Genomic DNA, 57671 nt, shown 5'->3' with positions numbered 1-57671 from the left:
AGTGAATAGCCGCATCTGCAAAGCTCATTCCTTGCTGCATCATACCGACAATTAAACCGAAAATAATGTTTACGAATAAAATGACAATCCCGAAAATAACGTCCCCTTTAATGAACTTTCCGGCACCATCCATCGCTCCGTAAAACTCTGTTTCCATATTTAATTTTTTTCGTTTCGCCTGTGCATCTTTTTCTGTAATAAGACGCTGATTCAAGTCAGCATCGATAGACATTTGTTTCCCTGGTAAAGAATCAAGTGTAAAACGAGCTGCTACTTCAGCTGTACGAGACGCACCGTTTGCAACGATAAACTGGAATATGATTAATACTATAAAAATAACGATACCAATTAATAAGTTCCCGCCAATTACGAACTGGCCGAACTCTTCAATAACATGACCCGCATTTCCGTCTGTTAAAATCGCTCGCGTCGTCGAAACGTTAATCGATACGCGGAAAATCCCGATTAATAACAACATCGTCGGAAATGACTTTAATTCATCCCACTCGTTAATACTTGTAGCTCGCATATAAATAAGCACTGACATACTTAGTAGAAAAACGATAACGATATCAAGTATAAATGGTGGAAGTGGAATTAAGAGCGCCACAACGAATGACGCTGCTAAAAAAATAGAAAAATAGGTTCTTGCAGAATCCATCTTAAACAAAGAGATCCCCTCCAAACGCGCTATTATACTTCAAGTTCTTTCGTTTGAATTAAATAGCGCATAACTTCAATTACAGCTACATATAAATCTTCTGGAATCGTCTCGTCTTCCTCGACTTGATAATATAAAGAACGAGCAAGCGGGCGGTTTTCCACCATTGGTATTTCTTGTTCACGGGCAAGCGTTCGTATATATAATGCGAGCTCATCTTCCCCTTTTGCAACGACAATAGGCGCTGCATCAACTTGTTTATTGTAACGAAGCACCACTGAAATATGCGTCGGGTTGTTCACAATAAACGTTGCACCATCCATCTTCTTCGCAATTGTCCCTTGCAAGATGGCATGCATAAAGTTTTTTCGTTTCCCCTTTACTTGCGGGTCCCCTTCATTATCTTTATGCTCCCTTTTCACTTCTTCTTTTTTCATCTTAATATCTTGTTCGTACTCCCATTTTTGATAAATGAAATCAATAATAGAAAGAATGATTAAAATAATTAAAATGGCTAAAAAGATAAATTTAATTTGGCTAATAATTTCAGTAAGTGACGCCGTCCAGTTAAATCCAATCATACTAACAATCTTCTCTAAATTCTTTTTAAAGAGAACGTACGAAACGTAACCGATTAATCCCATATAAAACAGTGATTTCAAAATATCTACTAAACTTTTACGACTAAACAATCTCGTAAAATAGTTTTTCGGATTAATACGTGATGCTTTCGGCTTAAGTACTTTAGAAGAAAATAAGAAACCAACTTGAATCATATAATTGAACAAATGAAAAGCATATACAAGTATTAATATAGGAGCCGATACTTTCAGAAGTAATATGCCCATTAAATAAAAATACTCGGTCGAATCTGTATTTTTTCCAATTTGATCAAACAGTACCGCTACGGAATGTGCAATCTCATAGCCGAGCCAATCTCCGAAAAAGTAAACGACAACTGCTAATACAAGAATGGAAAATAAATTATTTAAATCTTTACTCCGGGCGATATTCCCTTCTTCACGCGATTTTTTACGCTTCTGCGGGGTGGCCTTTTCTGTTTTATTATCCTTTGCCATGCGCGTCCCCCTACTTCGTTAAGAAAAAGTTAAATAGTTTCGTATACTCTTCCAGTAATACGTCTGTCATATTTTTAAACACATAACCGAGCATCGGTACACTCATCGCAATAAACAAAATACCACACGTTATTTTAATTACGTACGCATTCATAAAAACGTTTAATTGCGGTGCATTTTTTGCGATTAAAATAAGGACGAAATTAATAATGAATAGACTGCCCATAAGTGGCAAAGCAATTTCAACCGCTGATGTAATTGCAAATAATAACGTTGCGAGTAGACTATCTAAAAAACTAGTCGTCAACAATTTTGAAATCGCCTCTGTATATTGAAACGACTTTAAAATCGTGGCAACGAAATAGTTAATGCCGCCAAGTGAAATAAAAATAATAAGAAAAAATATATCAAAAATTGTTGATAGCAAAGTGGACTGTGACCCTGCATTTACATCAAATAAACTCGCCTGTGATAAACCGATATCAAAGTCTAAAATATGCCCTGCCATTTTCGGAATGTTCCACAGCATCTCTACAATTTTTGAAAGTGATAATCCAATTACAATTTGCGTTCCTGCATAAGCTGCTACATCCCAAACTGTCTTTATGTGAGAGACATCCACTTGATCTGCCACTGTAATCGAAAGAGCGAGTCCAAATGTAACCTTTGCCATCGCCGGAATTGATCGACCTGAGAAAAACGGTAGAAAATATAAAAATGAAGTAATGCGACAAAACGCAAAAAACGTCGCCGCCCATAATTCCATATTCATTTCAGTTCACCTATCTTAGTACGAACGCAATAGCGATGGGATTTTATCAAATAAATCTAAAATAAGCATCGTTAACTCTTGAAACATCCACGGACCTAAAATGATAATAACGAGCACAATACTCGCCATTTTCGGTAAAAACGTCAGCGTTTGCTCTTGAATTTGCATCATCGCCATAATAACGGCGATAATAATAACGACAATCATACTCACAACGGCAATCGGCATTAAAATCATAACCCCTTTATAAAAAAAGGTTTGGAAAATATCTATAATTGGTGACGTATTCATTTATATGACTCCTATCACATAGCATCAAACGCTTCAGGCGACTGTTTTAAACATAATATCGACGATTTTTGTATATCCACCTAAATATACGAAAACGAGTATTTTAAATGGTAAACTTAAAATCATCGGCGGTACCATCATCATCCCAAGGTACATTAAAAGTGTACTAATAATTAAATCAATAAAGACAAACGCTAAATAAATGAACATCCCTGTAAGTAAACCTTTTTGAATTTGCGTTAACGTAAAGGATGGCACAAGCGTAAACAATGAAAGATCCTTTAAATCTTTCGGCAACTCTTCTCCGCGCACTTTCAGCATCATTTTCAAATCGTGCTTATACGTATGCTTCGACATATAATCTTTCATAATCGGAGCTGTCGTCTCCGCAGCTTGACTTACTGTTATTTTTTCTTTCGTCATCGGGTCCCACACGTCACTCTTTAACTGACCAAGTACTGGCTGCATCGTAAATAGCGATAAAAATAAAGCGAGCCCAACTAGCACTTGGTTCGGTGGTAAATTCATTACCCCAAGCCCTTGACGAGTAATCCCAAGAACAATCATAAAATACGTAAAATGCGTAAATAATAGAACGATAGAAGAAGATAATGATAGAAGGGTAACGAGCGCGAATAGTTGTACACTTGAATTACTCGTAAACTCTTTTCCATTTTCGAAATTAATAAAACCGTTCGGGGCTGCATACGCTGGATTTACAAAAACAAATGAAAAAATTATAGAAAATGCGAAAATAACGGCAAATAACGATAACTGTTTCTTTATTCTCATGATGGATCCTCTACTTTTTTCGTTTCACTCTTCACCGCGTCTTCTAGCGCTTGTTGAAACTGATTTCCTGTTCCTGTTAATTGCACAGACTGCACACCATTATTACTAATAACAGTAAACACTTGCTTCCCGTCCACTTCAAATAAAAAGGCGCTCGTTTGATGATTTAAATAAACACCATCTTTCACTTGAATATGGCCGTTTTCACCTTGCTTAAAAAACTGCTGTTTGCGCGTCTTTTTCGTCATATAATATGCACCATAACCGAGCGCACCAAACAGTAAAACGACTTGAAATAAGGTCGTCATATACGACATATGACTCCTCCTCTACTCTTTATCCTGCATTTGATTTTGCGCCTTCATAAGCGCCGCGTGTTTCTTGTCAGCTTCAATTTCAGAAATAATAATGCCAAACTTCTCGTCCATTACTATTGCCTCACCAATACCGACTTTCATATCACTTAAATATACATCTACTTTATGTCCTAAATTTTTCTCTACTTCAAGAACATCGCCAACTTTTAATTGCTTCACATCACCAAGCGTAATAGATGACTTCCCAAGCTTTACTCCAAGTTCAATCGAAATGTCTGAAACGGTATCAATATGTGCCTTCCCCGCTTCATTTCGCTTCCCTGCAAATTCTTCTAATCCCATTAATGACACAGGAGATACTTCATGCTTCATATGGATCCTCCTACTCTATAAAACTTTTAAATAGGAGCGCCTTACGCGTTCCATCTTTCCCGATAAAACAATTAAATTTATGCTTTCCATCTACATAACCACGTAGTTGGTCTGAAACCTTTGTATGAAGCGGAATAATATCGCCTTCTTCAATTTGCTCGATCTCGCCCATTGTCATCTTCTGCTCACCAATTGCAACATGGACAGGTTTATACACTTGATTTACTTTCACTTCTACTTCAGACGTATACTTTTTACGCTTATCCGAAGAATGTTCGACAATATTTTCAGACGTTAACTTATCCATAATTTCTTCAACAGATAAGAACGGAATACCGATACGAACTGTCGTATTCCAAAACTCTGTTTTCATATTTACATTCAGTAATGAAATAATATCGCTTGCCGTCGTAATCTTCAGCGCATTCGGATCTGTCTCCGTCGTTACAAACTTCGGTTCAATCGCAACAACGCTTTCAAATGATTGCTCTAAATTTTTACAAAGAAGCAAGAATATATTATCAAGCGTTAAAAATTCAAACGCCGTTAACGGTCTACGCATCGTAAAATTACGCTTACTATCTCCACCAAGCCAGCATTCATGAATATATATAACGAACGCTAAATCAATCTCAATAACAATTTCTCCAAGTTCTGGTAAACCGATATCAATAACGCAATATAAATAATAATCTTTCGGCATTTTCTCTACATACTCACTCGTAAATGGAACTTGCTCAACCGTTGAAGGCTCTAGTTCAATTGGAATACGCATACGAGCTGACAACGTCTGTGACGTCTGCTTTCCAAATGTAGACGCAATCGCCTGCAAACTACGTAAATGTTCAACACCAAACTTCTCTGGTCTATTAAAATCATACTCTTGAAATTTATCTTGCTTCCCTGCTTCTTGTGCGAAAGCTGGCATTTCCTCGCCTTCATTCACCGCCTTCAGCAGGGCATCAATTTGCTCTTGGCTTAATTTATCGCCACTCATGACAATCCCCTTCCCTACCTTTTCAATTCAACGATTTCAACGTACATTTTCCCATTCTTCGTCAAAATCTTTCCGGTTCCAATCTCTTCATTCTCAAGCATAAGACGCACCGTATTTTTCGTTGAATTTTCAAGACGATACAATGTACCTTTCGTAATATGAAGCAGATCTTCAATTTTCTTTTTCGTATTTCCGATTTCAAAATAAATTGTTAACGGAATATCATCTTGTAATTTCAAATCTAGCCAACTCCCATATCATGTTCAAAAAAATTTCATGTTCTCTATTTATATAATGAAATTTTCTATTTCGAAACGTCGATATTTAATATTTTTTTAATATATCCTTGCGTTTCTTTAAATGGTGGTACGCCTCCGTACTTTCTCACATTACCAGGACCAGCATTATAAGAAGCAAGCGCCAATACGAGATCACCGTTATTTTTCTTTAAATAACCACTTAACTCTTTCACGCCGCCTTCAATACTTTCAGCTGGTGAGAATGGATTTTTTATACCCATCTCTTTCACATTCGCTGGCATAAGCTGCATCAGCCCCATCGCCCCTGCATGTGACACCGTTTTCGGATTAAAATTAGACTCTACTTCAATCATTTTTTGAATTAACGTTTTCGGAATTCCATATGTATTGCTTACGCGATCAATAATATCCTCATACTTACCTTCATTTGAAAAACGTATTTTCTGAATATTATATTTATTCGTTAATCCCCACGTATCAGCAGGCTCATTTTTCGTTTCGGGGAAACGTCGTTCAAACTCTTTTTGTGCAACTTGCACTTCATCTACTTGCTTCGTTTCAGCTTTTTCCTCAGGCTTACTCGCTTCCTCTACTTTATTAATAGATTCTTCCGGTTTATTAACAACCGTTTCTATTTTCGTAGATTGTACCGGCTGACTCATATCTTCTACTTTTGCCGTTTGCGGAGTAACCTTCGTCTCCTTCGCAGGTTCACTCTGCAATTGATCTTGGAAACGACTACTAACGAACGCCTGTGGACTACTTAACTTTTGCTGCATCTGTCCTTTTTTATATGCAAGAACTTCTTTTACTATATTTCCAACTACCATAATATCACCTTTTCGGTAAACAAAGATAATCTAATATTAGAGTTTTTTTAAAAAGTTTGCAATAATCCTTTTAATAATATTTTAATAAAAAAATGAATATATTGTTAAACTGTTATTTTTTTATATTTATTAATTCGAATTTTTAGTTGACACCCGTTATAGCAAGGCTTACAATAAATCTCGAAATCGATTTTTTCGCATATTACCGTTTTTCGATTTGCAGAAAAGTCAATATAAAAAAATGGGGGTTCTTAACATGAGAATCAATACAAATATTAACAGCATGCGTACTCAAGAGTACATGCGCCAAAACCAAGCAAAAATGAGCAACGCTATGGACCGTTTATCAAGCGGTAAACGTATCAACAACGCTTCTGACGATGCAGCAGGTCTTGCAATCGCAACTCGTATGCGTGCTCGTGAAAGCGGTCTAAACGTAGCTGCTAACAACACACAAGATGGTATGTCATTAATCCGTACAGCTGATTCAGCTTTAAACTCTGTATCTAATATTTTACTTCGTATGCGTGACCTAGGAAACCAATCTGCAAGTGAAACAAATACTGACAAAAACCAAGCAGCAATGCAAAAAGAATTTGAAGCATTAAAAGAACAAATTGATTATATTGCTAAAAATACACAATTCAATGATACTAACCTGTTAGATGCAGCTCCTGGTGCAGCAAAAGAAATCAAAATCCAAACTTTAGACTCTGATAATTCAGGAACTAAAATTGGGATTAAATTACAAGGTGCTACATTAAACGCATTAGGAATTGATACTTTAAAAATTGGTACTGATAAACTTTCTCAAGCTAAATTGGATACTGCTACAACTACAATTAAACGTCTTGCGACACCGAATGCTGACGCACCAATCCTTGATTTAGATGTTCAAGCAGCTAAGGAATCTTTTGAACAAATCAAAGACGCTTATAGTGATACTGATAAAGCGGCAATGAAAAAGGCGTTTGATGATTATGCTAATGAAGCCGATCCAGCTAAAAAATCTAACCTAGCAAAAGCTATTAGTACTGCTTTCGGAACTGTTGCAGTACCTGGAACTGATACAATTGACCCTTCTAATGCTATCGGAAAAATTGATGCAGCTCTTAAATTAATTGCAGACAACCGTGCAACTTTAGGTGCTACATTAAACCGTCTAGACTTTAACGTAAACAACCTTAAGAGCCAAGCATCTAGCATGGCATCAGCTGCTTCTCAAGTAGAAGACGCCGATATGGCGAAAGAAATGTCTGAGATGACTAAGTTCAAAATCTTGAACGAAGCTGGTATCAGCATGCTTTCTCAAGCAAACCAAACTCCACAAATGGTTTCTAAATTATTACAATAAGCCATTTGAGTTAGTTTCATGAACAAACCTCTCTGCTTGCGGAGAGGTTTGTTTTTTCTATATAAATAGATTAAAAGCCTTTTTTTAGCCTGGAGAGAAGCTCTAGCCATATCTAGAAGCGGTCAGGGCTTACTTTAGCCTCGTCCTGTGTATGAAAACCAAAAGATAAAGTGAGCATAAGCCCTGTTTTCTCTTCATAGCTGTTTATTAGCTCTAGAACACGGGATATATAGATCTATAAGAAGTGTCTAATATGCGTATTAGTAGGAATGTTTTAAGTATGGATGCTAGGCAGTCGCTGTATGAGAATGAGAGACGTATGAATGTTGCACTTAGTATCGTTTCACAGGCCAATCAAATTCCGCAATGGTTTCGAAGTTATTGCAGTTTTAAATAAAACCTTTAAAACTGCAATAACTTCATAAAAAAATAAAAGGGAGATACATATATGCTATGTGTCCCACTTTTATATCAGCCTATCCTTTATAAATAATATCCTCCGCTAAAGAAGTAAACATTTCCCCAACAAGCGAGTCTTCGTCATATACACATGAGTCTTTATTTTCTTCACGTTTTGCAAAAGGTATTTGGGCGATTACTTCTGTTTGCAGTTGTTCTGCTAACATTTCGCCGCCACCTTTTCCGAAGAGATAGTTTCTTGAACCATCTTGTTCTTCGTAATATGCCATATTTTCAACGATACCTAAAATATCGTGTTTCGTATGTTTTGCCATTACTCCTACTCTAGAAGCTACAAATGAAGCTACGTTATGGGGTGTCGTAACGATAATTTCCTTCGCTTGTGGAATCATCGCAGCAACATCAATCGCAACATCTCCTGTTCCAGGTGGTAAATCTAGAAGAAGGTAGTCTAATTCTCCCCAGTGCGTGTTCGCAAGGAAGTTTTGTATCCATTTGTTTAACATCGGCCCGCGCCACATTACTGGGTTATTACCTTCTGTGAAGAATCCCATCGACATAATTTTAACACCGTGACTTACGACTGGAATTGCTGTTTGATCGATCATTGTTGGTTTTTCATTCGTTTCCATCATTGCCGGGATACTGAACCCGTATATATCTGCATCTAAAATCCCAACCTTTTTGCCCATACGCGCTAACGCAGTAGCAAGATTAATCGTCACAGTTGATTTTCCGACTCCCCCTTTTCCGCTTGTTATAGTAATAAAACGTACCCTTGAATCAGGTCGGAGCATACTAGGCATACCTGTTTCTGTTCTAGCCTCTTTCTTTAAAGACGCTGTTAATGTTGCTCGTTCTTCTGGCGTCATTGAACCGAATGTTAAGGAAACTTTCGATGCTCCAATATTTCGAAGTGATTCTTCAATATCTTGTTGAATTTTCGCCTTTAACGGACAACCTTGTATCGTTAAAACGACTTCTAGCCCAACTTCTGTACCATCTATTTTTATATTTCTAACCATGTTTAATTCCACAATACTTTTGTGTAACTCTGGATCTTCTACATGGCTTAAAGCGTTCATAATTTGTCCGTGAGTAATCATCCTACACATTCCTTCCATTGTAATTATTTTACCTTGTGAAAAAAGTCTCCGCTTTTCCCACCCGTTTTTTGAACTAAATATATTTCTTTCATAACCATCGTTTTATCAACAGCTTTACACATATCGTAAAAAGTAAGAGCGGCAATCGATACAGCAGTTAATGCTTCCATTTCTACACCTGTTTTACCACTGCATTTTACGGTTGCTCGTATCGTTAACTCATACCCATCACTTGACTTTTCATAATGGAACGTAAAGTCTGTTCCTTGGATTAATATCGGGTGACACATCGGAATAATATCCGCTGTTTTTTTAGCACCGATTATTCCAGCTAATTGTGCTACTTGGAGCGGGTCTCCTTTTTTCAATCCACCACTTTGAATTGCTTCAAATAGTTCATTTGATAAAGAAATTGTACTTTGCGCAACAGCTGTACGTGTTGAAATATCCTTTTGAGAAATATCAACCATTTTAGCTCTTCCCTCTTCGTTCCAATGCGAAAACTCACTCATAATGATCCTCCTTAACGTATGAAAGATGAAATGTTCGAATGGAAAGAATTAACCTCCACTTACAGGCGGGATAAACGCTACGATATCTCCGACTTTTACGATTTCTTCTTCTGTTACAAATTCTTCATTAATTGCTACCATAACTGTATCCAGCGTTTGTAAGTGATAGTTATCTTCCAGCCATTTTTTCAATTGCTGAACATTCATCTCTCGTTTTTCTATTATCTCTAATCTCTCTGAACCAACTTCTTCTCGTAAATTTGCGAACAGTAAAATTGTAATCATTCTCTCATTCTTCTTTCTTTGGTTTTCCTTCTGGATAGGGAGTATTTTCGAGTTGATCTCCAATCCACTCCGTTCCATCTTCCCAAAATTCTTTTTTCCAAATTGGGACGATTCTCTTTATACGTTCAATTGCGTATTCATTCGCTTCGTACGCTACTTTACGATGTGGTGACGATACTGCAATGACAACGGCAATATTCATTATTTCTAGTCGTCCTACCCGGTGCGTGATTGCTATTTTTGCATCCGGCCACTGTTTCTTAATTTCTTCTCCAATTTCAGTAAGCTTTTTTACTGCCATCGGTTTATAAGCTTCATACTCAAGATGTAACGTTCGTTTTCCTTTCGTTACTTCTCTTACCGTTCCAATAAAAGTTGTAATGGCCCCTGCTTCTCGTCTTGCTACTTTATCCGTTACTTCTTCCACTACAATGGGAGTATCTACAATTTCAAATCGTGCTTGTCCCATCAAAACCTCTCCCCGCTTTACGTAATGTCCAAGGCCATTCACTGCCTTCGTTATCTTCTAATAAGAGAATGTCTACAAACATCCCTTTCTTATATCCTCTCGTTCCGCCTAGTAGTACGATAAAAACATTTGATTCCGCTAATGAAGAAACAGAACTAGATTTATCAAATCCTGATGGATAAGCGATTAGTTGTCCTTCGTTATACTGAAGCTTAGCTCGTACAAATCTTGTAAATGGATTCGGTTTTAGAAAATCTTCTCCGAGTATTGCCTTTTCTCGTTTTACATGTGGTGTTTCGCTAAACATATACGTCCGTATGCTAGGTTTTACAAATAACTCAAAGCCTACGTAACAAGCAGACGGATTACCTGATAATCCGAATAATAATTTTCCATTTAATTGTGCTACAGTCGTGACGCTACCCGGCCGCATGGCTACTTTATTAAAAAGAACTGATGCGCCTAATCTTTCGTATATAGCTGGCAAATAGTCATAGTCGCCTACCGAAACACCACCAGTTGTAATTAACATATCCACTTCGCTTAACGCTCTTTTCACTGCTTCGTAGCACGTATGCAAATCGTCGCTAAACTTCCCAAAGTATTTTACTCTTCCACCAGCTCTTCGAATTTGAGACGATATCATATACGTATTACTATTTCGGATTTTCCCAGGTTGTAGTTCTTCATTTACATCGAGAAGTTCACTCCCAGTCGCTAATAGTCCTATGATTGGCTTTTTCGCTACTGGTACTTCGCTATAACCGAATGTGGCAAGAAGAGCAGAAATGCCTGGAGTAATGTAACAACCTCTTTTTGCGAGAACAGTTCCTTTACGTGCATCTTCACCTTGAAAGGATATATTGTCCCCTTCTTTAAATGAGCGCCTCACTTCCATATAGCTTTTTCCGATATTCTCATATTGACGATGACGAGTCAGTTCTAGCATGACGACCGCGTTACATCCTTTCGGAATTTGTGCCCCTGTCATAATTCGAACTGCTTGAAACGCTTCTACTTCTTTATGGAATACAGAGCCTGCTCCAATTTCACCGATTACTTCAAATACAATTGGATTCTCACGACTTGCCCGCGAAGTATCTTCTGCCCTAATAGCAAATCCATCATATGGTGAGCGGTCGAAAGAAGGCACATCGTGATCCGCTACTATATCGTCTGCTAACGTACGTCCGTATGCTAATTCCAGTGGTACTAGTTCTTTTACACCACAATTAGCAAATGCCATCACTTTATGAACAGCCTCTTCAACTGTAATTGGCACTCTTCTTTCCATCATTACCAATCCCTCTCTATTATCCTAATAACCGATAGTATAGTTGTTTCGCTTTTTGAATTTCATTCGTGCCATGAATAAATACACGACCATCATGAAAAATGACGATGCGATACTCTTCTAATTGGCAAGAGAGCAAATACGGATTCCGATCAACTTTCCCGTGGTTCTTTAATACTTTTTCTAACTCATCAAAGTTGTAATGTCTATTATGCGCCGGTCTAATTTGAACTGTATTTCTTCCGCATAAAACAGCTGTCTTCGTTTGATTTTCGTATGATAAATAAGGATAAGTTCTATTTGTTCCGCACGAAGGACAGTCTTCTGTTTTGATTTTTCCTAGTTTGATAGAATGATATTGATTACTCCATATATCAAACATTAAAAAAGTTTTTCTAATTGCTGTGTAATCTTCTACTAAAACTTTGAATGCTTCTGCTACTTGATACGCTGCGACGATTTGAACAGCTGGACTAATAATTCCAACTGTGTCACATGTCGCCCCTGTAACAGGAACACTTTTCAACACGCAATGTAAGCACGGTGTTTTCTTCGGAATAATTGTATAGCTCATGCCATAACTTCCGACACAAGAACCGTAAATCCAAGGGATATTGTATTTTTGTGATGTATCATTAATCACGAACCGAATATCGAAATTATCTGTTGCATCAATAATGACATCGACACCACCTAGTAAAGCTTCCATATTATCTACTCTTGCATCCATTACAAGAGCTTGAATTTGCACGTCTGAATTAATTTGTTTGAGACGATTCTGCGCTGCAATTGCTTTTGGCAACTTTTCTATCGCATCTTGTTCAGCGTAAAGTTGTTGCCGCTGTAAATTACTCCATTCTACGTAATCGCGATCAATAATCGTTAATTTCCCGATACCTGCACGTACAAAGCTTTCTGCACTTGCACTTCCTAACGCACCTGCCCCTATTATTAATACATGCTTATTTCTAATCTTCTCTTGCCCTTCTTTTCCAATAGGAGTGAACAACTGTTGTCGTGAATACCGCTCTATCATGAGGTAACCTTCCTTTCATGTAAAAATCAGCTTCATATACTGTTATTTTTTCAATACATCTTCTTCGGTAGCACTTTGTTTCTGATAACAAGAAAAATAAGCGAATCCAACAAATCCAGCTCCGCCAATTACATTTCCGATAAAGACTGGCACAAAGTTTTTCGCAAGATCCATCCACGTAAGGTGACCCGCAAAAATAACTGCTGAAATGACAAACATATTTGCTACTACTTGCTGAAACCCAATTACGACAAATGCCATAATCGGAATCCAAATCCCAACAATCTTTCCGATTAAATCGTTCGTTCCATACGCTAACCAAATTGCAAGGCAAACGAGCCAGTTACAACCAATTGCCAAAATTAAAGTTCTTCCGAAAGATTCATGTAATTTATCTTGAGCTATCGCTATCGTTTTATTTAAATAGGCACCTTCAGTTAACCCGCCAAGGTGACCGAAACAATACGCTACGAAAAGTGCACCTGCGAAGTTCGTTAAAGTGATCCACGCCCAATTGTTTAACACATGTTTCAATGAAATTTTCCGTGCATACAGTGCCATGGCCATCGACATCATATTTCCCGTAATTAATTCTCCTCCTGCTAAAACAACGAGCATAAGTCCAATAGGAAAAACCGCTCCTCCTATAAAATTGACTAAACTTCCCCACTGCTCCGGTACATTACCTAGAACACGAATATTAAGTAAAAATCCTAATGAAATGAATGCTCCTCCTAAAAAACCAAGAATAAGCATCGCTGATAGCGGTTGCCTCACCTTTTGAACACCGGATTCAATCACAAGCGCAGCAATTTGTTCCGGTTTATGAAATGCCATAACCAATTCCTCCATTTTTCTCATCTAAAAAAAGCAGCACCAAAAACCCTTATCATCGTAAGGATTTTTGAATGCTGCTTAATCTCTCTGCATATCTCTTACAGAAATATCAATCATCATTTTTACTATACTCATAGAAAGTGTACAAAACTTGCACATTTCCCACTATTTACGTTAACAAAGAGAATCTACATTCTTAGTAGCTTCTCAGCCACCGATATGCGACATTTCAATTTTCGGCATTGCTTTTTTATTCGTATTGCTTAACCGTTCGTCTGAATAACGGTCTGAACGATTATTCCAAATGTCACGAATAACATTAGTAATCTCCTCATCCGTATATCCAAAGCGAAGTAATTCTTTAAGATCGTTTCCTTTAGAAGCAAACAAACATGTATACAATTTTCCTTCTGCAGAAATACGCGCTCTTGTACATGATGAGCAGAACGAATCCGTTACAGAAGAAATAATTCCTATTTCTTCTTCGCTACCAACATAACGATAACGTGTTGCAACTTCACCAGGATAGTTCGCTTCAATATGTTCAAGCGGTATCACTTTATGAATCATCTCTACTATTTCCTGCTTAGAAACTACTTCACCTAATTCCCAGCCGTTAAAATTTCCGACATCCATATATTCAATGAACCGAAGGATATGCTTATTCTCTTTAAAGTACTCTGCCATCTGAACGATGTCTTCTTCATTTTTCCCTTTTTGGACAACCATGTTCATTTTAATTTTCATTCCGGCTTCCGCTGCAGCCTGTATTCCCGCAAGAACCGTTTTTACTTTACTTCTATTCCCATTTAAATAAGAGAATCGTTCTTCATTTAACGAGTCTAAACTAACTGTTACACGAGATAAACCCGCCTTATATAAATCTGGAGCAAACTTTTTAAGTAATGATCCATTTGTCGTTAAACCAATATCCTCTACTCCATCAATTTCGTTTAACCGCTGTATGAGTTCAGGTAAGTCTTTTCGAAGTAAAGGCTCTCCTCCGGTAATACGTAACTTTCTTACACCTAAAGAAACGAAAATACGTGTAATCCTTTCAATTTCATCAAAAGATAAAATTTTATCATTAGACAAAAAAGAATAATCACGACCAAATATTTCTTCTGGCATACAATATCGACAGCGAAAATTACAGCGATCAGTAACAGAAATACGTAAATCCTTTAAAGGACGATCTAATTTGTCTAATGTAACAGATTTCATGATTATTGCCTCGTTTCTACTTATTTTATATTTATAATCCGCTCTGGATGCGTATATACATTTAAAGATTTATTACGAATGAAGCCTATTGTAGTAATCCCTAACTGCTCCGCTAGTTCTAATGCTAACTCAGTTGGAGCTGATTTTGACAATATTACTTCACAGCCAATTTTCGCAACTTTTAATAGAATTTCAGAAGAGATACGTCCACTAAAAACAATAATTTTATCACCAATCGAAATGTTATTTTTTAAACAATAGCCGTAAATTTTGTCTAAAGCGTTATGTCTTCCTATATCCATACGGCTTAAAACAATTCCACTCACATTACATAAAGCTGCATTATGAACGCCGCCTGTATGTTGAAACGTAGACGCAGATTGCTGCATATCATTCATTAACCGAAAACAATCCTCGGCAGAGATCTTTACGCGAATATCATTCATTTCTTTCGCAGTCAGCGCATCGTTCGCAAAAACAAACCCTTGCCTACTCATTCCACAGCACGAAGTAATATAACGTTTGTTTTGTATGTCACGATAATAAGGATTGATTTTCGTCGTTTTTACATGTACATAGCCTTCTTTTTCTTGCATCCATATTTCATCAATATCTTCATACTTTCGGATAATGCCTTCAGAGGCTAAAAAGCCAATTACCATATCTTCAATATACTCTGGAGTACTAACCATTGTAACAAATTCCTGGCCGTTAATTTTAACCGTAACAGGAAACTCTGTTACAATGCTGTCCTCTATATGTTTAAATTCCCCTTGCTCATATTTAAAAATTTTCCGTTCCACCTGAATCGATTTCACGATGAGCATCCTTCTCTCACGTTATATTTTTATCAAAAACGAACACGGAAACTGCAATATCTTCATCTACTTTCATATCAGAAAACAGATGAACTAACTTCGCACCAACAAGTTCTTCTAAATGTTCATGAGGATTAGCCACATACACTTCTTGAATCATTTTCGTTCGAGCCATATGAACCATTTCCGCCCCATCCGTAGTTCCCGAAATAAATTTCTCAGTAGGCGTTAAATTCCCATAAAGTGTTGCAATCGCCATGTTCTCGGTAAATACAGTATGAATTCTTTCCGGCCCTTTCCCGAACAACTCTTTTCGAAGCTTTCGGATCATATCATTAAATTCATGTACCATTTTTGACATACTCTCATTCCTTCCTAGTTATTCCATCACAACTATTTTAACAAAATGACCATTTCGCCTAAACTATTTAATAATGAGACGAAATGGATCACCTTTTACAATTATCTCAAGTACGCAAACAACATATGAAATACTATTATTGTTGCTTATCTATTCCTCTTTTAACCCTTTACCCATACCTTTTAAGAAATGAAGACCAAATCCGATAGCACGATTAATATCTGGATCCTTCAGTACTTTCATAAGGTCTAATATTCCTACTTTTTTATTGCTTTGCAAATGCTGATTTCCTTCATCCATACCTGTTAATACACTACCTATAAGCTTTTTCGTAAGTGCCGGATCAAGTTCTGTTAAAGCTCCTGCAGCGCCCATCATATTATTAATTAAATTTGTAACTGGTTCACGGGTGACTTGACCTAGAACAATTTTTGCGATTGGTTCTTTCGCTTTCAACATAGAATTTGCTGCTTCCAGCATCCCGATGTCATTTAGTTCACCTACTATATTAAACATTTGATTTAAAGCATCTTCATTATTAGCTAGCAGTTCTTTTAAAGCTTCGAGTTTTTGTTGTTTAAGTTCTTCCTCAGTTAGCTCCTGCTTCTGGATCGCTTGAATAGGTGCTGCCATATTCTTTTCTCCTCCCTAGTTATCCCGCTATTTGCAGGCAATAAGACCCCTACCTCAAAATTCAGCGAAAGCAAAGAAGTTAGGTGGGGGTCGGGCTGCCCGTAAACGCCCGATTGGTTCAACTAATAATCAGTGGGTAATAAAGAAAACCCCCACTGATTAAAGTTTCACTTTATCCGTTAAATGTACGTATCCTGGACGAGCCCACTTACGATTTACCGCAATACCGTTTTGAGGGTGACGCTTTTTATTACGCGGGTTCGTTTTTGGCATCGGATTTTCACCTTCTACTTGTAACACTTCCATACGCACTTTCGTTTGTTTATATGCAGGCGTATTCGTACGTTGATCGACCGCAGGACCTGTTAAGAAATTAATCGCCGTTTCATTATCTGTCGAGTTCATCGGTAAATACAGCTCATTCGCTTTTACACGATCCGTTACGAGTGCACGTAATTTAAGTGCTCCGAATGGAGAAACAAGGCGTACTAACGAACCAGTTTTCACTCCGCGTTCCCTTGCAAGTTCTGGAGAAACTTCGACGAAAACACCTGGTACTTTCGATTGAATACCAGTTGATTTATTTGTCATGTTCCCTTCATGGAAATGTTCAAGCATACGGCCGTTATTAATGTGAAGATCGTATTCTGCTGGGAATTCAGCAGGACGTACCCAATCAGCTATCGCAAAACGAGCCTTTTTGTCCGGGAAGTTAAATCCATCTTTGAATAGAAGCGGCGTATTCGTACCATCAAAACTTCCCCAGTGGAAACTGTTCCACCCTTCAAGCACTTCATAGTTTGCGTGTGCAAATAGTGGTGATAAGCTTGCCATTTCCGCAAAGATTTCACTTGGGTGATTATAGCTCCAGTTTGCGCCTAACTTATTAGCAATTGCCTGCACGATCCACCAGTCTGGTTTCGCATCTCCTAGCGTTGGAAGCACTTGATATAATCTTTGTACACGACGCTCTGTATTTGTAAAAGTACCTTCTTTTTCAAGAGATGGTGCTGCCGGTAATACGACATCAGCGTATTGAGCCGTTTTAGAAAGGAACACATCTTGAACGACAAAGAATTCAAGGCTTGATAACACTTCATGTACGTGATTTGCGTTCGAGTCTACAAGAGCCATATCTTCTCCAACAAGATACATAGCTTTCATTTTCCCTTCATCAATTGCGTGAAGCATTTCAATATTATTTAGACCTGGTTTATTATCAATTTTTACTCCGTAAGCTATTTCGAATTTCGCACGTTCTACGTCGTCAGTAACGTGCTGATATCCTGGAAGCCAGCCTGGAAGAGTTCCCATATCACAAGCACCTTGTACGTTATTATGACCTCGAAGCGGGTATGCACCAGCACCTGGACGACGATAATTTCCTGTTGCAAGAAGTAAGTTTGAAATCGCAGCGGAAGTATCTGAACCACCAGTATTTTGCGTTACACCCATACCCCAAAGAATACATGTACCATCTGCATCACGAATCATTTCTGCCATTTGAACGAGAGTTTCTTTTGAAATACCTGTAATCTCTTCTGCATATTCAAGCGTATATTCTTTAAGACTATCTTTGAAATCATCAAAGAAGTTTACATTCTCATCGATGAACTGCTGATCGCGCCAACCTTGATCAATCATATATTTCGTAACAGCCATTAACCATACTTGGTCTGTTCCTTGCTTTGGACTAATAAAGATATCCGAACGCTCTGCCATTTCAGTTTTACGAAGATCTGCAACAATTAGTTTTTGACCGTGAAGTTTATGCGCACGTTTCACACGAGTTGCTAATACTGGGTGGCCTTCTGTTGGATTACAACCGACGATAATAACAAGACCCGATTGTGCGATATCTTTAATCGTCCCTGCATCTCCGCCCATACCAATTGTACGGAACAATCCATCTGTCGCTGGTGATTGACAATAACGTGAGCAGTTATCAACGTTATTCGTTTCGAACACTTGACGCGCTAATTTTTGAATAACATAATTATCTTCATTCGTAATTTTAGAAGAAGAAATAAAGCCGATAGAGCCTTTACCGTACTCTTCTTTAATAGAGCCTAATTTATTCGCTACTACATGAAGCGCTTCTTCCCAACTTGATTCAACGAATACTCCATTTTTACGAATTAAAGGTTTCGTAAGTCGTTTTTCAGAATTAACGAAATCCCAACCGAATTTTCCTTTTACACAAGTCGAAATCGCATTAACAGGTGCCTCAGAAGTTGGTTGTACTTTAAGAATTTCACGGCCCTTCGTCCACACTTCAAATGAACAACCTACACCACAAAACGTACATACTGTTTTCGTCTTTTTCGTACGAGTGTCGCGCATCGCAGCTTCTACTTCTGATACGGCGAAAATACCGCTATACCCAGGTTCAACCTCTTTAATAAGGTCAACCATAGGCCCCATAACATCCGGTTTTAACCCTGTCATAAATCCAGCTTCACCAAGCATCGATTTCTCCATTAAAGCATTACAAGGACAAATCGTTACACATTGACCGCAGCTTACACATGAAGAATCGTTAATATCTACTCCTTCATCCCAAATAACACGAGGACGCTCTGCCTCCCAATCAATAGATAACGTTTCATTTACTTGTAAGTTTTGACACACCTCTACACATTGACCGCACGCGATACATTGATTCGGATCATAGCGATAAAATGGATGAGACATATCAACTTCGCTTGCATCAACTTTTGGCTCATAAGGATATTTTTGATGCTCAATTTCCATTAATTCTGCCGTATTATGCAGTTTACAATTCCCGTTATTGTTGTCACAAACCGTACAGTACAGTAAATGATTTTCTAGTAAACGGTCCATCGCCTCATGTTGTGCTGCCTTCGCACTATTAGAGGACAACTCAATATTCATACCGCTCGTCACTACAGTAGAACAGGATCGCACAAGCTTTCCGTTAACTTCTACAATACAAGTATCACACGTTTGAATAGGATCCACTTCCGGCACATAACAAATTTGTGGATGTTCAATTCCGTTCTCATTAATGATGCCCAGTATAGTTGAACCAGGCTCAGCATTATACTCTTTGCCGTTAATTGTAATATGAACCATGCTGTCGTTCATGGTTACTCCCCCTTTTTGAGAATAAAAAAACTCCACCACGAAAATATACGCACCACATTTTTGGCACGTTATCATCATGGTGGAGTAGTTTATTAGCACATCTTGCTAAAATACCAATCCATTTATTCATAAATAAAATGATAGATTCATAACAGGTCATATCACGATTCCATCTTTAACACTGTAATTATAGCGTTAAATCGAAAAATACACAATATAATTATCATTACAAAGGACAAAGCACATAATGCTCTGACCTTTGTATTACATTTTAGGATTATTCTGAGATGACTTACTTCCCGGTGCAAACCAACCAATTAGTGCGATGGCAACTAATACTCCGTAGAAGATTAAAGTCCAAGTTGTACTGTGTGGAAAATCATGATCTAAAATACCTATATCCTCATGGGCAAGTGTAATTACAGCAAGTTTGACGCCGACCCAGGCAACAATTGCATATGCTGTTGTTTCTAGTGCTGGACGTTTCTCCAGTAATTGTACAAACCAAGTTGCCGCAAATTTAATTAAAATAAGTCCAGCTATCCCTCCAAGGAGTACAACAATGAACTGTCCTCCATCCATACCTCCGAAATCATCAAGCGGAGAATCCGGAAGACCGAGGGCAAGAGCAACTGCGGCTAATATTGAATCAATCGCAAAGGCAAGGTCAGCTAATGCAATCTTTCCTACTGTGAACCAGTAGCTTTTTCCTGCTGCTTCCTTTTCATCTTCCTTGTTAATATTTTGATTATTTTTTCCGAATTGCGCCTGAATGACATGCTTTAATCCTAAGTAAAGAAGATAAGCTGCTCCTATCGCTTGTATTTGCCAAACATTTGCAATAAATGATATAGCAAAAAGGGCTGCGAATCGAAAAACAAAGGCCATAATAATTCCGTAATTTATAGCTCTTTTTTTCTCTTCTTCGGGTAAATGCTTGGCTATAACTGCTAGTACAAGGGCATTGTCAGCCGATAACAATCCTTCTAATCCGATTAAAATTAACAATGCCCAAGCATACTCTAGCCATATTGAATCCATCCGCTTCTCTCCTTTCTAAAACTAAAATCAGATAAGGTCTTTGCTCATTAGAATTTCCTATTAAGCCAAATTAAATGCTAAAACATTTTGACAGTTACTTTGCTGTCCTCTATTTGTTATAATTTCAACAAAAAACAAATCTAGATTGTGGTTTTCTTAGAAAAGGTGACGCGACATTGTGCTTAAAAACTTGATGAATTCATCTTCACTTACAGGTTTACTGTAGTAATAGCCCTGAATTAGATAACATGCATTACGTTGTAACACTATTAATTGTTCCTTCGTTTCCACCCCTTCTGCGATCACTTTCATGTTTAAAGTATGCGCTAGTGAAATAATGGTATGAATAATTTCATTTCCATCAGTAGAATTTCCGATCCTATTAACAAATTCTCTTGGAATTTTCAAGGTATCAATTGGATACAAAGGGAGATATGCTAATGAAGAATACCCTGTACCAAAATCGTCAATTGATAAATGTACACCATATGATTTTAATGCTTTTAACTTCGCTAACGTTTCTTTTTCATCTACCATTGCTATTCTCTCTGTTAATTCTAAATCAATCGAACTAGCAGGTACCCCTACTTCTTCTATGGTAGATATGATTGCTTGAACAAAATCTTTCTGTTCAAACTCTATAGCTGATAAATTTATCCCCATTTTTAGATTTGCATAGCCTGCAGAATGCCACTTTTTCAGTTGTCGACACGCTTCCTGTAACGTCCATTTCCCAATTGGAATAATTTCCGACGTTTCTTCCGCGATAGGTATAAATTCAAAAGGAGAAATAAGTCCCAGTTCTGGATGTTGCCAACGAATTAAAGCCTCTGCACCAATAACCATACCAGTCTTACTGTCAACTTGTGGTTGATATAATAAAAACAACTCATTATTTTCTAATGCCTTCGGTAAATCCTGTTCTAATCGTAATCGTCTTGTTATTTTTTTTGATAATGTCTCGTCATACATGCAAACAGCATTATTACCTTTTTCCTTTGCACTATACATAGCAATATCAGCATGTTGTAAAAGTGTAGTAGTATTTATCCCTCCAAACGGATACACCGCTATTCCTATACTAAGAGATAAATAAAAACTATGTTGATTAACTACAAATGGTTCTTCAGTTATACGAAATAGAGTTTCACACAAATCCAATAGCTGTTGCTCTGTGTGGTTATGGACTATGATTGCAAACTCATCTCCCCCTATTCTCGCTAGAGGAATAGCCGGTAACAGACATGTCCTAAAACGTTTAGCAACTTCTTTTAAAACACTGTCACCAATTGAATGTCCCAGTGTATCATTAATAGTCTTAAAACGATTTAAATCTATATACAAGAGTCCAAATTCACCCTGCGTTTTTCGTGCACGTTCAATGGATTTTTCTAATTCTTTTTGGAAGAATATTCGATTTCCAATCTCCGTCACTGTATCATGGAATGCTAGATAGTTTATCTCATCTTGTTGTTTCTTCATTCTCGTAATGTCTTTTACCATTACATAACTCCCAAAAGTTTGTCCTTCTATCATAATAGGAACAATGGTGACGTACCAAAAATGAATGTCCTTCTCATTATTATTTTTCACACGTAATTGTAACGAAGCCGAACTGCATCGTTTCCCTTCCTGTAGAGCTGCTTCCAATTCAGATCTATCTTCGTCTAAAAAAATCGAGAAGCACTCTTTACCTATTAATTCATCACTGTTTTTTCCTAATAACATACTTCCAGCCTGGTTTATATTTAACACAGTACCATTTGAATTAATCGTTAAAATAGGATCTGGATGATACTCATATAATGACTTAAATCTCTCTTGATTTTTGACCAAGTCATTGGATTTTTTTATTAAATCTTCTGTTCTTTGAGATACTTTTTGTTCTAATTGATTATTAAACACTTTTAACATTTCGGTTAAATCGCTGTTTTGCATTCGTACGATAGTATGACGAATCAGCACAAATACAAATGCAATACAATTCCCAGTAATAAGTGTAGCCGAGGAAGTTTGCTCTTTTAAAGTAAAGCCAATTAATACCGCAACTGCAAGATAAGGAAATATAACAAGAAGTTTCTTCCCAAATGTGGGATCGATAATGAAATAATTCCTTCTAGAAGATGCATTCTTTGAGATCGAAGCAGCAATAGCAATTAATAATAGGAAAACTCTATACAAACACCTTAATAATATAAGTGAACGATCTGACAAATCATCTTGTAAGTAAAAATACAAGTAGTCCGTAATAGCCAATCCAGTTAATACGAGAATAAAAATAAATAATTTACTTTTCGCATTAAAAATAGCTGGTCGAAAGATCAGGCTAATTCCTAGTAAAAGAAGCAATAAATCTATAATCGGAAAAATAAATGAAAGAAAAACATCTCCAATTGATAAGAATAAGATATTTGCAGAAGGTTTATTAAATAGGTACCACTCTAATGTAAAAATAGCAGTAACAACAATACATAAATCACAAAGTAAATACGCCTTTTCCCACTTGTTACATTCCATAATGATTTTATAAAAGAATGCAAAGAGAAAGAAGAATAAGAAAAACAACAAAAACACATCAGAGATATTAAAATTTTGTATTGGTAATTCTACATTAAGCACTTGAAAAGCGGATATAAAATTCCCTATCAAGAAACACCCTATTGCAATAGTAATGCAAACCCAGAATACTCCTAACTTAATTTTTCTGGATAATATAGAATACAGTAATGAGATAAATACAGTAGTTTCAACAACTAAGGATGATAGTCGGATATTAAAATCTGATACGAAATATTGATTCGGAAAAACAAATAAAAATATATAGCAAAAGCTTATATAGAATATTAGAGCTATTGTTAATAAGATAAATTGCAAATGTGAATGTTTAAGCAATATATTCACCTTCTTAAGTCTTTCATCATTTTTTAAAATTTGTATCTAATTATTATTCATATTATGACCATTTCAAAAGATTTCTTTCAAAATAAAGCACCCTTATATTACACCTGCATATATTTAAAAATTCCATAATAGGAATTACAACAAATATCTGCAGCTATGTCCTTAACAATATCAATTATTGTTATACGATCTATTTATGTAACAAGTAGATTTAATAGCTAATTAGTTCAAAGAATGTTTTCTTTGAACTAATTGTATACTGCCCATCTGAATCATATGACTTAACTATTTTCAAATTAAAATTTCACGTAAAAATAATGAATGTAGGTGTATGCCCCTATCTATTTATCTTTTTTTCTTCATAACTTCTATAGTATTCATTAAGTACGCTAACTTAAACACCGACTTATTTATAGTCCTTAATAAATCGGTGCTAGTATACACTATAAAACTAAAACACATTTCAAATAACAAAACTATACTTTAGCAATTTATAAATTTCATATTCCTAGAATTACTAAACTTTCTTTTACCTATTACAATCTATATTCAGATACATTATTTCCTTTCCATTCATAATAATCTAAAACCCCTTCATAAATGGCTTCTGCTGCAATCTGTCTGCCGTTTGCCGTAGATAGTTTACTGTAATCGATACCATTATCTATAAAAGCCAGTTCCGTTAACACAGCTGGCATGTCGTTTTCTCTTATAACAGCCACCTTTTTGGCTATGCTTTGGAATCCTACTTTACTCTTCAATTCTCCGTATTAAAAGTTTGTTGATGAAATGTAATAACAACTGTACGATTATACAACTTATTCACCTCAATGAAATCAGTTAAATATTGAGGAAGAGTCGGTTTATCTTTAAAATCATTATGTATTAAGCCCTTTCACAGTGACAATACGCATATTCCCAGTATTTTTCGGATCACAATACTACAAAGTAAGACCTAGCTCCTTCCTTTTGTACAAATTTTTGATTTACTAAAATTAATTGTAACTTTTCCTCTGCCCGAAATGATTCCATACAAAACAAAAGGGAAATACATATACACTATGTATCTCCCTTTTATTTTGTACCCAATTTTTTTATTGTGTTACGGTCATAACTTGTCCACTACGGTCAACCATAATTTTCATTTTTCCGTCTTGAGCGTTATATAACCCTAGCTTATGTAGATCTTGTTTGCATTCTTTTACGAAGTAAGGCAATGTACGAATTTGATCGATATCCGAGCTCGTAATGAAATGAATTAAATGATGCGTCATTTCTTTAATATCATGAACGAGCTCTGCCTTCTCTCGTGTTAATCTTTCATTTTCAGCTCGTAATGAATGTAATTCGCCTTCAAGACCACGTGCGTTCTTCTCATCCTTCGAACGCTCTGCCGCCATGCTAGAAAGCTTATAGATTCCCTCCATGAACTGATGCAATTCGTGTTCTCTCTTTTCACTACATTGACTAATTGTTTCAAAGTTATCCACGATGCCAGACATAACTGTTACGAGGCTTTTTTCATCTTCTTCATTTCGAACGTCTTCATTTACTTCCTGCTTGCTTTCTTGTTTTGTCTCAACAATTGTCTCTTTTACAGGTGTATACTTACGTTTTCGCCCCGGCTTTTGTTTTTCAATATTTTCAAACGGCATCTCTTGTTTTTTTAATTTATAATACGTGTTTTGCAATTGACTTTCCGTTTTTCGGAAAAGATTCATTTCATTTTTACTAACATATTTTGAAATATTTGCGATGTTTAAGCCATGACGTTGACAAAATTGATACACTTCATACAATAGTTCTAGTTCAGACTTCAACCAAGTAATCGCTGATTTTTCATATACTCGCATACCGCCATTTTTTTCTATATCTATTTGAAATAATACCATTCTATTATATAAATCGATTAGCTCTTCATACCTGACTTGGAATTGTTTCTCTATTTTTTTAAATTCCGCCTCTAATTTCATATCGTTCGTTTTATTATTTGACATGTTTTGTAAAAGACTTAATACATTGATTGCTGTGTGGTGATACATAATCTGTGTCACTCCCCCTCATCCTTTCACAATTCTCATATGACTCCCATGCCCTTTAAGAAAATAGAAATTTTTACATATCCATATTATAACATTTCGAAATTATCTGTCAAATAATTAACATATAAAAAGGTATAAAAAGTATCGAAATAAAAAATGATTTTTAACAAATATTAAAAAATAAAAAATAGCTAAGCAAAATATTATATCAGAAAAATTCTACTTAATTATATTATATGGTATTCCTAATATATTTTCACCGAAAAAGTTTGCGCCACCACGAAATCTTATAGATGAAATAATTGAACATCATGTAAAAAAACCCTCACCTTTATAGTAAAGGTGAGGGTTTTACACAACGCTAACTAATTAACCGAAAGAATGACCATTATTACCACCGTGGCTACAGAAAAACAAAAATATCTCAGAAACACTTTACCTTTCTGTCTTTACACACATGGCTGGCTCCTCTCTTCCAACTAAAAGAAGCTTTATAGTACTAACTTATCAACTAGCCCGATTAATTCTTGGATATCTGGCTTACTTACTTGAGCATTCGCTCCTACTGCTTCACCTTTATGGAATAATTCATTTGTAATTAATGAAGAGAAAATAATGACTGGTAATTGATTCATTACTTCACTATCTTTAATTACTTTCGTTAAGTGGTGTCCATCCATTTTCGGCATTTCAATATCTGTAATAAGCAGGTGAATATGTTCATACATTTTTTCACCTTGCTCTTTTGCTAATTTTTCAATTTGAGCTAATGCTTCTGCACCATTGCTGAAGAAGTTCATTTTCGTATATCCAGCTGATGATAATGTTTCTTCTAGTATTTGACGAAGCATCGCTGAATCTTCTGCAATATAAATAACTTTTTCAGCTCGATCTGTTTTTTGCTCTAATCCTGCAAGTGATTTATTGTCATAACCAGTACCGCTAATTTCACATACAATTTTTTCATAATCTAATAGTAAAATGATTTTCCCATCTAGTTTTACAATACCAGATGTCGTTTCTTCTAGTCCCATAGATAATGAAGCTGGTTCATCAATTTGTTCCCATGAAATACGTTGAATACGATGCACTTCATCAACACGGAAAATAACTTTCATTTGGTTTAATTCTGAAATGATAAATTTCGTTTGATCAAGTGGTTTTATAGATTTTAAATTAAGAGCCGTTGCTAAGTTAATAACAGGTAAAATTTCACCACGTACTTGAACAACACCTTCAACTGCATGATGAGATTCTGGCACAGTTGTAACAGGGAATGGATTAATAATTTCACGCACTTTCATTACATTAATACTAAATAAATTTTCACCAACAGTGTACGTTACGATTTCTAATTCGTTTGTTCCGCTTTCTAATAAAATACTTTGTGCTTGTGACATAAAGGTGTCGCTCCCCTTCCATTAATTCCGTATATCTAATTATTAAGCTTTATTAAAACCGAAAAGTCAACTACCTATATGAAAAATATAGATAGTTGAGTGATTCTCACAGTTTTAAAGTAGAAATACTACCGGTAAAACTTAATCTTGTATAAACGAAGCAAGTGCCTCTAGTAACACTTCTTGTGCTCCTACAATTTCTGTCGGCATCGCTTCCCATTTTTTTGAAAGCTCTGTTTCCACTCTCATTCTTAGCTCTGGACCCATTTCTCCTAGCACATATTCTTTCGTCGCTATATCAACATCGATAAGCGAAAGAGCGTATAGTTCAGGATCATTTATTTTCTCAAATAATTTCTTCAGTACACTAGGCGCCATATGCTTTAATTTTTCAATGTGAATTTCCTTATCAGAAAATAGTAACTCATATTGAATATACGTAACATTTTCTTTAATAACTTTAAAATAGCAATTATTTTTTTTATCATTTACAAAATAACCGTTCGGATCTGCAATAATACTCTCTACTTGACGTATTAAATTAGGTAAACTACTCGCCGCCATTACAGTACGTTGCTCAACCTCACTTGGCGAAATGAATGTAACGCGATACTTATTCTGCGCCATCCTCCTCACCTCTCCTTCTATATAAACTTAGTCTAATTGTACAATATCTTAATTAATCTAAATCTATTTCAAATCAATGCTTCTAGACTCGGATAAATCCTCTCTCCCAAAAGTGAAGAGGCACCACCTACACTTGGCTTTTGACCTCTTCAACTACCTTAGAACCACTCCACACCTCTCGTCTTACAATGTACGAGCCACTCATAGGCAACTGACCGCTACTACACTCAGCTAGGTCCTCGCCCCTCTTCAACTAACCTAGAACCACTCCATATCTCTGTTCTCACAATGCGCGAGCCACTCATAAGCACTAACCGCTACTACTCATCGCTAGGCCCTCTCTCAAAACCTTAAAAGAAAGCTTTTAAGCCCCTTTCAACAGCTCAATGTTATTGAACCAAAAAGCAAGCTGCTGATCCGTAATATCCGGCAACATAACGAAAAACTCACGGCACTTCATCTCATCTTTAAACAGTTGATACTTCCAAACACTATCGCTACCAATACTTACGAAATAAAACTCGTGTATACGGCCAATGATTGCTTGCTTTTCACCAAACGAATATGGAGGCACTTGTTTGATTTCAAATTGATCTGGTAAATATACATGCTCTTCTCGTTCTATTTTTAACACTTGCTCAGCAAGCTCACGTTTATTTTCGAAAAAAGGCAATTGTAAAATTCGCTCTTGTCTTGTCATACGAATATAAAACCCTTTCTACTACGTTACAATTTTTCTTTACGATTTATTATCGAATTAAGTTCACAACTTCATTTAATACTTCATCTGAAATTTTGATTACTTTCGCATTTCCTTGGAATCCGCGTTGGTATAACATTAAATCAACGAATTCTACAGATAAATCTACGTTTGCACCTTCTTGTGCACCACCACGTATTTTTCCTGCACCGTTTTGACCAGATGCACCTAACGCTAAAATACCAGTTGTATTCGTCGCTGTATAGTTACCATTTCCAGTTTTCATCAAACCGCCTTCATTCGGGAACATCGCAACAGCTAATTGACCAGCAGATTTCATACTTCCATCAGAATATTTTACCATCACATATCCACCGTCAGCAATAAAGCAATCTTTAACAGTCGCCGCCGCTCTACCATCTACGTTTGTTACTGATAATGTTTTATCTGTCGGATGATTCGTTAAATGACTTAAGTCTAACTTTATAGAGCCACCATCAAATGGAATATTGGCCCCTTGCTCTTTCGGATTTGGATTTCCAACAGCATCAAATGTCATATTACCACCTGCACCTGGAACATCCTCAAACTTTGTATCCTTTTTCGAGTCATTACGCATCTGTACTTTATATGTATAATTGTGTTCGCTTGTTTGTGTAAATTCTACACGCATTGTCCATGTATTACCGGCATTATCGTATACAGGTAAGTCTTGCGTAATTTGTTTTTCACCAGTTGGAATATTCCCTTTAATTGTCCCTTGCGATGTTCGAATACCACCAATTGCCGTCCCCATTGGAATTTGCAATGGGCCTGGAATACCAGATAAATCAACTTCACCAGTCGCCTCATTAGCAGGGTATGCGAATACGTATTGACCTTCTGTGTTCGTAATATAATAATCTGAAGATATTCCAAACGTACCTTTACGCGTAAATTCCATGTTTCCGCCTTTTGAATCACCTACAACGAAGAAACCATTACCTTCCATTGCAGCTTGTGTTTTGCCACCTGTTAACGTAATTGTACCATCACTATAATCCGTAACCGTACCACTCATTTTCACACCGTTACCGATACTTTTCGGATTCGTTCCTGCGTATTTACCGTCACCTTTTGCACCAATTGAATTGTTATATAGTAAATCATCAAACATTGCTTTTTGTTTTTTATAACCAACCGTTTGTGCATTGGCAATATTATTTGAAGTTACACTTAATGCATTTTGTGTTGCATTCATCCCTGTAATACTTGTATATAACGCTTTAATCATAACGTATGTACACTCCTTATGAATTTGTAGTTTTTACTTCTTCAGTTACTTTTTGATCGTCTTTCTTTGCATCTTCTGGATTCGTTTCTCCAATCGGTTTATCAGACACTCTTTCAACGAAACGAAGAGATACTACTTTATTATTAATAACGAGCTGTACATCGTTATTTTCTGCAAGGCGAACTGTCTCTACTTGACCAGTTACTTTGTTCCCTTCACCGTCAATACCTCTTACGTATTTCCCTAAAAATTTCATTCCACCATCAAGCGCTGTCGAATACATCGTCGTTCTTAAAGAGTCAACTGCTTTTGTCATATTCTGCACTTGTTCCATAAGAGATAACTGCGCTGTCTGATTCATCATTTGATTCATATCCATCGCATTGAACGGATCTTGGTGCTGGAAACTCGATAAAAATAATTTTAGAAAATCGTCTTTCCCCATTACACCAGGAGTTTTTTGAGCACTTTCTGATACTCCGTTTGTTTGTTGAACTGGCGATTGTACACCATTAACAGGTGCATTACTTTTTTGCGCTCCTGCCTGCAATGGAATATGATTTGTACTCGTTGTGTTTAATCCAACTGTTGGCACGCTTTATTCCTCCAATAATCCTGCAAATTCTTTCGATTCTTGTTTCTCTTGCTTCGTACTTGCTAATTTTTGTTTTTGCCTTTGCTCTTGTTCTCGCTGTTCTTTACGTTGTTCATCTTTTTCTGAATAACTTATTTGAATATTAATTTCTTTTTCTTTTAATTTCAGCTTCAATTCGTCAAAAATTATTTCAACACGCTTTTTCGCATCGTGTTTTTCCATTTCTACATGGACTTCAATTTGACCTCCATGCTTTTTCATAAATACAGTTAATGAACCAAGTTTCTCTGGATTTAGCTGGAATAAAACACGTTCTTGTTTCACTACAAACTTTTGCAGAGCCTCTACTTGTGCTTCCATTTTCTTGCCTAAGTCAGGTAATGTAACCTTCTCAGCTCCACTATTTTGTTTTCCTATTTGGTCAGTACCCGTTGCTTTATTTAATAACTCAGCTCCGGCCGAACTTGAGTCATTTAACTGATCGACTTTTGGTAACTCTACCTTCACATCATCGCTCTCTGCTTTCGGGAGTTCTACTTCCTTAGACTCTTCTTGTTTCTTTGCAATATTACAAGTTTCTGTTTCTACAACTTTTAATGCTTGCAACGTTTGCTCTGGCATCGTCACCTTGTCTAGCACCATTTGCATTGTATCTTCTAAACATATGGCATTTTTAATATTCATGTTAGAAAAAAGCTCTTGTAATTGCTGTAATTCAGCTGCGGGCAATTCATTCAGTTTAATATTTCCGTATTCTTTATATAACGCCTGTATTTTTTGTATGTATTGATATAACAATTCTGGCTGCATATGCAATTGCTCAATTGCAACCATCTGCTCAGATACAGCTAACAATAACTGTTCTGTCTCTTTCTTTTCTTCTTTCTTTACAATCGGCTCTTCTTTCGTTACCGTTTTTTTTGCGAGAATATATTCTTTCTTCTCTTCTTCTGGTGCTTCTTCTCGTTTCGGTTTCTCCGTTTTCGGCTGTTTTTTATTTTCAATTCTCATTGTATTATCGAATGAAGAATTTTCATTTTTCGATTGTACTTCTAGCCCTTTTTCTTTTTGCGGAGGTAAACTTTGCTGCACCGGTAATACAAACTGTATCACTACATCCACCTCATCCGTTCATACACATTTTTAAATCAAGAAGCATTTTTTCTTCCAGCTTTTCTTTTACTTTCGCAAGCTTCTTACAATCTTCTTGATACATTTCATCAATGACACGTTCTTTTTCTTTTATTTGCTCTAAAAGGCTTTCATTTTTTTGAATAAAACCTTCTGTTTTTTTTATTTTTCGATTCCATTCTTCTATTCTTTCAGGTGAAAATGTATGTGAAGACAGCATACCAGCCATAATACGTTGTCCCGTTTGTACAACCTTATTGCGTGATTTCACAACATATAGATCATATTCTTTTTTTCGTTCTATTTTTCTTTTTTCAGCTGTTAGTTCGTACACTTCTTTCAAGATATGTTCTTTCTCTTGATTAATCTGCAATTTAATCGTGTCGTACTGCTGCTTATCCACCCGTTTTCATAGCCCCTTCCTATTATAACGTTACCTTTTTCTATTATATAGTTTTTTTACAAAAAAATCTGTGAAATATTAAAATCAAAAAAATAAGACCTCAAAGGGCGAGATCTTATACAATATGGTGCATCGCTTGGACAACATCTTCAAACTGAAAACTACCCGTTCGACCTTGTTTTAAAAACGTATTTATAGCTTCTACTTTATTTTTACATTCAAAAATATAAGCATTTTCTTCATTCTCTTGAATTGTTCCAAGTTTAAAATACAATTCATTCTCTTTATAAATAGATAGAATTTTTCTCATTTCATTTGCAAGTTGCCAATGATTCGGCGATACGATTTCTTCCATAATCCTACTTACCGAATCTAATACCGAAATGGCAGGGTAATGACTAAGAGTTGCGAGCTCACGTTTTAATACAATATGTCCATCTAAAATACCACGAGCTAAATCTGGTACAGGACCATTTAAATCATCACCATCAACTAACACTGTATAAATACCTGTTATTGACCCTTTTTGCGTTTTTCCTGATCGTTCTAATAACTTTTTCATATAACTTTCCATTAACAGTGTTTTACCACCGATCGGTAATTCCTTTACCGCAATATCAACACTTCGGCGTGCATCAGCAAAACGAGTAACAGAATCCATCATAAGTAATACGTTATTACCTTGGTCACGGAAATATTCAGCAATAGATGTTGCAAGCTTAGCCGCACGAAGTTGCATAAGGTGACTTTCATCTGACGTTGCTACAACAACGACACTTTTTTTCATACCTTCTTCGCCTAATTCTTTTCGAATAAAGTCTTTTACTTCTCGGCCACGTTCTCCTACTAAACTAATAACGTTAATATCAGCTTTTGCGTTTTTCGCAATCATTCCAAGCAAGGTAGATTTACCAACACCCGATCCTGCGAAAATACCAATCTTTTGACCAATCCCAATCGTTAACATGGAATCAATCGATTTAATTCCCGTTTCAAATACATCTGTAATTTCTTCACGCTCAAATGCATGAATCGGCGGTGCATCTAATTTTATTTTTTGTAGTGGAATGTTTTCAGTGTTCTCATTTAACACTTCGCCATTCGCACTTAACACTTTCCCAAGTAAATGATTACCACGAGGTACAACAACATCTTCTTCAATTAATGTAACTGCATCTCCGTAACATACTTTTTCTGTCTGTCCAAATGGAAGTAGCATATTATTTTCTTTTTCAATCGCAATTACTTCACATAAGACACTATGTTCTCCAACGAGACAAACATCTCCAATCTTTGCTTTCGGACCTTTCGCTACAAAAAACTGCTCTTGTACACTATGAACTTTGCCAACTTTCGTATAAAACGGTGTTTCAATAAATGTATTCCATTTATTATGTTCATTCATTAGCTCGTTGTTCATACATTTTGCTCCTCAAACAACTTCTCTTCTTCCCACTTATGACGAAGCTTCGCAAATATAGGCGCAAATTTAAACTCAAAAAACTCTTTCTCTTCTTCCAGAACAAATTCGCCAAACTGTAAAGAAAAATCATACTTCCATTCTACTAATTGTAGTAGCCAATACTCTTTCGTATTTTCTTTCTCTTCTTGTATACGTTCAAATGTTTCTGGATGAACCGTTATAATTAATTTTTCAAATGAAGTAGGCAATGTTTGCACGATGCCTGTTAAAATCGGCAAAACGTCTAATAAGCGCGAATCTACCGCTTGATTCACTACTTTTTCTGCTAACTGAAAAGATTGATTCCATAATAACTCTGTCCATTCGTATGCTGTTTCTTGTTGTTCTTTTTGAAACTGTATACGCGCTGCTTCCATCTGTTCCATTTGTTCATGAATATGCATTTGAAACTGTTCTTTATCTTGCAACAACTGCTGACGCTCTCGTTCTAGCATTTGCTGCTGCTGCCTTAGCTGATTCATTTCAATATGTAATGCATCTTGCTGTGCAAGAAGTTCTGCATGATCCACTTGTATCTCTTCTTCAATGTGAACTGATACTGGTTTCGGAAATTGTAATTCATACGTTTCTTCAGAAAAAGAAACAGAATTCTTCGGAATTCTGTTTTTAAATAAGGACATCATCTTCACCTCTTTGAACGATAATTCTTCCTTCTTTTTCTAACTTTTTCACCGTACCTGTAATCGTTTGTTGTGCTTTTTCAGCATCCGTCATCTTAAGCGGTCCTAAGCCATCTAACTCTTCAAGAATCATCTCTCTACGGTTTGAAGACATACATGTAAATAGTTTCTCTTTAATTTCTTCTTTTGCAATTTTAAGTGCTTTCGCGATAACACCGTTATCTGTAATTTCCTCTAATACACGGCGAAGCGCAAGATCCTCAAGACCAAGTAAGTCTTCAAAGACAAACATATTTTCTTTAATTTTCTCAGATAACGCATAATCGACTTCATCCAGCTTTTGAAAGACTGTTTTTTCAACACCTCGTGAAACATTATTTAAAATGTTCACTATTGTTTTCAATCCATCTGTTTTATTAATAGCACTAAATGCCATATTATTTAATTTTGCTTTTAATAACTCACCAATTTGATTAATTAATTCACCATCTACTTGTTCAAGCTTTGCAATACCCATTACCGTCTCTACACGTTTATGATCTGGTAATCTCTCAATTAATTGAGAAGCAAGTTGCGGCTTAATATAAGAAGCAATAATCGCTATCGTTTGTGGCGATTCATCATTAAGCACTGTAAGAAGTGGCTCTAAATCTGTAAGTGAATTTAAGAATTCAAATGGATTATCTTTGTTATACCAAAGGTCTTCCAATAATTTTTCCAACTCGTCTTCTGGCATATTTTTAAATATACGACGAATGTATTCTTTATCTGGAGTTACTAAATTCAACTCTTTTACATTTAGTTCGTACAAAAACTCCCCTAGTACATTTTCTAACGTTTCTGGTTTATATACACGAAACTTCGCGATTTCGCGAAGTAACACTTCTTTTTCCTCAGCCGTCATATATTCAATGACTTTTGCTGCCACCTCTTCGTTTAATGTACGAATGAGGATGGCAGCTTTCTCTTTGGAGGAGATTTCATCTAACATTGTTTTTCCTCCCTTACTGTCCGTTTAACCATTTTTTAATTACTTTTGCAGTACCTTCTACATGCTCTTTCGTAGCTTCCTGCACTTGATCATCTAATGTAGGTTCTGATGGTTCTACCGGTTCTGGCTTTGGCTCTGGTACTATTTTTTCTTCAGGAATTTCTAGGATACTTTCACTACTAGCAGCAATTTCTTCTTCTGCTAAGTATTCTTCATATTCCTCTTCTTCTCTCTTTTTCTTACGTCTTGCTAAGAAGAACCATACTAGGCCAATTATTGCTAGCAAGCCAGCTGTAATTCCACCGAATAACCACCAGTTCATACCACTTTTTTCTGGCTCTTTCTCTTTTTCAACTTTCGGCTGGTCGAACTGAACAGTTACAACGTTAACTTGACCGTTTGTAAAGTTTCCATTCGGATCAGCTTGAAGCCCAGCTGCTGTGCCAATCGCTTCTTTAAATGTTGTCATATCAATTTTTCGTTTTACTAACGTATCGTTATCTACCCATACAACAACATTTGTTTTTGTTAATTCCGGATGTTTCTTAATTGTTTCAACTGTTTTATCTATTTCATAGTTTTCAATTTTGTTACCATTTTTATTATCGTAGACAACTTTACCGTTTTGATTATTGTTCGTACCGTAGTTCGGCACTTCACCGTTCGCTGTAATACCCGCACCTTGCTTCGTATCTGCTCCTTCTTGCGCAGTAGAACTTTCCTCTTGCTCTTGTTTACTGCGAAGTACACCTTTATCGCCATATTTTTCTGACTGACGTGTAACTTCATCGTAGTTTACAGACACTTTCGTATTCACTTTATATTCATTTGATTTAAACATCGTCATTAACGTTGCGTCAATATCTTGCTTTAATTTACCTTCAATTTGATGCTGCATCTCTACTTCTTTTTCATAAGAAGAGGAACTGTTAGAATGCGCTTCATCTGTTCCTTTTGAGATGATACCTTTTTTACTATCAATAACACTTACTTCTTCTGCTTTCACGCCAGGAACTGCCGCACTAATCATTTGCTGTATACCCGCAACTTGATCAGCTGTTAATAGTTGTCCACGTTTCACACCAACAGTAATTGCCGCTGTCCCTTTCGCTTTTTCCTCATCAAAAATTGTTTCTTTTTCCGGTAATGTAATTTGCACATTTGCCGTTTCAACTGTCGCGAAGTTTCGTACAATATCTTGCTCCAATTGCTTTTTCGTGCCGACAATCTGCTTCATTTTCTTATCTTGTTCACTTGAACCGAGTGAGCTTTCTAATAAAATTTCCTCACCGCTTTTTGAATTAAACGGCAAGCCCATTCCATTCATTTCTTTTCGAACCCATGGAGCATCGTTCTTTTGCACTCGAATCGAACCATCGGCTGCTAATTGGTAATCAACACCTAGCTTCGATAATTCTGCTGTAATCTCTTGCTTATCTGTATCATTTAAATTTTGATATACAACAACATATTTATCTGGCAAGGTGAAGTATAAAAGTGCTCCTGTTGCAATCGCTAAAAGCGCAGCACCAATCACTAACTTATGCCACGTTTTCAACGATTGGAAAACATTTTTTATCTTTTCCATTTAAATACACCCGTCCATTTTCCTAAATTTGCATATTAATTAGTGACTTATAATTTTCAATAAGATTATCGCGTACGAGAGCAGCTGTTTTCATTTGTGATTCAGCTTTCTTCTGCTGAATTAAAACGTCATGCGTTTCTCCTACCCCTTTTGTCAGTAAATCATATACTGCTGTTTGGGCATTATTTTGCGTTTGATTCATATCTTCCAATAAATCAATAAACTTTTTGCCTTCAACTACAGATTTTTCTGAAGTTTTCTGTGTGCCAATCGGCTGAATCGCTCCAAATGGCTGTGTATTTAACATTGGTTGAATTTTCATATTTCCCCTCTTCCCTCTTATCCTCGGCCGATTTCTAAATCTTTATCGAGCATTTTTTTGTTCGCATTTAATACACTTGTATTTGCTTCATACATTTTTTGAGCAACCATTACATTCGTCATCTCAGCTGTCACATCAATGTTCGGATAACGTACATATCCTTCTTCATTTGCATGCGGATGCGTCGGATCATACACAAGATTTTCATTTCGATCCGTTTCAATACTTTTTATTTTCACTCCGTTAGTAGGAGCTCCATCTAGCATACTTGCAAAACTATTATTTGATTCTAATACTACACTTCGACGGTGATACGGCTCTGCACCCGGTGCTCCCGTCGTATTTGCATTTACGATATTGTTAGAAGTAACTTCCATCCATTTTCTCGCTGTAGTTAGCCCTGAACCACTTGCATTAATTGCCTGAAACATCTTTGTCTCTCCTTTTAACTATTAACGTCCACGTGCTGCTTGGTTAATAGCGTATTGCGTATTAATTGCATTAATTGAAACACCGTATAATTGGTTTGTTTTCATTAAATCTAGCATTTCTGTCGTTACATCAACACTGTTTCCATCTTTATTCGTTTGCATTGATTTCGTTTGAATCTTTGCGTATGTATTTTTCGTATTTGCTGTCGGTAAGTGCATTACATTCGTTTGATATAAATCTGGATTACTCTTTAAATCCGCAGCATTTTTTTTGTATAATGCACTGCTCATATTCATTTTCTCAGCAAATGTTACATCTTGTGCTTTATAGCCAGGTGTATTCGCATTTGCAATATTACTAGAAACGGTATTTCGCTTCGTTACTAAATAGTTCATATAATGACTTACATCACTAACTAAATCTGGCATATTCCACACCCTTCCTTTTCCATCATGCTCGTTTAGCGCATGATCATCCACTGATGGAAGTTTCACTTTATTATTCATTTTCCTATATGTATTTATTTATTAAAATATTATCTATTATGTACCCTTACATATTTTATTCCATTTTTCCATTGTTGTCTTTAGAAAAATACAAAAATATAAAAAAGAATATAAAAAACTGTATACGCGTAGTAATCCATGTAACATTTTGATATATAAACAATAAAAAAAGAGCTTCCATACACTTCTCTCTATAAAATAAAGACATCTTATTTTTCATTGTTTGGATTATTACCATTCTTTTTATTACAGTCATAAAGTGAAACCTCAATCAGCGGAACGCCTTATTCAAACAATGGAATGGATCCCCTTTTAAAAGGGGTATCAATTTCCGTAATTTACCATTAAAATTTACCGTAAAACGAATTCGCTTTCATTCGTCCATCATTTGTCATAATCATTTCTTCCAAAAATTTTTGCTTATCTCGAATATGCTGTGCTGCCTTAATTATTAATGGACTCACTTCCGCTGCAACATCTGCGCGCGTCTCTTCATCCAATGTCATCATCCAGCGATTTAACATTGCACTCTTCTCAGCAAATTCCCCATCTGATACTTGCAATTCACCGATTTCATTAAAACAGCCGACAAACGCTCGATAAATATCATTGTTCATTTTCGAGTGCTCCGCGGTAACCGTCTATTAAATCTTGTAACACTTGTACAATCGCATCCATGTCTTTTGCTTCACGCGTTACTTTCATCGTCTGAATTTGAATGCTAATCCAATCGTATAAACCGAATAGACTATCATATAAATCTTTAGTAATCTCAGGATTTAATTGAAGCTTTAACTCTTCAAAAATACGTTCTAATTTTTCAAGAAGCGCATCTCCTTCTTGTAGTTTAAAAGTATTTAAAAGTTCTTCTAAATTACGAAACTCAACGATACATCTTTCATAAATAAAAATTGTATTTTTAATTGGATTACTCGTCATAATATCATTTTGCATATAACGTTGCCATGCTTGCATACAATCACTTCCTTAACTTTCATTAATCATCACTTTTTTGTTTTGTCATTGCTTTAATTGTTTTTAGTTGGCTATCTAGCGCCGCTAATGTACTTTCTAGCTTTTGATACTTCTTCACAATCTCATCTTGTTTTTGCAGATTTTGTGTTTCAATATCTTTAATCTTTTTATCTAAATCACTTACACGTGAATCGATGTTTTTTACACGCTCTCCGACTACACCTTTATCACCAAATAGTTTATCAAGTGGTTCTTCCATCATCTTCCCTAAACCGTTAGAACCAAAGAAAAATTGCTTCGCTGCATCCGGCTTGTCTTTTAACGCTTTTGTTAATTGTTCATCATTAACTTCCATCGTCCCGTCTTGCTTTAATTGGATACCAAATGAGAATAAATAATTACCGTCTTGAGAAAATGTCACGACATTATTCATCGCTTGACGTACACTTTGCATAATGGCTTGACCTTGGAAAGCTCCACCTTTCCCAGCAAAGATATCTACTGTAGAAACAGCTTTATTATAATCCGCCACCATCTTTTTAATAACATTCGATGCATCTGTTACGTTTGAGTCACTTACTGTAAACTTCAGATCTATACCTTTTGCTTTTGGATCTGTTGTTGTACCTGCATCTGTTTTTTCATCTACTTTTGACTCCGTCACTTTTAGTAATTCAATTTTCACACCAGGAAGAGCTTCAATTGTATTCGTAGGACTTTTGTCCTCGATACCGTTAATACTATATATAGCATTTTTCGCTTCATTAATAGTATTTAATTTCATTTCCGTCTTAGTTTCACTGTCTTGATCTGTGCCTGTCCCGTTAATTTCCACCTCTGAATAAAATAGTTCAGTAAGTACGTTAGGTGGTGTACTTGCTAATTTAATAGCGTTTGCCTCTCCTTCTTTCGTAGAGGACATAAAAATTTTACTACCAAGTGTATATGCTGATACCCCATAATCTCCATCATTAATTTTATTAATTAAATCTTTATATGTCATATCAGTTGTTACTTTTAGTTCTTTATCGCCTAGTTTTATTGTTTCATTTCTTGGAAGCTTCTCATTTACATCAATAGAATTAGAAGCTATTTGATGACGCTGTGCGAGCTGTGTAATCGTCATATTAAAAGTTCCTGCAATTGCTCCACCATCAGCTTTTACATTAATATAACCGTCTTGTGTTGTTGTAACTTTTTTCTCATTACCTTTAAAAGCCGCTAAGTTTTTAAAAGTTTGTGTGAAAGAACTAAATTCTGATTTTAAACTTGTGTATAATAGTTTATCTTGTGAAAGTTGGTTCTTTTCATTAGCATACGGTGTTTTTCTCATATCTAACGCTTGCATTTCTAATTCTACAAAGTTAGAAGTATCGATCATATTATTTCCGAGGTTCCAAATCTGTTGTCTACCACCAATACCTGTTAACGTCCCTGCCATATTTCTCACTCCTTATTGTTTACATATAATCTAAAATGCTCGTTTTACTCATCGTACTAACTGCTTTAAGCGTTGCTTCATACGTTGCATTAATATACGCTAGGTCAGAAATTGCTACCGCTAAATCAACATCTTCAATTTCTTTACGATTTTCTTGAAGCGCTAAATTTTGCTCGCTTAAAATTGTTTTAAACGTCTCCATCGTGTTCATAGTTGAACCCACTTCAGTTGTACGGTTAATGACGCTATCTAAGTTTTTCTTATTTTCTCCTAATAACGGTTGCAAAGCTTTTTGATCACCGTTATTCAGTGCTTCACTCATCTGTTTTAACGTTTTTATAACTGGGGATAATAATTCTTCTCCGTTACGAAATGCTTTTAATTGATAACCGTCATTTAGTTGCCAGTTCACATCATTTTTTCCACCTTGATACGTACCATCTTCTGTAAATGGAGCTTGTTCAGCACTATCCCCACCGAAAATATAACGGCCTTGCTCTTTCGTATTCGCTAAATATACAACTTGTTTTAAAATTTGATCAATCTCTGCACCGATTGCCTTCAATTCTTTTTCACTATTCGTCCCATTTAGCGCTTGTACTGTTAATTGATCCGCTCTTGTTAAAGATTTAAAAACACCTTGTAATGTATTTTCAGTTTGTGTTAATACATTTTTCGAATCCGCTAAATCTTTTTGCATTTGTTCAATATTTGCTAACGAATGCTGAATCGCAAATGATTTACTTGCCGCAAGTGGGTCTTCGCTCATAAAAAGATTTTTCTTACCTGAAGTTACTTGATTTCGATGATATTGCTGTTGCACATTCAAATCCATCATCTGATTCTTTGCCCAGTTTGCATTTTGAAATGTAGATACTCTCATCTTTACCTTCTCCTTTATCTATATTTGAATTGGTGCGAAGAAGAAACCTCACCTATATACAGCTATCCTCTTCCCTCATAAAAAAGACTTTTTCGTTTTCATTTAATTTACATGGGGGAGGACGCTTGCTAAACATGGCTATTCTCCCCCTTAACTTCCCATTCAACCATCTCATATCTCTGGTCTAACATGGCTTGGTCCACTAAAAGGCTCTGTCCGCTTCTACCCTGCGCCGGACCCTCTCTTCCATCACAAAAAAAGCTTTTTCGATCCTTCTACATGTTATCTAATAATCGAAAACAAACTATCAAACACTTCATTCATCGTCGTAATAGCTTTAGAGTTTGCGACAAAATATTTTTGGAAAGCCATTAAATTAACCATTTCTTCTTCCATATTTACGCCTTCAATACTCATTTTTTCTTGTTGAATACCTTCTAATAGATCTTTATGAATATTTTGATAAGCATTCACTGCACTTTTATCAGAAGCTACACCAACTATAAATTGGTCTAATGCTTGTTTATAAGAAAGACCTTCTTTATAATCTCCCTCTGTAATTCCTGCTAGTTTATTTGCTGTTTCAGCAGAGATTTTCATTTTCGAAACATCTTTTGTGAATTCAGGGTTTAACTGAATATCTTTCGCATGATCTCCAACGAAGAAATCTTTTCCCATCACTGTATTCACTTGACCTTTTACAGAACTCACTAATTCTTCAAGGTTTTTCTTATAACTAGCAATCTTCGCTTTCGTATCTATCGCTGATTGAATTGCTCCACCATTTAAAGGAATATCCGATCCATAAATCGCAACAGACATTGGTTCTTTTTCTTTATTTAATTGAAGTGGATATGTATCTTGTCCATTTACTGTTAAAACACCATTCATTCTAACACTCGCGATATTAGGATTCATAGATTCATAAGATACTTCGATATTGGCATACTTAGACATCTCTGTAACGATGCGATCACGTTCGTCTAATAGTTGATTAGGTACTTGTGTCCCCGCTTGTCCAATTTTTTTATTCGCCTCTGCTAAACTAGCACCAAGACGATTAAATTCATTCACATGTGCTTCAATATCTTCTGTCGTCTGTGCTTCTGCTGTATCTAAGTTTTTTGCAAGACGATTTATCTGACTTGTGAACTTCCCAGTTTCAGAAACTAATGTATCGTAGTAGTTTGGTTGTTCTGGATTTTTTGCAACTTCACGAAAAGCATTGAAGAATCCATCCATTAAACTAGATAATGAATTTTTCCCTGTCGTTCCTACCATAGACTCTACTCGTGATAAAGTAGAATTCATATATGCGTAGTAAGAGAACTGTGACAACTGATCATTAAATTGCTTCGTTTTCACTTCATCTGTAATACGGTCAACTCCTAATGTTTGTACACCATAACCAATTCTCTGTTCAGGCGTATGACCGTTACTTGCTCCAACAGATCCGTAATTTACCATTTGACGAACATAACCCGGCGTATGAATGTTAGATAAGTTTTGTTTTGTCGTTTGTAATCCCATTTGGGCCGCTAGCATACCAGATAACGGCGTATTATAATCAGATAATCTCATAATGCTTCACTTCTCCTTTACAATAGTTCATTCATAAAGATTTGCGAATTATTGTTTTTCTCCAAATTGTATTCAGAAACGGAATCCACAATACTTTCTGTAGTTTTTAATAGTACGTTTAAGTAATATTGATTTTTCAAAAGAATCATTTTTACATTTTCTTCTAATTCATTTAAACTTTTTTGTAATTCTTCCATTTTTTCATTTTCTTCCTGTGAAAAATACGAAAATAGCGAACGCATACGCAGCGGTTCAACTTGTTTTTCTTTACAAAGCTGAACAACCATTTCCTCAAAAGATCGCGATAATCCTTTAACACCTTCTATGTACTGCAATTGCTCTACTTGCAACTTTTGAACTGCATTTACATTTTTATTTTTTAAATTCTCATATATTTGTTCCCCAAGCGTTTGAATATTTTCATATGCCTTTTGAATAATAACGAGCTTTTCATATAATTGTATGTACATATAGCTTCCTTTCCTTTACAAGACTAAATTTACAATCAAACCATGAATTTCTCCAATTTGATTTAACATTTCTAAATGCCCTGTTTTCGTATTAATTAAATTCATAACATCTTCTAACTCAGTTAATCCCATTTCAGCTTGTTTTACGATCGTCATTTTCTGCGAATATCCGTAACGCGGATGACGAGACATAACATCTTTATACTGCAATACGTTATCAACGTAAAAATTCAAAAATGATTTTACAGTATTTTTGTATTCCATTACATTATCGAGCGTTAACTCTAATTCGATTTTCTCTTTAATTTCTCCAATGTTATCAACAAGTGCTTCCATTTGTTCTAACAATTTATCTTTTTTCGGATCTGCATGCAAATTATCCGAAAAAGCAAGTCCTGTCCTGACATTTGCTTCTTTCGGCATTTGAGTAGCAGGCGGTATATGCGATAAAATTGGATTATGCGAGATAGAACGCAGCATATATATCACCTATTTATTTTTTTATTTCCTTCCAAACTTAATCGTAAAATCCAGTTATTTATAATTATACTCTGTACAATGATATTTTGCAGTTATTTTTTATAGAAGATATGTTACAATTTAGCATGAGGTGGCACAAATCTATGAATATTTTTCTTTGTGGTTCAAATCAATTAACAGCATTAGATCAGGAAGAAATAAAAAAATTTTTAATTGACTATGCTCACAAACATAAAATTTACATATTATGTTATAAATCTATTGAAAATGAGGTTCTTCGTTTCTTCATTGAAAACGAAAGACTTGCTCAAAATTTATGTCTTTACACACTACAACCGTTACAAGTATTAACAGACGAATTTCAAGAAGTCGTTGATTACTTAAAAAAACACGGAGCCGAGTATATTGCTTTTGATCATCCTTCCGACTCCATTTATCGATCAGATTATATGTTTTTTGTAAAGCAAATTGTCGAAGATACCGATTTAGTTCTCTGTTTTTATAACGGAGATAAACATACGTCTGTCATTCCCGTTGACGTTGCAAAAGAAGCAGGAATTGATGCTGTTATTTATGATTTACCAGGCTTACATGAAAAGCAGATGAAAAAAAGCTTTGAACAAAAAATTCGTATGATGTAAAGGGGGAGGCACAATATCGTTATTGTGCCTATTGTAAATATGATAACTGAACAAGATTATAATCAATTTGTCGTAAGTTTTAAACAGCACTTTAATATGGATATCGCTTCCTATAAGCAAGATAGAATGCGCCGAAGAATCGACGCTTTCATTTCGAGAAAAGGTTTTGAAAATTACACAAATTTTTTAAATAATTTACGCACCGATCAAACGTTATTTTTAAGTTTTATTGACTATATTACAATTAACGTATCAGAGTTTTTCAGAAATAAAGAGCGCTGGCAAACGTTAGAGACGAAAGCTCTACCAAAGCTACTTGAACAAAATAACGGTAAATTAAAAATTTGGAGTGCTGCTTGCGCTGCCGGTGAAGAACCATATACACTTTCTTTAATATTATCGAAGCATCTAGCTCCGTTTCGTTATGAAAATCAAGCAACGGATCTTGATTTTCATGTTTTAGAAACTGCAAAACGTGGTCAATATACAGAACGCTCTTTGAAAGAATTACCTAATGATTTAAAACAACGTCATTTCACAAAAGAAGATGATACATATATATTGCATCAAAATATTAAACAGCAAGTTACATTTAAACAACATGATTTATTAATGCAGACATTTGATACGAACTACGATTTAATCATTTGTCGAAATGTAATGATTTACTTTACAGAAGAAGCAAGAATAAAGCTTTATGAAAAGTTTAGTCGTTCTTTACGAAAAGGCGGCGTACTATTCGTTGGTAGCACAGAACAAATTTTAACACCCGAACGCTACAACCTTCAGCGTTTTGATACATTTTTCTACGAAAAAATATAGAAAAAGGTCGTCATAATTGAAATGACGACCTTTTTTTATTATATAATACGAATCAATATGATACCTATAACCCATATAAAGAGAAATAGAGCTGTAACAGACCATTTATGCTCTTGAATCGTATGTTTCAACGCATGAGATAATTGCGTCATATTCATTTCTGCAAGTGCTCTCCACACGCTCACATCACGTTCTTTAGAAATACGATCTGTACCGCTAATTAAGATTGTTTCATTAGACAATTTCGTCATGTAAGCTGTAATAACCGTTATCATTAAATTTATATTTCCTTCTGAAGAATCACTTTCCACTCTAGAAATGAGCGCACTTACGTCAAGTAAAGGAATATGTACTTTTCGCCCGAATGAAAGCTGTACTTCAGCGAAATCATACGTCCCATCGAGTAACGGAATATCTTTTATATACGCTTGCTTAATAATCCCTTGTAAACTTCTAACAATTTGTTCATATATTTTTTCCGATTGCTTTCCTTCCTCGGACAACATATGTAACTTTGAAAACAACTGCAACACCGTATCCATTTCCTTAGAAAGCATTTCTTTTACAATCTTTCCATCACCTAAACTTGCAAGCAAAATCCCTATTTCATTGTTTTTCGAAATGATTTTGGGCTGCCCAGTAAACACAAGGTTACTCCGCTTTCGTTCTTTCTGAATTTCATGTTCTGAAATAGCTGCAGGCTGTTTTAATGGTTGTAGCGTCTTATTTTCAATTGTAGTACGTTTAATTTCCATCTAAGCGCCTCCACTACTATCAAATTATTAGCCCCACTCTTTATTACTCTTTAAAACTAAAAATAGTACAAATAATCCTGACATAACAGCAAACACATTAGAAGCCTGTACTCCCTGCTCACTTTTTTCCTCTTTCTTTTCTTGTTGTTCTTCTATTTTCTCTTTCTTTTTAGAAACGACTTGATTGTCATTTCCGCTTTTTTTCTCTTTATGAACCTTCACATTATTTACTTCCTTGTTGTCTGTTAACGACTCTTTTATAACGTAGTTGATTTCCTCTTTTTCTTTCAACGGCTCTTTTATATAAGAGTTCACTTTCTCTTCTTGCTTTGGAATTTGAACAACTGGAAGTTTTTCTTCTGGAAGTGGCATCTCTATTTTCGGATCTTCCTGCTTCTCAATTTCTTTCTTATCTTCTACTTCATTTTGATTCTCTTGCTCTTCTATCTTTTCATCATCTTTCACTTTTTGTTCGATGATAGAAACGATATATTCACTCTCTGTCACAAGTTTGTTACCTGCCCCATCTGTTACTTCCACAATAAGTTGATGTGGCCCAACAGGTAAAGCTTCTGTTATTTCAAATATTTTCTGCCAATCCATGTCGCGTTTATTATAGTCTAATAAAAAAGTAATATCGTTACCGTCTTCTTTTCCTTTTAATATAACGCGCACTTCTTTAACAACCGATTCTATATCTACCGTTTGTACTCGTATATGAACGGATTCTCCCTTTTTCCGTTCAATTAAGTTCCCTTTTGCCTCATCAATACTAACTTTCTCTAACTTTGGCAATTCTTTATCTATAGTTGGTGCTTCATTGTTTATACGAATGAGCGGGACATTTAATTCGTTCTCTATTACTTCTTCCTTCTCATCTTCTTTATAGCTTTCAACGAGCCTAAGGTTCCAATCACCTTGTAAATCATATATTCCGGCCTTATAATTAGCGATCCATCGCTTCGTTTCTTCTTCATACTCAAAAGATATTATTCTCTCTTGTCTGTACTGCTCACCATTTTTTTGTAATTGTAATATACCTTTTACACTTTGAATGTTTTTTTCATTTGGTTCTACAGCAATCCGCACTTCTTCGCCAACCTTTAGCTCCTGCTTATTAACTGTAATAACCCCTCGGTCTGTTTCTATCGTTCTTTCTTCTTTTTTTTCTTTCCCTTGCTCATTTTCTACTGCTTTTTTTTCATCTTCAACCGAGGGCATTTCCACTTGTTCTGGCTGTTCCTGAACTTCTTTATTTTTTCCCTCTTGGTCATTCATTTCGCTTATATTTTGATCTTGTACACTTTTTTCTTCTGCCTGCCCTCGAGATGGTAAAATTATACATATATGTAAGAATAGCCAACTAACTAGAAAAAACTTTACGTTTTTCATCTATTTGTTCAAACTCCTATTTTGACGCCTTATAGCGATTTCGTCATTTTTACTCCGAAAAACCCATCTACATTTACAAGTTCTCCATACGCCACTAATACATCGTTCACATAAATTTGAATCGGTTCATCAATATCTTCATCAAGTACGACCGCTTCATTTTCTTGTAGACTTAAAATATCTTGAATTGTTCTCACTGTACTTCCAAATACAAATTTAACATTCATTTCTACATTTTGTAGAATAGATGTATCCATATATACTGGCTCAACTTGCTTGACTTCTTTATATTCAATTGGCTGTACGACTGGTGCAGGAATTTCTTCCTCTTCAACAACTTCCTCAACTATTTCTTCTCGCTCTTCCACCATCGGATATAGAAGTCTTCTAACCATTTCTTTCGCTTCTGATATCGGTAGTATTTGATACATCTTTGATTGAAGGAGATCACCAATTTCAAGATTAAAAGTAATTTGAACGAGTTCGTCAACTGCCATCGACTCTCCCAAATACTCCATTTCTTCTTTTAAAGAAACAAATTTAACGTCTGGTGGTGTCATATCCATTTTTTCTTTAAACATTTCTGACATCGCTGTTGCAGCATGCCCCATCATTTGGTTCATAATTTCTTTAATGCCACTTAACTCTAATTCACTTAGCTCTTTCTCCGGATCAATTTCACCCGTTCCCATCATCATTAAATCTACCATTGTTAAAGCAACATCTTTCGTAAATACGAATACATTCTCATTTTTTAGTCCTTCAACAAAATCGACATTTAAAATAACAAACGGAACCGGTACTCCTTCATAATGACGAACATTAATCGCCTCTACATTTGGTGTACTAATAGTGACAGGCTGATTTAAAAGCGTCGATAGTACTGTTGAAGCCGAACCGATTGAAATATTCGCAATTTCACCAAGCACATCTTTCTCTTCTTGTGTTAATTGCTCTTTTTCTACATGCTCTTCTACAATCTCAGTTTCCTGCACTTCCGTCGGCTCATCTATTTCTTCTTCCACACCACCAGATAATTGTAACAATTTATTTATCATTCGCTTCGCATGTTCAACTGAAACAACCTGTACAAGCTGAGAATTCACAAGATTATCTATTTTTAATTCAAACGATACTTTAACAACCATATTATTCCCATTAATACCAGAAATCTTCTCCATCTCTTCTGTAAGTTGCACAACTTTAATTGTTGGCGGAGACATGTCTACCGTATCTTGGAAGAATTCTGACATAGATGTTGCTGCGAATCCCATCATTTGATTCATAGCTTCTTGTACTGCACTTAGCTCTAATTCACCAAGCTCTTTTCCCTCTTCAACTTCACCTGTTCCCATCATCATTAAATCAGCAATAGATAAAGCAACATCTTGTTGAAGAACAAGAAGATTTTCCATATCTAATCCTTTTGTGAAATGGATATTTAATACAACATGTGGAATTTCAACATCACTTGTATCATATAAATCTACCAATTCTACTTGAGGAGCAGTAATACTTACTTGCCTATTTAAAATTGTTGATAATACAGTCGAAGCTGAACCAAATGATATATTAGCGATTTCACCAAGAATATCGCATTCTTGAGGCGTTAAATGTTCATTTTCTTTTTCTAGCACAATTGTGCCAGTATCCCCTTTTGTGTGTTGCTCAGGCATTTTTCCTGCCTCCTCATTTTTGTTTTTCTATCAAATGATTTAAACTCTCTATTACACTCGTTATATTTTACCAAACTTATCATCCGAATTGTGAACATGTATTTACTTCCACAATATGTGTAAACGACGGTTTTCATATACTTATATTATTAATTCTACCCAAAAAGCTCCCCAATTGTATACAAGTGGGGAGCTTCCTTCATTCCTATTATAAACCTTCTGGGTTTAAAATGAGGACCACTCGTCCATCACCGAGAATTGTCGCACCAGAGAAATAGTTAGAGCTCTCTGCAAAGAAATCACCTAATGACTTTAAAACTATTTCTCTTTGACCGATAATTGTGTTTACGATAAGTCCATAGCTACGATGTGTATTACGAACAATTAACACAGGAACCATTTGACTATCATATGATGCGAACGCCTCATCTACTGTTTTTTCACCAAATACAGTACTTAAATGTTTCACTTCAATAATTTGATTGCGATAGTTTAAAACGTCTTTCCCTTGTAACGATTGTATGTCTTCTTTCTTAATTCGAATGGCTTCAGCAATATTGCCAAGAGGCAAGGCATAACGCTTATCATTTGTTTGAACAAGCATTGATTGAATAATAGACAATGTTAAAGGAAGTTCAATTCTGAATGTACTTCCTTTTCCTTCTTCAGAATCAATAATTAAATGCCCACCTAAACTATGAATCGTATGTTTAACAACATCTAATCCAACCCCACGTCCAGAAAGGTCAGATACAACTTCCGCTGTACTAAATCCCGGTTGGAAGATAAGATCAAAAACTTCACGATCCGTTAATTTATTTGCCTCTGATTCCGTTACAACACCATTTTTTATCGCTTTTTCTAATACTTTTCCTTTATGAATACCATTTCCATCATCAGTAATTTGAATTACGACATGATTTCCACTATGAAACGCCTCTAATTTAATAGTACCTGTCTCATTTTTCCCGGCATCACGTCGGTTTTCGACAGTTTCAATACCATGATCAATTGCATTACGAATTAAATGAACGAGTGGATCACCAATTTCGTCAATAACAATTTTATCAACTTCAGTATCTTCACCTTTAATTTGTAAATCGATTTTTTTACCTAAATCTTTCGCTAACATACGTACCATACGCGGAAAACGATTGAAGACCGTTTCAATTGGTACCATACGCATATTTAATAATACATTTTGGATATCTTTTGAAATATCCCCTAATCGATTTAAATGCTCGATTAACTCTTTATTTTGAATCGTTTCTGCTAATTCATCAATTCGTCCACGCTCAATTACACTTTCTTCAAACATATTCATTAATCTTTCGATTTTTTCTAACTGAACACGAATAGAACGATTCTCTACTTTAGCATTTTTCGTTTTTGTATTACTTTTAGCCGGTGTAGTACTAGCTGTTGGAGTTCGTGCCTCTAGAGATGGATCCAGCTGCGTTGCTGCAATAGATTGTACGATTCCTTCTTCAGCTATATCTCCTTGCTTCACTTCTACTTTCTCAATTTCAGAAACGTGAAGCACCACCTGTTTCAATTCTTCAACACTACGATCAGTATCCATATATACTATAAACTCAAATCCAAAAGCATCCGCTTCGATTTCTTCAATGCTTGGAACCGTTTTTTGTATATCCCCTACATTTTGTAATGCTTCAATACACATAATGGCACGTACTGCTTTTAAAATGGCTTGTTGTTCGACGGTTATATATACTTCATGTGAAACTGTATCATCATTGTTTATACTACTTTGCTCTACTTGTTCCATAGAAGCTTCTACATTCCCATTTAATAATGCTTCTAATTTATGCTTTGTAGATACAACATCAATATTACCCATTCCGCCCTGCTGCACATCTGTAACCATCTTTTCTAAATTATCAATGCACTCAAAAATAACATCAATAATATTAGCATTCACCATCATATTTCCATGACGGATTTCGTCTAAAACATTTTCCATCTTATGAGTTAAATCTGCCATTTCCGCAAATTCCATACTCGCAGACATACCTTTAAATGTATGAGCTGAGCGGAATATTTCCCCTACAACACCCATATCTGCAGGATTCTGTTCTAAATTTAGCACATTTTCATTTAGCGACTGTAAATGTTCTTCTGCTTCTTCAAAAAATATATTTAATAGATCTGTTTGCATTTTAATCCCCTACCTGTCTAACAAACATTTCATTTATGTATAACAATTTAGTGTTTTACAACGAGAAAAAAGGGGGCCACACGTCTATCCGCTATCATTGATTTGATTCTTTGTGGCACCCCTTCTATATTAGCTATTTGCTACTTTTGTTAAAGCTTCGATAACACGATCGGCTTGGAATGGCTTTACAATAAAGTCTTTTGCCCCGCCTTTAATTGCATCTAATACCATACCTTGTTGTCCCATTGCAGAACAAATAACAACCTTTGCACTCGAATCAATTTTCATAATTTCTTTTAATGCTTCAAGTCCGTCCATTTCTGGCATAGTAATATCTAGTGTTACAATATCAGGTTGAAGTTCTTTATACTTTTGAATCGCTTCTACCCCATTCTCTGCTTCACCGATAACTTCAAATTCTGAATTACTTTTTAATAAGTTTTTAATCATTGTTCGCATAAACATTGCATCGTCTACAACTAAAATTTTATGTGCCATTCTTTTTGGTTCTCTCCCTCTATGTATAAATATATCTTAATATTTCACCTTATCATTCTCACTCATTATACAAAATAAAACGAGAAAATTTAATATTTTTTTAAAAGAATTTCTGTATTTTTATTATTTTATTAATAAAATGGAAATATATTATTCTTTAATATATATTACAACGCGCCGGTTTTTCTCCCAATTTTGCGGTGAATCATTTGATGCTACTGGTTTTGTGTCCGCATATCCTACCGCTGCTAATCGTTTATCATCTACATTATACACTTCAATTAAGTGGTGAATCATATTAGCTGCTCGTGCTGAAGATAATTCCCAGTTGGAAGGAAATTTTTCATTATGAATCGGTCTACTATCTGTATGTCCTTCTACAACAATTGGGTTTGGTACCGATTGAAAGAACCCTACTAATTGACTAATTACTTCTTTTGCTTCCGGCTTAACATTCGCATCGCCTGTATCGAATATTAAGTTATCTACTATAACGATGCTAACACCTGTATCTTCTCGATATACATTCACTTGACTAACACCATTATTATCTACATATGCTTTTAACTTTTTATACAATTCATCCATTCGTTTTTTTGAAACTGCTTTTTCATCATTTTTTTCATGTGAAATATCTGGTATTGTACCTTCCATTACTTTCGCATCCACTTGTTCTGCATCACTAAACTTTTCAAGCATCTTCGATAATTTTACTGTATCTTGTTTTGATGTAGCAACTAATAGTACAAAAAAAGTCAATAACAACATCGTTAAATCAGTAAAAGTCGTCATCCAACGAGGCGATCCTTTTTGCGGTCGTTTTATCATCACCATACCACTCCTTGAAATATTAGGCTGCTCGTTTTTCTTTTTTTATCTTCGTTTCATATACGTATGTATCAAGTTTTAACTTTAACTTAGAAGGAATTTGTCCTCGGTAAAGCTCTGTGATTGCTTCTATTACAAACTTCTTCTCTGTATACAAATCTTCAATGCCACGATACACTTTTTCAGATAACGGTATTGCAATCATGTTTGCAATAACAGATCCATACAATGTCGTCAACATAGCAACTGCCATTCCTGTACCAATTTGCGCTGTATCTTGCAAGTTTTGAAGCATAATAATAAGACCAATTAAAGTTCCTATCATACCCCACGCTGGAGCGAAATCACCAATCTTATCTAATAATGTTGCTCCTTTTCTTAACTCATATACTTCTGTTTCAACATCTCTCATTAATACTTCTTTTAATTCTGCTTCATCATATCCACTTAACATTAAACGAATCCCCTTTTGAATAAAAGGATTGTCTACTTGCTCTCCATCAACTTCTAACGAGAGTAAACCATGTTTTTTAGACTTCCTTGAAAAATCAACGAACAAATCCGTTAACTGTTCTAGATTTTCCTCTCTTCTATGTAAAACAGTAAAAATACTTTTCGTATATTTTTTTATTTCTCCAAATCTATATGCCACAATAATTGTCGCTGTTGTTCCCCCTATAACGATCAAAATAGATGAAACATCTAAGAAATTTTTAAAAGCTTTTATTCCACCACCGCCAAGCATGATCGCTGCAATTAAAATAACGAAACCTACTACAATGCCAAAGGGGCTAGAAATATCAAACTTCCTTTTTTTCCTTTGCGGTCTAGCTAATCCTTGATTTTCGTCTCCCATATTCCTGCCCTTCCTTTTTCGTTTTCGTAAAACATTTTTTTATTTTAATAATGCGTTTTCACATATAACAATCATTATACGCGTATCATCTATTTATCGCAATATACTCATTAAATTGACACATTTCATTTCTATATTAGAATTATAGTATGGAAATATGAGGAGGATCACGATGGAACATAACATTTTACAAGTCATTGCATTAGCAGAAAAACTAAAATATGAAATGCGACATAGTTGGCTTTCTAACGGACGTCAAGAAAGTGTTGCTGAACATACGTGGCGTATGTCCCTAATGGCTATCTTAGTTGAGCCTTATTTGGATCAAAAAGTAAATATAGAAAAATTACTTAAAATGGTTATTATTCATGACCTTGTCGAAGCAGAAGCTGGTGATATTCCTGCCTTTGATACGATGAATAGCCGTGAATTACAATTACAAAAACAGAAAAATGAGCTAGGGGCCATTTTAAATATTAAACGTACACTAGAAGGTCCTCTCGGCGTGGAATTATACGATTTATGGATGGAGTTCGAAGCGAAAGAAACGTATGAAGCAAAAGTTGCTAACGCACTTGATAAACTTGAAGTGAAAATTCAGCATAACGAAGCTGATATTGATACTTGGCTACCAATTGAGCATAAAATGACTTTCCAAGTTGGTAAACATACAGATTTTGACTCTTTCTTATCTAGATTACAAAAAATCATTGAACAAGACGGAGAAAAAAAATTACTAGCTGCTGGCATTGACATTGAAGCATGTAAACAATAACCATTTAATTATGAAATAAGACACTCAAAATGAGTGTCTTATTTCATAATTGTTGATATTGCCTGCTTATAAATAAGTTGTTGTTTTCCATCTACTAATATTAATACTGTAAATCTATCTACTCCAACTACTTCCCCTACTATTCTTACTCCACTCTTTAAAAATATAGTAACTGCACCTTTTTCTTCTTTTATTTGTTTATACAACTCTTCTTGTAAGTGTTCCATAACTGTTTTCCCCTTTACAAATAAATAATCCTAATATAAAAAAATAAAGATTAATTACTTATATACTTTGTCTTTTATATTCATAAACTTATTAATTAGTATATCTAAATCTCGACTAAATAACAAAACTTTATCATGATCTAATCCATGCCTAGCAACAAGTTGAATTAACTCTTTCTTTTTATGTTCTATTTTATTGTGTAATTGTCCCATCTCCATCTCTATACTAAAACTCCCTTTTCCCATAATATTACTTGTAAAATTATAGTACATTTCCACTCATAAAAAAATAAAAAAATGGTTTTTTTTACAAATTTTATATTTATGAAAAGAAATTTTAATGTAATTGTAAGTTACATACCCCTTTCATTTGCAATACATTCACCTAGTATACACTTCCATATTGTTTTACCATTTAAAAAAAAGCGCTATGAAACAAAGTAAATATCACATTTAAATCCGATCACAGGCTCTTGTCTAATTAGAAGTAAGACTTGCTCCTTTTCTAAATAAAAACATATCTTATAAAGTAATCCATTAGTTATATAGATTAATTTCCTAAAAAGGAGGAAAAAACATGAGCTTTGGTGGTAGTTGTGCTGGTTTCGGCGGTGGATTTGCTTTACTCATCGTGCTATTCATCCTTCTAATCATTATCGGATGTAGCTGTTGGGGTGGCGGCGGAGGGTTTTAAATATAATACGTATCCTTTTCGCTAAACTCTAAATGAATGAAATATGTTAACTAAAAACTATACGAAAACAGCTCATATTTGAGCTGTTTTTTCATACTTTCGTATGAGTTTATTCTCCTTCTATTTTGCGATTTCAATAAACAAAACATCTTTTACTATTGAATAAGAAAACGTTTTTACTAAGGAGGATTATGATGATTAAAGGTCTTTATGAAGCACATTTACCTGTCTGTAATTTAGAAATTTCGATACCTTTTTATGAATCACTAGGGCTGAAATTATATAAAAGAGACAAAGATATCGCCTTCTTTTGGATTGTAGAAAATGCAAGTTGGATTGGTCTTTGGGAAGGAAAAGAATACAAAGTCAATTATCATCCAGCCTTACGACATATCGCCTTCCAAGTAAGCTTACACGATTTAGAAAACGCAATACACTGGCTCAAACAGAAAGGAATTTCAGCACGAAAAGACTTTGGAATGGAACCAATTGAACCAATCGTTTTTCCAGAATTAGCACACGCCTCCGTATATTTTAACGATCCTGATGGAAATAGTTTAGAATTCATTACACAATTGCCTGTTGGACTACCTAAAGCAGAGAAAATGTATTTAAGTGAATGGAAAAAACAAGTACCGGCATCACTTATAGATAAGGTTTAATTTCTCATGTCAATTTCTTATTACAGGCTTCTTAAAACAAATACAAACTTCAAAAGACTATTTTTCGGTCAAACATTAAGTGTACTTGGGGATTGGTTTCATACTGTCGCTTTATTAACACTCGTCTATAACATAACAGAATCTTCATTTATGTTAGCACTCACCTTTATGAGCAAAGGGTTACCTCAACTTCTTCTGAGCCCATTCATAGGCGGAATTGTAGATCGTTTTTCAAAAAAGAAAATTATGATTTTTACCGATATTTTACGAGGAATTATCGTCCTCACTTATTTATTAGCATTCTACAAGATTGAAATTATTTTCGTTTCTAATATATGTTTAGCGGTACTCTCTTGCTTATTCGAGCCTGCTAAGCAATCAACCCTAAAAAATATCGTACATCAAAAGCATTTAGTAACCGCTAACTCTCTTTCTAGTACAATCAATGGTTTTATGTCTATTATGGGAGCCTCTTTAGGTGGGCTCATTGCACAATCTTTAAGTATCGAGATTGCCTTTTTTATTAATAGCCTATCATACTTTATTTCAGCCTATATTATTTATAAAATAAAGATCCCTTCTCGTGACACTTTTAGCACGAAAAAAGCATTTTTTACTGATATAAAAGATGGTTATACATACATATTACAAAGAAAAATTATTTTATCATTAATTCTCGTCGGAATTTCATGGGGAATTATTGGAGGTGCTTATCAACTACTCTTAACAATCTATGCCGAAAGAATTTTCCACTCTAACATTGGAATTTTATATACGGTTCAAGGGGCTGGACTTATGATTGGTAGCCTTCTCGTTAACCTATATATATCTAAAAATGAAGACAAAATGAAAAGAGCATTTGGTTGGGCCTATTTACTACAAGGAATTTTCTTTCTCGGATTCGTTCTATCCGATCAACTTATTATCGGTATCATTACATTACTCTGTATGCGTATAGCAGGAGGAATCATCGTTCCACTTGATACGACATTGCTACAAATGTATACAGAAGAAAACATGATTGGTAAAGTTTTTTCATTTCATTATTCCATTTATGGATCTCTTATTCAGTTATCTATGTTTATAACAGGATGGCTTTTAGAAATTCTTTCTCCGCAAGTTATTGGTAGCCTGTTAGCTATATGCTGTATTTTTGTTAGTTTTATATGGCTTTTCTTGTTTTATCGCGGTGAGCTTGGTGAAGAATCTATTGATAATCAATAGATTCTTCACCAAATTTTATTTGATCTCATTTATTAGCGCTGCGTAACAATACAATTATTTGAAAATGGCAACCATATTCGTTAATGGGCCCTATACGTGAATACTATTTGAGAAGAAACTAAGTTTTTATGTTAAAATAAAAATAAGATTGTGAAACATTGCACTTATGCTATAGGCTCAAAATAGCTAAATTCGATTTTCATGGTATTAAAATATTTATTGTATTTGATTAAATAGGAGGGCTATTTTGGAGATTACATTAAGTTTCATATGTATTATATTGGTGGCTTCTGTTTTGCAAACAAGTACAGGTTTTGGCTTTTCCATAATGGCAACACCTTTCTTACTAATGTTATTCTTACCACAAGAAGCTATACAAATAAATATCATTTTATCATTAATTATTTCCATATCACTCATTTGGAAAATAAGAATGGACATTGACTTTATTCTACTGAAAAGGTTAACTATTGGAAGTATAGTTGGTGTACCTTTTGGGATTTTACTCTTCATTTCCATTAATATAAACGCTTTTAAATTAGCAATTAGCATCCTGCTCTTACTATTAACATTGATGCTAATATGCAACTTTAAGGTTAAATCAACACCATTTAGAGATTTTATAGTTGGTGGATTATCAGGGCTTTTAACGACCAGTATCGGTATGCCAGGACCACCCCTGTTACTTTACTTTACAGGAACTGATACGAAAAAAGAGACGTTGAGAGC

65 protein-coding genes and 2 pseudogenes (2 of these 67 only partly in view) are annotated in these 57671 nt (G+C 35.3%); 9 read left to right on the top strand and 58 right to left on the bottom strand.

Annotated elements, in window-relative coordinates:
* From flhA to MR066_RS07665, 10 genes are all read right to left on the bottom strand, one after another.
* Positions 1 to 670: the start of a flagellar biosynthesis protein FlhA gene (flhA, locus tag MR066_RS07710; protein WP_242246520.1), read on the bottom strand. It extends 1397 nt beyond the left edge of the window; the window shows 670 of its 2067 coding nt (coding positions 1-670); its start codon is at positions 668 to 670; its stop codon lies beyond the left edge, outside the window.
* A gap of 23 nt (positions 671 to 693) precedes the next feature.
* On the bottom strand, positions 694 to 1740 hold the full coding sequence (flhB, locus tag MR066_RS07705; RefSeq protein WP_002064663.1) for a flagellar type III secretion system protein FlhB: 1047 nt from the start codon (positions 1738 to 1740) through the stop codon (positions 694 to 696).
* 10 nt (positions 1741 to 1750) lie between these two features.
* On the bottom strand, positions 1751 to 2512 hold the full coding sequence (locus tag MR066_RS07700) for a flagellar biosynthetic protein FliR (RefSeq protein ID WP_001055697.1): 762 nt from the start codon (positions 2510 to 2512) through the stop codon (positions 1751 to 1753).
* A 15-nt stretch (positions 2513 to 2527) separates the two neighbouring features.
* Positions 2528 to 2803 (bottom strand): flagellar biosynthetic protein FliQ, encoded by a 276-nt coding sequence (locus tag MR066_RS07695; protein ID WP_002011993.1) that lies wholly within the window; start codon positions 2801 to 2803, stop codon positions 2528 to 2530.
* 33 nt (positions 2804 to 2836) lie between these two features.
* Positions 2837 to 3595 carry a flagellar type III secretion system pore protein FliP gene (locus MR066_RS07690; protein WP_002126633.1) on the bottom strand — a complete coding sequence of 253 codons (759 nt, stop codon included), beginning with the start codon at positions 3593 to 3595 and terminating at the stop codon, positions 2837 to 2839.
* Positions 3592 to 3912 (bottom strand): hypothetical protein, encoded by a 321-nt coding sequence (locus MR066_RS07685; RefSeq protein WP_000121176.1) that lies wholly within the window; start codon positions 3910 to 3912, stop codon positions 3592 to 3594. The genes MR066_RS07690 and MR066_RS07685 overlap by 4 nt, the downstream gene beginning before the upstream one ends.
* 12 nt (positions 3913 to 3924) lie before the next feature.
* Positions 3925 to 4284 carry a flagellar motor switch protein FliN gene (fliN, locus tag MR066_RS07680; protein ID WP_002011996.1) on the bottom strand — a complete coding sequence of 120 codons (360 nt, stop codon included), beginning with the start codon at positions 4282 to 4284 and terminating at the stop codon, positions 3925 to 3927.
* Between the two features lie 10 nt (positions 4285 to 4294).
* The gene (fliM, locus tag MR066_RS07675; protein ID WP_242246518.1) at positions 4295 to 5281 is read right to left on the bottom strand and encodes a flagellar motor switch protein FliM; all 987 of its coding nucleotides are present in this window, start codon (positions 5279 to 5281) and stop codon (positions 4295 to 4297) included.
* Between the two features lie 14 nt (positions 5282 to 5295).
* Positions 5296 to 5520 (bottom strand): flagellar motor switch protein FliN, encoded by a 225-nt coding sequence (locus tag MR066_RS07670; RefSeq protein ID WP_000775712.1) that lies wholly within the window; start codon positions 5518 to 5520, stop codon positions 5296 to 5298.
* A 65-nt stretch (positions 5521 to 5585) separates the two neighbouring features.
* Positions 5586 to 6371: a lytic transglycosylase domain-containing protein gene (locus tag MR066_RS07665; protein ID WP_242246516.1), complete on the bottom strand. Its 786-nt coding sequence runs from the start codon at positions 6369 to 6371 to the stop codon at positions 5586 to 5588.
* A gap of 256 nt (positions 6372 to 6627) precedes the next feature.
* Between MR066_RS07665 and MR066_RS07660 the strand changes: the two genes are divergently transcribed.
* On the top strand, positions 6628 to 7725 hold the full coding sequence (locus tag MR066_RS07660; RefSeq protein WP_242246741.1) for a flagellin N-terminal helical domain-containing protein: 1098 nt from the start codon (positions 6628 to 6630) through the stop codon (positions 7723 to 7725).
* Positions 7726 to 7978: 253 nt separating this feature from the next.
* Positions 7979 to 8122: a hypothetical protein gene (locus tag MR066_RS07655; protein WP_472927091.1), complete on the top strand. Its 144-nt coding sequence runs from the start codon at positions 7979 to 7981 to the stop codon at positions 8120 to 8122.
* Positions 8123 to 8201: 79 nt separating this feature from the next.
* On the opposite strand, the gene MR066_RS07650 is transcribed toward MR066_RS07655, so the two are convergent.
* The 39 genes and pseudogenes from MR066_RS07650 to MR066_RS07460 form a co-directional block, all read right to left on the bottom strand.
* On the bottom strand, positions 8202 to 9269 hold the full coding sequence (locus MR066_RS07650; protein ID WP_242246514.1) for a P-loop NTPase: 1068 nt from the start codon (positions 9267 to 9269) through the stop codon (positions 8202 to 8204).
* A 5-nt stretch (positions 9270 to 9274) separates the two neighbouring features.
* The gene (gene moaC / locus MR066_RS07645; RefSeq protein ID WP_242246512.1) at positions 9275 to 9763 is read right to left on the bottom strand and encodes a cyclic pyranopterin monophosphate synthase MoaC; all 489 of its coding nucleotides are present in this window, start codon (positions 9761 to 9763) and stop codon (positions 9275 to 9277) included.
* Between the two features lie 48 nt (positions 9764 to 9811).
* Entirely contained in the window at positions 9812 to 10048 is a 237-nt protein-coding gene (gene moaD / locus MR066_RS07640) for a molybdopterin converting factor subunit 1 (RefSeq protein WP_242246510.1), read from the bottom strand.
* 4 nt (positions 10049 to 10052) lie between these two features.
* Positions 10053 to 10517, bottom strand: a complete 465-nt coding sequence (locus MR066_RS07635) for a molybdenum cofactor biosynthesis protein MoaE (RefSeq protein ID WP_242246500.1) — start codon at positions 10515 to 10517, stop codon at positions 10053 to 10055.
* Positions 10498 to 11811: a molybdopterin molybdotransferase MoeA gene (locus tag MR066_RS07630; RefSeq protein WP_242246739.1), complete on the bottom strand. Its 1314-nt coding sequence runs from the start codon at positions 11809 to 11811 to the stop codon at positions 10498 to 10500. Before MR066_RS07630 ends, MR066_RS07635 begins: the two co-directional genes overlap by 20 nt.
* 19 nt (positions 11812 to 11830) lie before the next feature.
* Complete coding sequence (locus MR066_RS07625; RefSeq protein ID WP_242246497.1) at positions 11831 to 12847, bottom strand: molybdopterin-synthase adenylyltransferase MoeB; 1017 nt, start codon at positions 12845 to 12847, stop codon at positions 11831 to 11833.
* Between the two features lie 42 nt (positions 12848 to 12889).
* Positions 12890 to 13684 carry a formate channel gene (locus MR066_RS07620; protein WP_002141133.1) on the bottom strand — a complete coding sequence of 265 codons (795 nt, stop codon included), beginning with the start codon at positions 13682 to 13684 and terminating at the stop codon, positions 12890 to 12892.
* Positions 13685 to 13891: 207 nt separating this feature from the next.
* Positions 13892 to 14908 carry a GTP 3',8-cyclase MoaA gene (moaA, locus tag MR066_RS07615; protein ID WP_242246494.1) on the bottom strand — a complete coding sequence of 339 codons (1017 nt, stop codon included), beginning with the start codon at positions 14906 to 14908 and terminating at the stop codon, positions 13892 to 13894.
* A gap of 20 nt (positions 14909 to 14928) precedes the next feature.
* A complete protein-coding gene (fdhD, locus tag MR066_RS07610) occupies positions 14929 to 15726 on the bottom strand; it encodes a formate dehydrogenase accessory sulfurtransferase FdhD (protein ID WP_002086466.1) in 798 nt (265 codons plus the stop codon).
* 16 nt (positions 15727 to 15742) lie between these two features.
* Positions 15743 to 16087, bottom strand: a complete 345-nt coding sequence (locus MR066_RS07605; protein ID WP_002012015.1) for a Na-translocating system protein MpsC family protein — start codon at positions 16085 to 16087, stop codon at positions 15743 to 15745.
* Between the two features lie 150 nt (positions 16088 to 16237).
* Positions 16238 to 16720 (bottom strand): helical membrane plugin domain-containing protein, encoded by a 483-nt coding sequence (locus tag MR066_RS07600; RefSeq protein ID WP_242246485.1) that lies wholly within the window; start codon positions 16718 to 16720, stop codon positions 16238 to 16240.
* Positions 16721 to 16879: 159 nt separating this feature from the next.
* Positions 16880 to 19828 carry a formate dehydrogenase subunit alpha gene (fdhF, locus tag MR066_RS07595; RefSeq protein WP_242246484.1) on the bottom strand — a complete coding sequence of 983 codons (2949 nt, stop codon included), beginning with the start codon at positions 19826 to 19828 and terminating at the stop codon, positions 16880 to 16882.
* Positions 19797 to 19988 (bottom strand): hypothetical protein, encoded by a 192-nt coding sequence (locus MR066_RS07590; protein WP_002158491.1) that lies wholly within the window; start codon positions 19986 to 19988, stop codon positions 19797 to 19799. The genes fdhF and MR066_RS07590 overlap by 32 nt, the downstream gene beginning before the upstream one ends.
* Before the next feature lie 104 nt (positions 19989 to 20092).
* Positions 20093 to 20869, bottom strand: a complete 777-nt coding sequence (locus MR066_RS07585) for a TerC family protein (RefSeq protein ID WP_002168733.1) — start codon at positions 20867 to 20869, stop codon at positions 20093 to 20095.
* A gap of 156 nt (positions 20870 to 21025) precedes the next feature.
* Positions 21026 to 23761 (bottom strand): sensor domain-containing protein, encoded by a 2736-nt coding sequence (locus tag MR066_RS07580; RefSeq protein ID WP_242246482.1) that lies wholly within the window; start codon positions 23759 to 23761, stop codon positions 21026 to 21028.
* Positions 23762 to 24306: 545 nt separating this feature from the next.
* Positions 24307 to 24486 (bottom strand): annotated as a pseudogene (locus MR066_RS07575) (N-acetylmuramoyl-L-alanine amidase family protein); the annotation flags it as partial.
* A 53-nt stretch (positions 24487 to 24539) separates the two neighbouring features.
* Positions 24540 to 24781: pseudogene (locus MR066_RS07570) on the bottom strand (Ger(x)C family spore germination protein); the annotation flags it as partial.
* Positions 24782 to 24864: 83 nt separating this feature from the next.
* The gene (locus MR066_RS07565) at positions 24865 to 25812 is read right to left on the bottom strand and encodes a DNA-binding domain-containing protein (protein ID WP_016119942.1); all 948 of its coding nucleotides are present in this window, start codon (positions 25810 to 25812) and stop codon (positions 24865 to 24867) included.
* A 491-nt stretch (positions 25813 to 26303) separates the two neighbouring features.
* On the bottom strand, positions 26304 to 27212 hold the full coding sequence (locus MR066_RS07560; protein WP_002030950.1) for a chemotaxis protein: 909 nt from the start codon (positions 27210 to 27212) through the stop codon (positions 26304 to 26306).
* Between the two features lie 141 nt (positions 27213 to 27353).
* Complete coding sequence (locus MR066_RS07555; protein WP_012260675.1) at positions 27354 to 27839, bottom strand: hypothetical protein; 486 nt, start codon at positions 27837 to 27839, stop codon at positions 27354 to 27356.
* Positions 27840 to 28203: 364 nt separating this feature from the next.
* The gene (locus MR066_RS07550; protein ID WP_002012031.1) at positions 28204 to 28539 is read right to left on the bottom strand and encodes a DUF3964 family protein; all 336 of its coding nucleotides are present in this window, start codon (positions 28537 to 28539) and stop codon (positions 28204 to 28206) included.
* A gap of 49 nt (positions 28540 to 28588) precedes the next feature.
* The gene (locus tag MR066_RS07545; RefSeq protein ID WP_002012032.1) at positions 28589 to 29812 is read right to left on the bottom strand and encodes a flagellar hook protein FlgE; all 1224 of its coding nucleotides are present in this window, start codon (positions 29810 to 29812) and stop codon (positions 28589 to 28591) included.
* A 16-nt stretch (positions 29813 to 29828) separates the two neighbouring features.
* Positions 29829 to 30407, bottom strand: coding sequence for a flagellar hook assembly protein FlgD (locus MR066_RS07540; RefSeq protein WP_002086480.1), 579 nt, complete (start codon positions 30405 to 30407; stop codon positions 29829 to 29831).
* 3 nt (positions 30408 to 30410) lie between these two features.
* Entirely contained in the window at positions 30411 to 31520 is a 1110-nt protein-coding gene (locus tag MR066_RS07535) for a flagellar hook-length control protein FliK (RefSeq protein WP_242246480.1), read from the bottom strand.
* Between the two features lie 10 nt (positions 31521 to 31530).
* Positions 31531 to 31941 (bottom strand): cytoplasmic protein, encoded by a 411-nt coding sequence (locus MR066_RS07530; RefSeq protein ID WP_242246478.1) that lies wholly within the window; start codon positions 31939 to 31941, stop codon positions 31531 to 31533.
* Positions 31942 to 32056: 115 nt separating this feature from the next.
* Positions 32057 to 33361: a flagellar protein export ATPase FliI gene (gene fliI / locus MR066_RS07525; RefSeq protein ID WP_242246476.1), complete on the bottom strand. Its 1305-nt coding sequence runs from the start codon at positions 33359 to 33361 to the stop codon at positions 32057 to 32059.
* Positions 33358 to 34044, bottom strand: a complete 687-nt coding sequence (locus MR066_RS07520; RefSeq protein WP_033706611.1) for a FliH/SctL family protein — start codon at positions 34042 to 34044, stop codon at positions 33358 to 33360. The genes fliI and MR066_RS07520 overlap by 4 nt, the downstream gene beginning before the upstream one ends.
* Positions 34031 to 35035 carry a flagellar motor switch protein FliG gene (gene fliG, locus MR066_RS07515; RefSeq protein WP_002030936.1) on the bottom strand — a complete coding sequence of 335 codons (1005 nt, stop codon included), beginning with the start codon at positions 35033 to 35035 and terminating at the stop codon, positions 34031 to 34033. Before fliG ends, MR066_RS07520 begins: the two co-directional genes overlap by 14 nt.
* A 13-nt stretch (positions 35036 to 35048) precedes the next feature.
* A complete protein-coding gene (gene fliF / locus MR066_RS07510; protein ID WP_002086489.1) occupies positions 35049 to 36623 on the bottom strand; it encodes a flagellar basal-body MS-ring/collar protein FliF in 1575 nt (524 codons plus the stop codon).
* 22 nt (positions 36624 to 36645) lie between these two features.
* The gene (gene fliE, locus MR066_RS07505; RefSeq protein ID WP_215587558.1) at positions 36646 to 36945 is read right to left on the bottom strand and encodes a flagellar hook-basal body complex protein FliE; all 300 of its coding nucleotides are present in this window, start codon (positions 36943 to 36945) and stop codon (positions 36646 to 36648) included.
* A gap of 17 nt (positions 36946 to 36962) precedes the next feature.
* Complete coding sequence (flgC, locus tag MR066_RS07500) at positions 36963 to 37376, bottom strand: flagellar basal body rod protein FlgC (RefSeq protein ID WP_002030933.1); 414 nt, start codon at positions 37374 to 37376, stop codon at positions 36963 to 36965.
* Positions 37377 to 37397: 21 nt separating this feature from the next.
* Positions 37398 to 37883, bottom strand: coding sequence for a flagellar basal body rod protein FlgB (gene flgB / locus MR066_RS07495; RefSeq protein WP_002064629.1), 486 nt, complete (start codon positions 37881 to 37883; stop codon positions 37398 to 37400).
* A gap of 344 nt (positions 37884 to 38227) precedes the next feature.
* Complete coding sequence (locus tag MR066_RS07490) at positions 38228 to 38500, bottom strand: hypothetical protein (protein WP_002141115.1); 273 nt, start codon at positions 38498 to 38500, stop codon at positions 38228 to 38230.
* Complete coding sequence (locus tag MR066_RS07485) at positions 38490 to 38858, bottom strand: flagellar export chaperone FliS (RefSeq protein ID WP_002012050.1); 369 nt, start codon at positions 38856 to 38858, stop codon at positions 38490 to 38492. The genes MR066_RS07490 and MR066_RS07485 overlap by 11 nt, the downstream gene beginning before the upstream one ends.
* 22 nt (positions 38859 to 38880) lie before the next feature.
* Positions 38881 to 40299: a flagellar hook-associated protein 2 gene (locus tag MR066_RS07480; protein WP_242246474.1), complete on the bottom strand. Its 1419-nt coding sequence runs from the start codon at positions 40297 to 40299 to the stop codon at positions 38881 to 38883.
* A gap of 19 nt (positions 40300 to 40318) precedes the next feature.
* Entirely contained in the window at positions 40319 to 41182 is an 864-nt protein-coding gene (locus MR066_RS07475) for a flagellar hook-associated protein 3 (protein ID WP_002030927.1), read from the bottom strand.
* Positions 41183 to 41464: 282 nt separating this feature from the next.
* Entirely contained in the window at positions 41465 to 42763 is a 1299-nt protein-coding gene (gene flgK, locus MR066_RS07470; RefSeq protein WP_242246472.1) for a flagellar hook-associated protein FlgK, read from the bottom strand.
* Positions 42764 to 42780: 17 nt separating this feature from the next.
* Entirely contained in the window at positions 42781 to 43233 is a 453-nt protein-coding gene (locus tag MR066_RS07465; protein ID WP_002064619.1) for a flagellar export chaperone FlgN, read from the bottom strand.
* A 15-nt stretch (positions 43234 to 43248) separates the two neighbouring features.
* Positions 43249 to 43713: a YaaR family protein gene (locus MR066_RS07460; RefSeq protein ID WP_002086502.1), complete on the bottom strand. Its 465-nt coding sequence runs from the start codon at positions 43711 to 43713 to the stop codon at positions 43249 to 43251.
* A 143-nt stretch (positions 43714 to 43856) separates the two neighbouring features.
* On the opposite strand from MR066_RS07460, the gene MR066_RS07455 reads away from it, so the two are divergent.
* Both MR066_RS07455 and MR066_RS07450 read left to right on the top strand, forming a co-directional pair.
* Positions 43857 to 44354 (top strand): flagellar motor switch protein FliG, encoded by a 498-nt coding sequence (locus tag MR066_RS07455; protein WP_002030924.1) that lies wholly within the window; start codon positions 43857 to 43859, stop codon positions 44352 to 44354.
* A gap of 39 nt (positions 44355 to 44393) precedes the next feature.
* Positions 44394 to 45176, top strand: a complete 783-nt coding sequence (locus MR066_RS07450) for a CheR family methyltransferase (protein ID WP_242246737.1) — start codon at positions 44394 to 44396, stop codon at positions 45174 to 45176.
* A 38-nt stretch (positions 45177 to 45214) separates the two neighbouring features.
* Here MR066_RS07450 and MR066_RS07445 read toward each other — a convergent pair whose 3' ends face one another.
* The 7 genes from MR066_RS07445 to MR066_RS07415 form a co-directional block, all read right to left on the bottom strand.
* Positions 45215 to 45931: a hypothetical protein gene (locus tag MR066_RS07445; protein ID WP_242246471.1), complete on the bottom strand. Its 717-nt coding sequence runs from the start codon at positions 45929 to 45931 to the stop codon at positions 45215 to 45217.
* A 27-nt stretch (positions 45932 to 45958) separates the two neighbouring features.
* Positions 45959 to 47323: a transglycosylase gene (locus MR066_RS07440; RefSeq protein ID WP_242246468.1), complete on the bottom strand. Its 1365-nt coding sequence runs from the start codon at positions 47321 to 47323 to the stop codon at positions 45959 to 45961.
* A gap of 29 nt (positions 47324 to 47352) precedes the next feature.
* Positions 47353 to 48999, bottom strand: a complete 1647-nt coding sequence (locus MR066_RS07435; RefSeq protein WP_242246466.1) for a flagellar motor switch protein — start codon at positions 48997 to 48999, stop codon at positions 47353 to 47355.
* A 208-nt stretch (positions 49000 to 49207) separates the two neighbouring features.
* Positions 49208 to 51178 carry a chemotaxis protein CheA gene (locus MR066_RS07430; RefSeq protein WP_242246463.1) on the bottom strand — a complete coding sequence of 657 codons (1971 nt, stop codon included), beginning with the start codon at positions 51176 to 51178 and terminating at the stop codon, positions 49208 to 49210.
* A 129-nt stretch (positions 51179 to 51307) separates the two neighbouring features.
* Complete coding sequence (locus MR066_RS07425; RefSeq protein ID WP_000940577.1) at positions 51308 to 51676, bottom strand: response regulator; 369 nt, start codon at positions 51674 to 51676, stop codon at positions 51308 to 51310.
* A 150-nt stretch (positions 51677 to 51826) separates the two neighbouring features.
* Entirely contained in the window at positions 51827 to 52504 is a 678-nt protein-coding gene (locus MR066_RS07420) for an OmpA family protein (protein ID WP_002012067.1), read from the bottom strand.
* Positions 52505 to 52526: 22 nt separating this feature from the next.
* Complete coding sequence (locus tag MR066_RS07415; protein WP_088039091.1) at positions 52527 to 53360, bottom strand: flagellar motor protein MotP; 834 nt, start codon at positions 53358 to 53360, stop codon at positions 52527 to 52529.
* Between the two features lie 172 nt (positions 53361 to 53532).
* Between MR066_RS07415 and MR066_RS07410 the strand changes: the two genes are divergently transcribed.
* The gene (locus MR066_RS07410) at positions 53533 to 54135 is read left to right on the top strand and encodes an HD domain-containing protein (protein WP_242246453.1); all 603 of its coding nucleotides are present in this window, start codon (positions 53533 to 53535) and stop codon (positions 54133 to 54135) included.
* 38 nt (positions 54136 to 54173) lie between these two features.
* Here the strand turns inward: MR066_RS07410 and hfq are convergent, their stop codons facing one another.
* Both hfq and MR066_RS07400 read right to left on the bottom strand, forming a co-directional pair.
* Positions 54174 to 54362, bottom strand: a complete 189-nt coding sequence (gene hfq / locus MR066_RS07405) for an RNA chaperone Hfq (protein WP_002012071.1) — start codon at positions 54360 to 54362, stop codon at positions 54174 to 54176.
* Positions 54363 to 54416: 54 nt separating this feature from the next.
* Entirely contained in the window at positions 54417 to 54635 is a 219-nt protein-coding gene (locus tag MR066_RS07400) for an aspartyl-phosphate phosphatase Spo0E family protein (protein WP_033658168.1), read from the bottom strand.
* Positions 54636 to 54939: 304 nt separating this feature from the next.
* Between MR066_RS07400 and MR066_RS07395 the strand changes: the two genes are divergently transcribed.
* The 4 genes from MR066_RS07395 to MR066_RS07380 all read left to right on the top strand — a co-directional run.
* Positions 54940 to 55056, top strand: a complete 117-nt coding sequence (locus MR066_RS07395; protein WP_000007805.1) for a YjcZ family sporulation protein — start codon at positions 54940 to 54942, stop codon at positions 55054 to 55056.
* 194 nt (positions 55057 to 55250) lie between these two features.
* Positions 55251 to 55718 (top strand): VOC family protein, encoded by a 468-nt coding sequence (locus MR066_RS07390; protein ID WP_242246451.1) that lies wholly within the window; start codon positions 55251 to 55253, stop codon positions 55716 to 55718.
* A gap of 6 nt (positions 55719 to 55724) precedes the next feature.
* On the top strand, positions 55725 to 56942 hold the full coding sequence (locus tag MR066_RS07385; RefSeq protein ID WP_242246449.1) for an MFS transporter: 1218 nt from the start codon (positions 55725 to 55727) through the stop codon (positions 56940 to 56942).
* A 247-nt stretch (positions 56943 to 57189) separates the two neighbouring features.
* A protein-coding gene (locus MR066_RS07380) for a sulfite exporter TauE/SafE family protein (RefSeq protein ID WP_088031653.1) crosses the window boundary here: on the top strand, positions 57190 to 57671 show its 5' portion. Its footprint extends 244 nt past the window's final position; the window shows 482 of its 726 coding nt (coding positions 1-482); its start codon is at positions 57190 to 57192; the stop codon falls past the right edge of the window.

The organism is Bacillus cereus group sp. BfR-BA-01523 (assembly GCF_022662615.1).
GTDB lineage: Bacteria > Bacillota > Bacilli > Bacillales > Bacillaceae_G > Bacillus_A > Bacillus_A mycoides.
The sequence above is the reverse complement of the archived record's forward strand: the minus strand, read 5'-3'. Positions and strand labels throughout refer to the sequence as shown.

What these genes read in the sequence shown, in the direction of transcription:
- flhB (WP_002064663.1), bottom strand. Translation starts at nt 1,740, where the DNA reads ATGGCAAAGGATAATAAAACAGAAAAGGCCACCCCGCAGAAGCGTAAA.
- MR066_RS07700 (WP_001055697.1), bottom strand. Translation starts at nt 2,512, where the DNA reads ATGAATATGGAATTATGGGCGGCGACGTTTTTTGCGTTTTGTCGCATT.
- MR066_RS07695 (WP_002011993.1), bottom strand. Translation starts at nt 2,803, where the DNA reads ATGAATACGTCACCAATTATAGATATTTTCCAAACCTTTTTTTATAAA.
- MR066_RS07690 (WP_002126633.1), bottom strand. Translation starts at nt 3,595, where the DNA reads ATGAGAATAAAGAAACAGTTATCGTTATTTGCCGTTATTTTCGCATTT.
- MR066_RS07685 (WP_000121176.1), bottom strand. Translation starts at nt 3,912, where the DNA reads ATGTCGTATATGACGACCTTATTTCAAGTCGTTTTACTGTTTGGTGCG.
- fliN (WP_002011996.1), bottom strand. Translation starts at nt 4,284, where the DNA reads ATGAAGCATGAAGTATCTCCTGTGTCATTAATGGGATTAGAAGAATTT.
- fliM (WP_242246518.1), bottom strand. Translation starts at nt 5,281, where the DNA reads ATGAGTGGCGATAAATTAAGCCAAGAGCAAATTGATGCCCTGCTGAAG.
- MR066_RS07665 (WP_242246516.1), bottom strand. Translation starts at nt 6,371, where the DNA reads ATGGTAGTTGGAAATATAGTAAAAGAAGTTCTTGCATATAAAAAAGGA.
- MR066_RS07660 (WP_242246741.1), top strand. Translation starts at nt 6,628, where the DNA reads ATGAGAATCAATACAAATATTAACAGCATGCGTACTCAAGAGTACATG.
- MR066_RS07655 (WP_472927091.1), top strand. Translation starts at nt 7,979, where the DNA reads ATGCGTATTAGTAGGAATGTTTTAAGTATGGATGCTAGGCAGTCGCTG.
- MR066_RS07650 (WP_242246514.1), bottom strand. Translation starts at nt 9,269, where the DNA reads ATGGAAGGAATGTGTAGGATGATTACTCACGGACAAATTATGAACGCT.
- moaC (WP_242246512.1), bottom strand. Translation starts at nt 9,763, where the DNA reads ATGAGTGAGTTTTCGCATTGGAACGAAGAGGGAAGAGCTAAAATGGTT.
- moaD (WP_242246510.1), bottom strand. Translation starts at nt 10,048, where the DNA reads ATGATTACAATTTTACTGTTCGCAAATTTACGAGAAGAAGTTGGTTCA.
- MR066_RS07635 (WP_242246500.1), bottom strand. Translation starts at nt 10,517, where the DNA reads ATGGGACAAGCACGATTTGAAATTGTAGATACTCCCATTGTAGTGGAA.
- MR066_RS07630 (WP_242246739.1), bottom strand. Translation starts at nt 11,811, where the DNA reads ATGGAAAGAAGAGTGCCAATTACAGTTGAAGAGGCTGTTCATAAAGTG.
- MR066_RS07625 (WP_242246497.1), bottom strand. Translation starts at nt 12,847, where the DNA reads ATGATAGAGCGGTATTCACGACAACAGTTGTTCACTCCTATTGGAAAA.
- MR066_RS07620 (WP_002141133.1), bottom strand. Translation starts at nt 13,684, where the DNA reads ATGGCATTTCATAAACCGGAACAAATTGCTGCGCTTGTGATTGAATCC.
- moaA (WP_242246494.1), bottom strand. Translation starts at nt 14,908, where the DNA reads ATGAAATCTGTTACATTAGACAAATTAGATCGTCCTTTAAAGGATTTA.
- MR066_RS07605 (WP_002012015.1), bottom strand. Translation starts at nt 16,087, where the DNA reads ATGTCAAAAATGGTACATGAATTTAATGATATGATCCGAAAGCTTCGA.
- MR066_RS07600 (WP_242246485.1), bottom strand. Translation starts at nt 16,720, where the DNA reads ATGGCAGCACCTATTCAAGCGATCCAGAAGCAGGAGCTAACTGAGGAA.
- fdhF (WP_242246484.1), bottom strand. Translation starts at nt 19,828, where the DNA reads ATGAACGACAGCATGGTTCATATTACAATTAACGGCAAAGAGTATAAT.
- MR066_RS07590 (WP_002158491.1), bottom strand. Translation starts at nt 19,988, where the DNA reads ATGACCTGTTATGAATCTATCATTTTATTTATGAATAAATGGATTGGT.
- MR066_RS07585 (WP_002168733.1), bottom strand. Translation starts at nt 20,869, where the DNA reads ATGGATTCAATATGGCTAGAGTATGCTTGGGCATTGTTAATTTTAATC.
- MR066_RS07565 (WP_016119942.1), bottom strand. Translation starts at nt 25,812, where the DNA reads ATGTATCACCACACAGCAATCAATGTATTAAGTCTTTTACAAAACATG.
- MR066_RS07560 (WP_002030950.1), bottom strand. Translation starts at nt 27,212, where the DNA reads ATGTCACAAGCACAAAGTATTTTATTAGAAAGCGGAACAAACGAATTA.
- MR066_RS07555 (WP_012260675.1), bottom strand. Translation starts at nt 27,839, where the DNA reads ATGGCGCAGAATAAGTATCGCGTTACATTCATTTCGCCAAGTGAGGTT.
- MR066_RS07550 (WP_002012031.1), bottom strand. Translation starts at nt 28,539, where the DNA reads ATGACAAGACAAGAGCGAATTTTACAATTGCCTTTTTTCGAAAATAAA.
- MR066_RS07545 (WP_002012032.1), bottom strand. Translation starts at nt 29,812, where the DNA reads ATGATTAAAGCGTTATATACAAGTATTACAGGGATGAATGCAACACAA.
- fliI (WP_242246476.1), bottom strand. Translation starts at nt 33,361, where the DNA reads ATGAACAACGAGCTAATGAATGAACATAATAAATGGAATACATTTATT.
- MR066_RS07520 (WP_033706611.1), bottom strand. Translation starts at nt 34,044, where the DNA reads ATGTCCTTATTTAAAAACAGAATTCCGAAGAATTCTGTTTCTTTTTCT.
- fliG (WP_002030936.1), bottom strand. Translation starts at nt 35,035, where the DNA reads ATGTTAGATGAAATCTCCTCCAAAGAGAAAGCTGCCATCCTCATTCGT.
- fliF (WP_002086489.1), bottom strand. Translation starts at nt 36,623, where the DNA reads ATGGAAAAGATAAAAAATGTTTTCCAATCGTTGAAAACGTGGCATAAG.
- fliE (WP_215587558.1), bottom strand. Translation starts at nt 36,945, where the DNA reads ATGAAAATTCAACCAATGTTAAATACACAGCCATTTGGAGCGATTCAG.
- flgC (WP_002030933.1), bottom strand. Translation starts at nt 37,376, where the DNA reads ATGTTTCAGGCAATTAATGCAAGTGGTTCAGGGCTAACTACAGCGAGA.
- flgB (WP_002064629.1), bottom strand. Translation starts at nt 37,883, where the DNA reads ATGAATAATAAAGTGAAACTTCCATCAGTGGATGATCATGCGCTAAAC.
- MR066_RS07490 (WP_002141115.1), bottom strand. Translation starts at nt 38,500, where the DNA reads ATGAACAATGATATTTATCGAGCGTTTGTCGGCTGTTTTAATGAAATC.
- MR066_RS07485 (WP_002012050.1), bottom strand. Translation starts at nt 38,858, where the DNA reads ATGCAAGCATGGCAACGTTATATGCAAAATGATATTATGACGAGTAAT.
- MR066_RS07480 (WP_242246474.1), bottom strand. Translation starts at nt 40,299, where the DNA reads ATGGCAGGGACGTTAACAGGTATTGGTGGTAGACAACAGATTTGGAAC.
- MR066_RS07475 (WP_002030927.1), bottom strand. Translation starts at nt 41,182, where the DNA reads ATGAGAGTATCTACATTTCAAAATGCAAACTGGGCAAAGAATCAGATG.
- flgK (WP_242246472.1), bottom strand. Translation starts at nt 42,763, where the DNA reads ATGAGATTATCTGATTATAATACGCCGTTATCTGGTATGCTAGCGGCC.
- MR066_RS07465 (WP_002064619.1), bottom strand. Translation starts at nt 43,233, where the DNA reads ATGTACATACAATTATATGAAAAGCTCGTTATTATTCAAAAGGCATAT.
- MR066_RS07460 (WP_002086502.1), bottom strand. Translation starts at nt 43,713, where the DNA reads ATGCTGCGTTCTATCTCGCATAATCCAATTTTATCGCATATACCGCCT.
- MR066_RS07455 (WP_002030924.1), top strand. Translation starts at nt 43,857, where the DNA reads ATGAATATTTTTCTTTGTGGTTCAAATCAATTAACAGCATTAGATCAG.
- MR066_RS07450 (WP_242246737.1), top strand. Translation starts at nt 44,394, where the DNA reads ATGATAACTGAACAAGATTATAATCAATTTGTCGTAAGTTTTAAACAG.
- MR066_RS07445 (WP_242246471.1), bottom strand. Translation starts at nt 45,931, where the DNA reads ATGGAAATTAAACGTACTACAATTGAAAATAAGACGCTACAACCATTA.
- MR066_RS07440 (WP_242246468.1), bottom strand. Translation starts at nt 47,323, where the DNA reads ATGAAAAACGTAAAGTTTTTTCTAGTTAGTTGGCTATTCTTACATATA.
- MR066_RS07435 (WP_242246466.1), bottom strand. Translation starts at nt 48,999, where the DNA reads ATGCCTGAGCAACACACAAAAGGGGATACTGGCACAATTGTGCTAGAA.
- MR066_RS07430 (WP_242246463.1), bottom strand. Translation starts at nt 51,178, where the DNA reads ATGCAAACAGATCTATTAAATATATTTTTTGAAGAAGCAGAAGAACAT.
- MR066_RS07425 (WP_000940577.1), bottom strand. Translation starts at nt 51,676, where the DNA reads ATGGCACATAAAATTTTAGTTGTAGACGATGCAATGTTTATGCGAACA.
- MR066_RS07420 (WP_002012067.1), bottom strand. Translation starts at nt 52,504, where the DNA reads ATGATAAAACGACCGCAAAAAGGATCGCCTCGTTGGATGACGACTTTT.
- MR066_RS07415 (WP_088039091.1), bottom strand. Translation starts at nt 53,360, where the DNA reads ATGGGAGACGAAAATCAAGGATTAGCTAGACCGCAAAGGAAAAAAAGG.
- MR066_RS07410 (WP_242246453.1), top strand. Translation starts at nt 53,533, where the DNA reads ATGGAACATAACATTTTACAAGTCATTGCATTAGCAGAAAAACTAAAA.
- hfq (WP_002012071.1), bottom strand. Translation starts at nt 54,362, where the DNA reads ATGGAACACTTACAAGAAGAGTTGTATAAACAAATAAAAGAAGAAAAA.
- MR066_RS07400 (WP_033658168.1), bottom strand. Translation starts at nt 54,635, where the DNA reads ATGTACTATAATTTTACAAGTAATATTATGGGAAAAGGGAGTTTTAGT.
- MR066_RS07395 (WP_000007805.1), top strand. Translation starts at nt 54,940, where the DNA reads ATGAGCTTTGGTGGTAGTTGTGCTGGTTTCGGCGGTGGATTTGCTTTA.
- MR066_RS07390 (WP_242246451.1), top strand. Translation starts at nt 55,251, where the DNA reads ATGATTAAAGGTCTTTATGAAGCACATTTACCTGTCTGTAATTTAGAA.
- MR066_RS07385 (WP_242246449.1), top strand. Translation starts at nt 55,725, where the DNA reads ATGTCAATTTCTTATTACAGGCTTCTTAAAACAAATACAAACTTCAAA.